Genomic DNA, 57,671 nt, shown 5'->3' on the forward strand with positions numbered 1-57,671 from the left:
TGCTTCAATTAATTTTAGCAATATTTTATTTTAACAATTCCAGATAAATAGCTAAAGTGATTAAAATGAGTGATAAAATGCAACTAATTTTTGAGACTGAATCGATACATCTGTTTATAATGCTCTAAATTATTTAAATTAGCTTATGCGAAAAATTCTATTTGGAGTGGTTATTACACTACTTGTTTTATTTGCTTTTAAGTATTGCGGAGAAAAACAAGAAGATAAAATTGTTTTAAAGGAAAACACAAATCTAATTAAAGAACAAATCAAAAATGTTGGTAAGCTTGTTGTGACTGAAGGCCATTTTAGTGAAGTGTTTACATATAAGAATTCCCAGACTTATTTCGGAGATTTATTGGAGGCCAGAAAACAGGCCATTGTAATTGTAAATGCAGATGTCACGGTGAGTTATGATCTTAGTAAAATAGAATATGATATTGATGAGAAGAACAAAATACTTAAAATCACAAGCATTCCTGAAGAAGAAATAACCATTAATCCCGATCTAGAATATTATGATATTCAGTCTGATTTTTTAAATCAATTTGAAGCTAAGGATTATAATGAAATAAAGGAAATAGTAAAAAGCTCATTGATGAAAAAGATTGAAGCTTCTGAATTAAAGTCTAATGCTAAAAACAGGTTGACAAGCGAACTTTCTAAATTTTATATTCTTACCAATTCACTAGGTTGGACCCTAAAGTATTACGAAACACCAATTACATCATTAGAGAATTTCAAAACTGTAGATTTTAAACTATGATATAAATAAGTCTATTTAAATATGGCATTTCTCACTTTGGAGATACCGCCACCATTTATGGCATCAATACCATTTTGCTTTAAGAAACTAGTTGCGTTGGCAGATCTCATACCACTAGCACAATAGACGATAATGGGTTTATTCGTTTTCTTTATTTCATCTACACGATAGTTTAGTTCTTGAAGCGGAATATTAATAGCAGTTTTTATGTGATTTGTATTAAATTCCTTTTCAGTTCTTACATCCAGATAGATGGCACCTTTTTCTATGTATTCTGCTAGTTGATTTGTGGATTGGCCAAATAAAGCGCTTAAAATTCCCATATTTTAATTTTTTATCAAAGATGGGAACTTATCAATTAATTCAGCGTAACTTATGTTACATGTTCAATTTCTAACTAATAATTTTCTCTTAATTTCGCTATTGGTATGGAAAACAAACTTGAATCTCGAAAAGAAGAAATCATTAGAATAGCCACCAAACTTTTTAAGGAGAAGGGTTATAGTGCTGTCACCATGCGAGATTTGGCAAAGTCAATGGGTATAAAAGCGGCAAGCCTTTATAATCATATCAATTCCAAACAAGACATTCTAAAAGATATTATTATTTCGCTTGCAGAACAATTTACTTCTGGTATGCTGGTGATAAAAGAATCAGATAATGATTGTATTGAAAAATTAAATCAAATCATTAAGCTTCATGTAAAACTTTCAAGTCAGAATATTTACGCAATGGCATCTTTAAATAACGATTGGATGCACTTGGAAGCTGAGTTACCTTATTATATAAAATTAAGGTCTGAGTACGAGGAGGATTTTAAAAGTATCTTAGAAAAAGGCATAAACGATGGTGAACTTATGAATATAAAACCAGATGTGATGATGTTTTCTATATTAACGACCTTGCGCTCCCTTTATTTGTGGATACCTAAAAAAGAGGATATAAATCTCACTGAACTGACGGAAGACCTTAGTCAAATTTTACTGAACGGAATTAACAAATAGTTTAGATATTATTTTATAACTTTGCTCAATAAACTAACAAGTGTTAGTTTCATAGTTATAACATTAATATGGCAGTATTTCACAATTTAAAGGTTGAGGATATTTATAAAGAAACTGACGATACTTCTGTGGTTACGATTCAAATTCCAGAGGAATTACGAGACGAGTTCGCCTATAGACAAGGTCAGCACCTAACTTTAAAAGCAGATATTAATGGCGAAGATGTTCGTCGTTCTTATTCGTTGTGTTCCAGCCCTGTAGAGGATAAATGGCAAGTTGCAGTGAAGCAAATACCTGGCGGAAAATTTTCTACTTATATCAATGAGCAACTATCAGCCGGACAAAATATTGAAGTAATGGCACCAAGCGGAACTTTTGGTGTTAAGGTAATGGAAAATGCTTCTAAAAACTATTTATTTTTTGCTGCTGGTAGTGGAATAACACCTGTATTATCAATGATTAAAACCCATTTGGTTGCAGAAGATAACTCAACATGTAAGTTGTTTTATGTAAATAAAACCGCAAAATCAATTATCTTTAAAGAGGAGCTGGAGCAACTGAGAAATAAATACTTTGGAAGACTCGAAATCTATTATTTCTTAACGCAAGAAAAACGAGATATAGATCTGTTTAATGGTAGGTTTGATGATGAAAAAATGGATGTTTTAACCAAAGTGTTCATAGATATACCTGATACTAGTGAAGTGTTTTTATGTGGGCCTGAAAAAATGGTCAATTATGTGAGTAACTATTTAGTTGAAGCTGGATTGCCAAAGGAACTGGTGCATTACGAGCTTTTTGTTACAGGATTGTCAGAAGAAGATATAAAGCGACAGGAACGCTTAGCAAAACATAATATTGAAGGAATAGAGGTGACAATTCTAGATGGTGGGAAAGAGTTCTTGTTTACCATGACTAAGGATTATGATAACATTTTGGATGCTGCACTAGGTGCAGGTGCAGATTTACCATTTGCATGTAAAGGAGGTGTATGTAGTACTTGTAAATGTGAGGTTAAGGAAGGTGAGGTAGAAATGAAGATAAATTATGCCTTAGACGAAAAAGAGGTGTCTCAGAATTTGGTGTTAAGTTGTCAGGCTGTTCCAACAACTAAAAAAGTAATTGTAGACTTTGACGTCTAAAAAATATATTGGAAAAGAGAAATTAAATTGCTTGTGGTTTTTAAACCAATAGCTAAAAAGCTAGTAAAATGAGTGAAGAACAAATCAAAAGTTTAGAAAGACAATTTAACGAACGCATTGAGCGCGATGAAAAAATTGAGCCTAAAGATTGGATGCCAGAGAAATATCGCAAAACACATATTAGGCAGATATCTCAACATGCACATTCGGAAATCGTTGGAATGTTGCCAGAAGGTAATTGGATTACAAGAGCACCATCATTGAGACGTAAAGTGGCTTTGCTAGCTAAAGTTCAAGATGAAGCTGGTCATGGTTTGTATTTATATAGTGCATGCGAAACCTTGGGTGTTTCAAGAGATGAGTTATATGAACAATTGCATACAGGTAAAGCTAAATACTCTAGTATATTTAATTATCCAGCTTTAACTTGGGCAGATATGGGAGCAATTGGTTGGTTGGTAGATGGAGCCGCGATCATTAATCAGGTGCCATTATGTAATACCTCTTACGGTCCTTACGCAAGAGCAATGATTCGTGTTTGTAAGGAAGAAAGCTTTCATCAGAGACAAGGATTTGAGATTATGTTGAAGCTTTGTAACGGTACACCGGAACAGAAAGAAATGGCACAAGATGCTTTAAATCGTTGGTGGTGGCCAAGTTTAATGATGTTAGGGCCTACAGATGATAAATCAGTTCATACGGAACAATCTATGAAATGGAAGTTAAAACGTAAAACTAATGACGAACTGCGTCAGCAGTTTGTAGATCAAACTGTACCACAAGCAGATGTTTTAGGATTAACAATTCCAGATCCAGATTTAAAATGGAATGAAGAACGCCAAAGTTATGACTTTGGAGAAATAGACTGGGATGAGTTCTGGCAAGTTGTAAAAGGTCATGGCCCTATGAATAAAGAACGCATGAAAGCTAGAGTTGGAGCATGGGAAGAAGGCGAATGGGTGCGTGACGCAGCCATGGCTTACGCAGAAAAGAAGCAAGCAAGAAAAGAAAAACAAGCAGTTTAAAATATTAAAGTTATGTCAACAAAAAACTGGCCTCTTTGGGAAATCTTCGTAAGAAGTAAAAACGGATTAGAACATAGGCACTTTGGTAGTCTACATGCAGCTGATGCTGAGATGGCATTAGAAAATGCAAGAGATGTTTATACCAGACGAAATGAAGGTGTTAGTATTTGGGTGGTTGAGTCCAAACATATCACGGCTTCAAATCCAGAAAATAATGGCGAATTATTTGAACCAGCGCAAGACAAAGTGTATCGTCATCCTACATTTTATGATGTACCTGATGAAGTAAAACATATGTAATGAAAAACGAAAATTTATATAATTATATACTGGGTATTGCAGATAATTCATTAATCCTTGGACAACGTCTAGGTGAATTAACTGGCCATGGACCTAGTTTAGAAACAGACATAGCTTGCACCAATATATCTTTAGATTTATTTGGTCAAGTACGAAGTTATTTTCAGTATGCAGGTAAAATTGCGGGAGATGGAAGATCAGAAGATGATATTGCAATGCTAAGAAAAGAAAGGGAGTATAAGAATGTATTATTAGTAGAACAGCCCAATACAAATTTTGCCTATACAATGGCAAGGCAATTTTTATTTGATGCCTATCATTTGGCATTTTTAAAAGAATTGCAAAAAAGTACAGATTTAACTTTAACTGCTATAGCCAATAAGTGTATAAAAGAGGTCAGCTATCATGAGCGCTTCTCATCAGATTGGGTGAGACGTTTGGGTGATGGTACTGCAGAGAGTAAATCTAAAATGCAGGAAGCGATTAACGACTTATGGGTGTATACAGATGAGTTGTTTCATCAAACTGAGGCAGATAAAGCAGTTGTGTCTGAAGGTATTGGTGTAGATGTTACAAGACTTAAAGAGCTTTATTATAAATATGTTACTGAAGTCCTAACTGAAGCGAACTTAGAAGTTCCCGACACTAATTACTTTCAAAAAGGAGGTAAACAAGGAATTCATACTGAGCATTTAGGTTATATACTAGCTGAATTACAATATATGCAACGTGCATATCCAAATATGGAATGGTAAAATGACCGCTATAGAGCAAAATATCGATAATAGATTAGTTAAAATACTAGAAGAGGTTTCAGATCCTGAAATTCCGGTTTTGTCTATAATGGATATGGGTGTTGTACGTTCAGCTATTATCGAAGGTGGTATTGTAAAAGTAGAAATCACACCAACATATAGTGGTTGTCCTGCAATGGACGTCATTGGTGATGATATAAAAAAGGCATTACAAGAGGCAGGTTATGAAAGTGAAGTAGATCTAATTCTGCATCCTGCATGGACCACCGACTGGATTACACCAAAAGGAAGGAAAGCACTTGAAGATTATGGTATCGCAGCACCTCTAGAAGTCGAGGCCGATAAGGAAGTATTGTTACATGGTAAGAGAATTGTAAAATGTACTAATTGTAGTTCGCAAAACACACGACTAGTTAGTCAATTTGGATCTACAGCATGTAAAGCACAGTTTCAATGTGATGATTGTCAAGAGCCATTTGATTATTTTAAATGTCTTAAGTAATGTTAGGATTAAGAACTACAGCGTATATAGTAAATGACTTGGCTGAAGCAAAAGCCTGGTATACTAAAGCTTTTAAAATCGAGCCCTATTTTGATGAGCCTTTCTACGTTGGATTTAATATTGAAGGATATGAGTTGGGCTTAATGCCAGAAGGTGAACAACCAAATATAAAAGGTGAAAATGTCTTGTCATATTGGGGAGTTAATGATATAAATAAAGAATACAAAAGATTGTTAGATTTAGGTGCTACTGAGCACGAAAAACCAATGAATGTTGGCGGTGAACTTATGGTTTGTTCACTAAAAGACCCATGGGGAAATATTATCGGTCTTATCTATAATCCATATTTTAAATTACCAGAATAATATGAGTAACTCAATTCAATTTAAAATTGAAAACAAAGTAGCATATATAACGCTAAACAGACCTGAAGTATTTAATAGCTTTAATCGTGAAATGGCTTTAAACCTTCAAAATATTTTAGACGATTGTGAAACTAATTCTGAAGTTAGAGCAATTGTACTTACAGGAAAAGGAAAAGCATTTTGTGCAGGTCAGGATTTAAAAGAAGTGACTGATCCAGAATTGAATCCTGGTTTTAAAAAAATATTAGAGGAACACTATAATCCCATAATTACGAGAATACGATCCATTAAGAAGCCAATTGTTGGAGCAGTAAACGGTGTTGCAGCAGGTGCTGGAGCAAATATTGCCTTAGCATGTGATATTGTAGTTGCTCATGAGAAAGTGAGTTTTATTCAAGCCTTTAGCCTAATAGGTTTGGTTCCTGATAGCGCAGGAACTTTCTTTTTACCACGACTTATAGGTTTTCAAAAAGCACAGGCACTAGCAATGCTAGGGGATAAGATTTCAGCACAAGAAGCCGAAAAAATGGGAATGATATATAAGTCTGTTTCATTAGATGATTTTGAAGAGACTATTAATCAATTAGCCTTAAAACTTGCTAATATGCCAACTAAAGCATTAGGTCTTATTAAAGAATTATTCAATAAGTCAATGACCAATACTTTAGAAGACCAATTGGCTTTAGAATCTAAATTACAAATTGAGGCAGCAAGTAGTAATGACTATGTAGAAGGTGTGGCGGCATTTATAGAAAAACGTAAGCCAAATTTCAAAGGAAACTAATTGAATAAAGAAGACCTTATAGAAGTTCACAACAGAATAAAACCATTTATTCATAAAACACCAGTATTAAGTTCTGGCTTAATTAATGAAATGGTCGGCGCAAATATTTTTTTTAAATGTGAGAACTTTCAAAAAATGGGAGCCTTTAAAATGCGTGGAGCAGCCAATGCAATTTTATCGCTTTCAAAAAGGGAAAGGGAAAGTGGTGTAGTAACTCATTCCTCTGGGAATTTTGCACAAGCAGTTTCCTTAGCAGCTCAGAAATTAAATGTAAAGGCATACATCGTAATGCCAAAAAATGCACCACAAGTAAAAAAAGATGGTGTAAAAACATATGAAGGCGAAATTATAGAGTGTGAATCAACTCCTCAGGCAAGAGAAGCCACGGCTAAAAAAATAAAAGAAGAAAAAGGAGCTTCCTTTTTACACCCATCTAATCAGGATGAAGTAATTTATGGTAACAGTACGGTTGCTAAAGAATTGTTAGAAGAATTTCCAAATTTAGACGTAATTTTAACACCAGTGGGTGGTGGAGGATTAATTGCAGGTACGGCCTTGGCAGCACACTTTTTTTCCAATAATTGTAAAGTCATTGGTGGTGAGCCAATGGAAGCAGATGATGCGTATCGTTCTTTAATTTCTGGCAAAATTGAAACTAATGATAGTTTTCATACGGTTGCAGATGGATTGAGAACAAATTTAGGAGATCGTAATTTTCCAATTATTCAGAAATTTGTAGATAAGATAATTAGAGTTGAAGAAAATGAAATTATAGATGCAATGCAGATTATTTGGGAGAGAATGAAAATTATCATTGAGCCATCTTGCGCTGTCCCATTTGCGGCAGTATTAAAGAATAAAGAAGAATTTAAAAATAAAAATGTCGGAATTATTTTGTCTGGCGGTAATGTTGATGTAAAAAACTTACCTTTTTAATTTAAAACTATGAACGTAGGAATTATTGGTTCTGGTACAATGGGAAGTGGTATAGCACAAGTTGCTGCGACAGCTGGTTGTTCAGTGAAATTATATGACAACAACATTGATGCCTTACATAGAGCTGAAAATGCTTTGGAAAAAATATTGAAACGACTAATTGAGAAAGGCCGAATTGATGATGATGAAAAAACTAGAATTCAGTCAAATATTGCTTATGTGAATAGTTTAGATGAACTATCTGACTCTAACCTTACTATTGAAGCTATAATTGAAGACTTAGAAATTAAGAAGAAAGTGTTTTCACATCTGGAATTTTATGTTTCAGACGATTGTATTATAGCTTCAAATACATCAAGTTTATCAGTTGCCTCGATTGCATCGGCCTTAGAGAAACCAGAACGTTGTATCGGAATTCACTTTTTTAATCCAGCACCTCTTATGAAACTGGTTGAGGTTATTCCGGCAGTTCAAACTTCTGGAGAAGTACTTTTAAAGTCAGTAGAAATCATTAATGCTTGGAAAAAAACAGTTGCTATAGCAAAGGATACACCTGGATTTATCGTCAATAGAGTGGCAAGGCCGTTTTATGGTGAAGCACTACGAATTTATGAAGAAGGTATCGCAGATTTTGCAACAATAGATTACAGCCTTAAAACAGTTGGTGGTTTCAGAATGGGCCCATTTGAATTGATGGATTTCATAGGTAATGATGTGAATTATACAGTTACTGAATCTGTTTTTACTGCCTTTTATTTTGATCCAAGATATAAACCAGCATTCACGCAAAAACGCCTTGTTGAAGCAGGTTATCTAGGGCGAAAATCAGGAAAAGGTTATTATGATTATAATGAAGGTGCTAATAAGTCTGAACCAAATAAAGATGAGGAATTAGCAAATTCAATTTTCAATCGTGTTTTGGTAATGTTAATTAATGAAGCGGCAGACGCATTGTTTTTAAATATTGCTTCAGCCGAAGATGTTGACAATGCAATGACCAAAGGTGTTAATTATCCAAAAGGTTTATTAGCTTGGGCAGACGAGAAAGGTATCGATTGGTGCATAACAATGTTAGATGATTTGTATAATGAATATCACGAAGATAGGTATCGTTGTAGCCCACTATTACGTAAAATGCAAAGGGAGAATAAAACATTCTTTTAATGAAAGGCGAAGCAATTCCATATAAGATGTTAAGTCAAGATGCCTTCTGTCAATGGTTGGGTATTGAAATTTTAGAGTGTGAGATTGGTCGTTGTAAGTTGGGAATGACCATCAGAAAGGACATGTTGAATAGCATGAATAAAGCACATGGTGGCATAAGCTATTCATTGGCTGATGCGGCTTTTGGATATGCGGCAAATACTCATGGTAAATATGCTGTTTCCATAGAAACTAGTATAAATCATATTGAAGCTTTAGAAGAAGGAGATCATCTGGTGGCAGAATCAGTTATAGAGAAAGTAAATACAAAGTTAGGATTCAATATTATTGAAGTTAGACGTAAAAAAGAATTAGTAGCACTTTTTAAAGGGGTAGTATATAGAACTCAAAAAGATTGGGAAGAATAGAAAAATGAAAGAAGCATATATCATAGATGGTGTACGCACACCAATAGGAAATTATAAAGGAACTTTATCTGCAGTTCGTACAGATGATTTAGCGGCTGTAGTGATTTCAGAGGTTGTAAAACGAAACCCAAACATCCCTAATGATGCTTATGACGATGTAATTATGGGTTGTGCAAATCAGGCTGGTGAAGATAATCGCAATGTTGCTAGAATGGCTTCTTTACTAGCAGGCTTGCCATTTACGGTTCCAGGAGAAACTGTGAATCGTTTATGTAGTTCTGGATTGTCGGCAATAATTCACGCCAATCGTGCGATTAAAGCAGGTGATGGCGATGTGTTTATTTCTGGAGGTGTTGAAAATATGACAAGAGGTCCTTATGTAATGGCAAAACCATCTTCAGCATATGGAGGTGACTCCAAAATGTATGATTCTACCTTTGGATGGCGTTTTGTGAATCCAAAAATGCATCAAATGTATGGAACAGATGGTATGGGAGTTACAGCAGAGAATTTGGTAGAAAAATACAATATCTCAAGACAGGATCAAGACAAGTTTGCATATTGGAGCCAGATGAAAGCTTCTAAAGCACAAGAAAATGGAAGGCTGTCCAAAGAAATAATGACTGTTGAAATTCCACAACGAAAGAAAGACCCAATTCTGTTCTCAAAGGACGAATTTGTAAAACCAAACACATCACTCGAAGTACTTGGGAAATTAAGAGCAGCGTTTAAAAAGGATGGAGGTAGCGTAACTGCAGGAAATTCATCAGGATTAAATGATGGCGCGGCCGCTACTATTATTGCTTCAGAAGATGCTGTAAAGAAATATAGTTTAAAACCTTTAGCAAGAATTGTAAGTTCTGCTGTGGTTGGAGTAGAGCCACAGATTATGGGGATTGGACCTGTGCAAGCGTCTAATAAGGCATTAGAAAAAGTAGGCCTTACTATGGATGATATGGACGTGATTGAATTAAACGAAGCTTTTGCTGCTCAAGCATTGGCTTGTACAAGAGCTTGGGGATTAGAGGATGATGATGAAAGAATAAATCCAAATGGAGGTTCAATAGCAATTGGTCATCCTTTAGGTGTAACTGGAGCACGTATAGCATATGCTGCAGCTTTGGAATTACATGAGCAAAATAAAAAATATGCATTAGTAACCATGTGTATTGGTGTTGGACAAGGTTATGCTGCAATTTTAGAACGTGTATAATATGAAAAAAATACAACATTACGTTCAAGGCAATTGGACAACGGGTAAGGAAGACGGAACACCAGTTCTCGATGCTATAACAGGTGAAGCATTTACTAGTGTAGCGATTGAAGGTCTGGATATTCCTGAAATCTTAAACTACGGAAGATCAAAAGGTGGAGAACAACTTCGGAAAATGACTTTTCAAGAACGAGGCAATATGCTGAAGAAATTGGCATTATATCTCACAAAACGAAAAGACGCCTTTTATGAATTGAGTTATAGAACTGGAGCTACAAAAGTGGATAGCTGGATAGATATTGAAGGTGGATTTGGTAACTTATTTGCTAATGCTTCATTACGTAAATTATTTCCTAATCAAACTTTTCATGTAGAAGGTGATCCTATAGATTTATCAAGAGGTGGCCGTTTTATGGCGCATCATATTATGGTTCCAAAGCGTGGTGTTGCTGTTCATATTAATGCATTTAACTTTCCTGTTTGGGGAATGTTAGAAAAATGTGCTGTGAATTGGATGGCTGGTGTCCCAGCTGTTGTCTTACCAGCACCATCATCATCTTATTTAGCAGAAGCTGTTGCAAGAACTATTATAGATTCAGGAATTCTTCCAGAAGGTGCTTTACAGATCATAAATGGAACAGTAAGATCTATTTTAGATACTGTTGAGTCTCAAGATGTAGTCACTTTCACAGGTTCGGCTCAAACAGGTCGATTACTTAAAGCACATCCTAGATTAATTGAAGAATCTGTGCCTTTCACAATGGAAGCTGATTCATTAAATGCTTCAATTTTAGGAGAAGATGCCATTCCTGGTACACCTGAGTTTGATTTGTTTATTAAAGAAGTCCGCAAAGAAATGACCGTTAAAGCTGGTCAGAAATGTACAGCAATACGAAGAATTATTGTACCTGAAAATTTAGTAGAAGATGTTCAAATTGCTTTGGGTAAAGCTTTAGATAAAGTAACTATTGGTGACCCAAGATTAAAAGAAGTAAGAATGGGATCTTTAGTAAGTCATCAGCAAGTACTTGCCGTTAGAAATTCTGTAAGCGATTTAGCCAAGGAAGCACAAATCGTTTATGGCGATTTAGATAATATTGAGACCATTGGTGCAGATGCTAAAAAAGGCGCATTCATTAGCCCGATTCTTTTAAGAGCAGATCACCCATTTAAAAATACTGTGATTCACGAGCGTGAAGCCTTCGGTCCTGTAAGTACTATAATGCCATATAAAACATTAGATGAAGCTGTGACCTTGGCTCAAATGGGTAAAGGGTCATTAGTGTCTTCAATCGTTACTTATGATGATAAAATAGCTAGAGATTATGTCATTAATGCTGCGAGCCATCATGGTAGAATATTAGTATTAAACCGCGAAAGTGCAAAAGAAAGTACAGGTCATGGTTCTCCGTTACCTTACCTAGTTCATGGTGGTCCCGGTCGTGCAGGTGGAGGAGAAGAAATGGGTGGCATGCGAGGTATTAAACACTATCTGCAACGAACAGCAATTCAGGGTACGCCTACTACAATTTCTGAAATTACAGGTATTTATCAGCAGAACGCAAAATACAAGGAAGCCGAAAAGCACCCATTTAAATACCACTGGGAAGATATCGAAGCTGGTATGTCAATGAAAACGCATAAGCGTACCTTAACAGATAACGATATACAGAATTTTGCCAATTTAACTTGGGACCATTTTTACGCACATACAGATATCACGTCGCTAGACGGAAGTATTTTTGAAAAAAGAACAGCTCATGGTTATTTTATAATTTCTGCAGCAGCAGGTTTATTTGTTTATCCAAATAAAGGACCAGTAGCGGCTAATTATGGATTGGACAGCATTAGATTTTTGCGGCCATTGTACCATAATGATACGATTTACGTCCGTTTAACATGTAAGGAAAAAGTAGATCGTGATGTGGCATCCGCTGAACATCCAAGTGGGATTGTAAAATGGCATGTAGAAGTATTTGATGCAAATTTTGAAAACAGACCAGAAAGTCAAAAAAGTGATAAGGACAGTCCTTTGGTCGCTGTTGCTACGATTTTAACAATGGTTCAGAAAAAGCAAGAAACATTTGTTGAAATTACAGATGAGAAGTTGGATGAATGCTTGTCAAAACTTTCTGAAGATATGAAGCCTAAATGGGGAATCATGACACCACAGCACATGATTGAACATTTAGAGTACACGTATAAAATTGCTTCGGGTGAAATTCAGGACTTTGATATTTCTACACCAGAAAAGATTCTTGAAAAGGTAAAGAACAGTTTATGGAATTACGAAAAATTTCCAAAGAACAGTCAGTTTCCATTACTTGAAAAAGACACACTTGATAAATTAAAGCATGAAAATTTAAGTGTGGCCATTCAGAGATTTAAGGAACAGCGAAAAAGTTATTTAGAGTACTTTAAAGAAAACCCGGAGGCTATATTAAGTAATATGGTATTTGGGGATTTAAATAGATATGAGTGGTATTTATTAGAAAGAAAACATTTGAATCACCACTTTGAACAATTTGGATTAATCTAATTATGGCAGAAGCATACGTAAAACAAACTATAGAAAATGAAGTAGGTTATATTGAGTTTTTTCATCCTGCTCATAATTCATTACCTGGTGACATTTTAGCAGAATTAGCTCAAACTATTACTGATGCTGGAAAAAATGATGCAATTAAGGTCATCGTTTTAAAAAGTGGAGGTGACCGTACCTTTTGTGCTGGAGCAAGCTTTAATGAGCTCATAAATATAAACGATGAAGCAACAGGTAAAATATTCTTTTCAGGGTTTGCAAATGTGATTAATGCAATGCGCAAATGTCCTAAGTTTATAATTGGTCGTGTACAAGGTAAAACCGTTGGAGGTGGCGTTGGTTTAGCCTCAGCAACAGATTATTGCATGGCGACTAAGTTCGCTGCCATAAAGTTAAGTGAACTAAATGTTGGTATAGGGCCATTTGTTGTTGGTCCGGCTGTAGAGCGTAAACTAGGATTAAGTGAGATGTCTCAAATTGCGATTGATGCTAATAGCTTTTATCCAGCTGAATGGGCAAAACAAAAAGGGTTATTTACACAAGTTTTTGAGTCAACTGACAAATTAGATGAGGGGATTAAGACATTTGCTGAAAATTTATGTAACTATAATACTGAAGCCATGAAAGAAATGAAGCAGATGTTTTGGAAAGGTACTGAGGATTGGGATACATTATTAGCTGAGCGTGCTGCAATTAGTGGTCGTTTAGTATTAAGCGATTTTACTAAAGAGACTTTGAAACGATTTAAATAATGATTTATAGTTTTCAAGGATATATTCCTGTTGTTCATGAAAGTAGTTTTGTACATCCTTTAGCTGCTGTAACTGGTAATGTAATAATTGGTAAGAACTGTTACATTGGTCCTGGTGCTGCAATTAGAGGAGATTGGGGGCAAATCATTTTGGAAGATGGAGTAAACGTACAGGAAAACTGTACTATTCATATGTTTCCTGGTAAATCTATAACCTTGAAAGAAAGTGCTCATGTTGGGCATGGTGCAGTAATACATGGTGCTAATCTTGGCAGAAATTGTCTTATAGGTATGAATACGGTGATTATGGATGATGCCGAAATTGGTGATGAAAGTATTGTCGGAGCTATGGCATTTGTAAAAGCTGAAACTAAAATTCCAAAACGTAGTATGGTAGTTGGTAATCCAGCTAAGGTTGTAAAGCAAGTCAGCAATGAAATGATTGCCTGGAAAACAAAGGGAACTCAATTGTACCAACAATTACCTGCGGATTGCCATGCGACCTTAAAGGTGGTTGAGCCACTTAGAGAAGTACCAGATCAAATGAAACTTCAGGATGATGTTTATAAGACATTACGTGAAACGTTCAAGAGGTAGTTGATGCTATAAATATGAATCCGATCGAGAAATTTAGTGGATGGTATGAGGAAGAAATCAAAAGGACTTCAGTGAGAATACCTTCTGCCTGTTGTTTATCTTCTGTGGGTAAAGATGGATATCCAAATTCTAGGTTTGTTTCTCTTAAAGAAGTTTTACAAGATAAATTTGTTATAACTGGTCCTTTAAACTCAAGAAAGGGCAAAGAGTTAATTGCAAACACGAAAACTTCCTTAGTATTTTGGTGGATTGAAACCGAAAGGCAAATTAGAATTCAAGGTGATGCCTTGCAAATTGAAAATGAACTTGCTGATAAATATTTTAGTGACAGAAATAAAGAATCACAAATAGTAAGCCATATAAGTCAACAGGGTTCTGAAATTGATGACTTAGAAAAATTGAATTCATTATTTGAAAAGAAAAAACTCCAATTTTTCGATTCGGAACTAAAAAGGCCAAATGAATGGTCTGGATTTTATATAATTCCGAAGCGAATTGAATTCATGGAGTTTAAGGAAAATCGTTTTCATTTAAGGGAATTATTTACACTTGAAAACGATAATTGGACTAAAGTAGTTTTACAACCCTAATTTATAGCCCAACATTCTTGGCTAGAACATACTCAAATCAATTTCATTTGTTTCTTTCCCTGTAGAAAGTGTAATGAGACTTTGTACGTTTCCTAAATAAGGTAGAAGCGTTAATTTAGAGATAATAAAGTGCTCGTATGCTTCAATATCTTCTACTACAAGCTTTAATAGGTAATCAAAGTTACCGCTAACACGATGACATTCTATAATTTCAGGAAAATTATTAATTTCTGTCACAAATTTTTCCAAATAACTTCTTGTATGTCCTTGAAGCGTAATTCCTATGAACACTGTAAGTTTTAAACCTATCTTTTTATTGTCTAAAACAGCCACGTATTTTTTAATATAACCTTCTCTTTCAAGTTTTTTAATACGTTCAAAAACAGGTGAAGTTGTCATACCTAGCTCATCTGCAATACTTTTGGTTGTTCTGTTGCTGTTTTGCTGGAGAATACCTAGTATTTGAGTGTCTATTTTGTCTAAACTGTATGCCATAAGAATTTTATTTTGTGAAATCAATAAAACACAAATATAAAAAGAATAAAAAATTAATTAAACCGATTTATAAAGAAAAATATTCTGTTTTAATTCAATTTAAAAGTATTTAACACAAGAAAATTTAGATATTAAGTATCTTTGTTCCTTGTATAAATTATATTCAAATTGGCTAAAATTGAATTTAAAATGCCCAGATTGGGTGAGAGTATAACTGAGGCAGCTATCATCACATGGTTTAAGGATGTAGGCGATGCTATTGAAGAAGATGAAATGTTGTTAGAGGTTGCTACCGATAAGGTAGACTCTGAGGTACCATCAAATATTTCAGGTGTGGTTGAAGCAATCTTGTTTGAAGCCAATGATGTAATAAAAATAGGAGATACTATTGCAATAATTGAGAGTAATGGCGAGGTCATTAAATCTAAACCTAAAAAAGACGCTAAACCTAAGAAAGAACAATCTCCAAAAGGAAAACAAACGAAATCGGTAAATAGACCAAAGGTTTCAACAACTCAAATCACAGAAAAGTTTAGTATTTCAAACTCTAACACCTTCTTTTCCCCCTTAATTATTTCAATTGCTAAAGAACATCATATTAGTTATGAAGAACTAGCTAGGATTCCTGCCACTGGCAAAGAAGGAAGACTGCGTAAAAGTGATGTGTTTCAGTATTTAGAAGATGGTAGACCAAATAAGTTTGCACAACCAATAACACAAGATCCAACAGCATTCAGAATTCCTCAACTGTCATTTGATAAAGGTAAAGGTAAGATTTTTGAAATGGATAGAATGCGTCAAATGATTGCTGATCATATGGTGTATTCAAAACATACTTCGCCGCATGTCACAGCCTATGTTGAAGCAGATTTAACCAATATGGTGAATTGGCGAAATGCTAATAAAGAAGCCTTTCAGGACAAGTATTATGAAAGACTAACCTTTACACCATTATTTGTTGAGGCTGTTGCAAAGGCAATTAAAGATTTCCCGAATATAAATGCATCTGTAGACGGGAAGAATATCATTGTAAAAGAAGAAATTAATGTTGGTATGGCAACTGCATTACCAAGCGGTAACTTAATCGTACCAGTTGTTAAAAACGCTGACACAAAAAATTTAACCGAACTAGCAAAAGATGTCAATGCTTTAGTCAATAAGGCACGAGAGAATAGTTTGCAGGCAGACGACATTCAAGGGAGTACGTTTACCATTTCTAATGTTGGAACTTTCGGAAGTGTCATGGGTACACCTATAATTAATCAGCCAGAAGTTGCCATTTTGGCCTTAGGTATAATTAAGAAACGTGCTGAGGTAATTGAATCGGAAAAAGGTGATGAAATCGCTATAAGAAGTATGATGTATTTATCACTTTCTTTTGACCATCGTGTTGTAGATGGCTTTTTAGGAGGAAGTTTTGTACGTCGTGTAGCAGACTATTTTGAACAATTTGATATCAATAGAAAAATATAATGAATTGTCATTCTGAATTTTATTCAGAATCTCATTAAACTAAAACTATGAGTAACAACATTCATATTACCAGAATTGAAAAATCTAATGTAGATCAATTAGACTTCGACAATATTCCATTGGGAACAACTTTTACGGATCACATGTTTATTTGTGATTATGAAAATGGAGCATGGGTAAACCCAAGAATTGAACCATTAAGGCCAGTTCCAACACATCCTGCGGCAATGGCATTACATTATGGTCAGGCAATTTTTGAGGGTATGAAAGCCTACAAGGATACAGATGGTACACCAATGTTATTTAGACCAGAGCAGAATGCTTCAAGGATGAATAAAAGTGCTGATAGAATGGGCATGCCACTATTCCCAGAAGAATTATTTGTAGAAGGGTTAAGAGAACTTGTAAGTTTAGAAAGAAACTGGATTCCACCGCAACAAGGAAGTGCCTTGTACTTAAGGCCATTTATGTATGCTGATGAGCCATTTATAGGTATGAGAGCAGCGACTCATTTTAAGTTTATAATAATGGCTTCACCTGCAGGCCCATTTTTTAGTAAGCACATAAAATTATGGGCTGAAAATTATTTTATAAGAGCTGCACAAGGGGGAACAGGAGAGGCTAAAGCTGCAGGTAATTACGCTGCAGCAATTAGACCAACAGAATTAGCAAAGGCAAAAGGTTACGACCAAGTTTTGTGGTTAGATGCTGAAGAGCATATGTATATACAAGAAGTTGGAACCATGAATATCTTCTTTAAGATCAATGGAGAATTTATTACACCAGAATTAGATGGTTCAGTATTACATGGCATAACAAGAGCAAGTGTGATTGATCTATTGAGAGATATGGGATATAAGGTAACCGAAAGAAAAATTTCAATACTAGAAATTAAGGAAGCTTCAAAAAATGGAGAACTCGAAGAAGCTTTTGGTACTGGTACTGCAGTTGGAATTGCCTATATACAAGAAATAGGAATGGAAGGACATACTATACATGTTTCAGATGAAAGCCCAGTCGGCGTAAAAATCAATGATACGCTTAATGCTATTAAAACAGGTCTAATGGAGGATACTTTTGGATGGATGACGAAAGTTGAAAACGAACTCGCTTAGATGAAAAAAGAAGTTTTAAAGGAAGGGTTTATTAAACTCTGCATGGCCAAGGCTATGACCGAATTATATGAAGCTAATTTCAAAAAAGTTTCAAAATATGTACATGCAACATCTAGAGGACATGAGGCTATTCAGATTGCATTAGGATTGCAATTATTGCCACAAGATTATGCATTTCCTTACTATAGAGATGATGCTATGTTATTAGCATTTGGTTTGAAGCCATACGATTTAATGCTTCAATTATTAGCAAAAAAAGACGATCCATTTTCAGGAGGAAGATCATATTACTCGCACCCAAGTTTAAGGGATGATGATAAACCAAAAATCCCACATCAATCATCTGCAACAGGTATGCAAGCAATCCCGGCAACTGGTGTTGCTATGGGTATGCAATACAAGGAGCAACAAAACTTAAATGATGATTCAGTTGAAAACCCTATTGTTGTTTGTTCCTTAGGCGATGCCTCAGTAACGGAAGGTGAAATAGCAGAAGCGTTTCAGATGGCGGCTTTAAAACAAATGCCAATTCTTTATTTGGTGCAAGACAACGGATGGGATATTTCCGCAATCGCTGAAGAAACTAGAGCTCAAAATGCATTTGAGTATGCACAAGGATTTCATGGTCTTGATGCAATAAGTATAGACGGTGCTAATTTTACAGAAAGCTACCAAGCTTTAGAGGAGGTTATTTCAACAATAAGAAAAGAAAGACGGCCAATTTTGGTACATGCCAGAGTTCCATTATTAAATCATCATACCTCTGGAGTGCGCATGGAATGGTATCGTGACGATTTAGAGGAGGCGAAATCTAGAGATCCTTATCCTGTTATTAAACAGCAGTTATTAGATTCTGGATTTTCAAAACAAGAGCTTAAAACTATGGAGGACTCTGCATACAAACAGGTGGAGTCGGATTTTGAAAAAGCACTGAAAGCAGAGGATCCTAAACCAGAAGATTTATTTACTCACGATTTTGTGCCAACACCAATTACTAAAGAAGAAGGTACTAGAGAGCCGGAAGGAGCGGATAGAGTAGTAATGGTAGATTGTGCATTGTTTGCAGTAGAGGAATTAATGAAAGCGCATAAAGAATGTTTATTATATGGTCAAGATGTAGGTGGTCGTTTAGGTGGTGTATTTAGAGAAGCAGCCACATTGGCTCAAAAATTTGGTGATGATCGTGTATTTAATACACCAATTCAGGAGGCATTTATTGTAGGTTCTACTGTTGGAATGAGTGCTGTCGGTTTAAAACCAATTGTTGAGGTTCAGTTTGCTGATTATATATGGCCAGGATTAAATCAATTATTTACAGAAGTAAGCCGCAGTTGTTATTTGTCTAATGGAAAATGGCCAGTGAGTATGATTCTTCGTGTTCCAATTGGGGCATATGGTAGTGGAGGACCTTATCACTCCTCATCTGTAGAGAGTGTAGTAACTAACATAAGAGGAATTAAAATAGCTTATCCAAGTAATGGAGCTGACTTAAAAGGACTTATGAAGGCAGCTTACTACGATCCAAATCCAGTAGTAATATTAGAACACAAAGGCTTATATTGGTCTAAAGTGCCAGGTACAAAAACAGCGACGTCAATTGAACCTGCTGAAGATTACATTTTACCATTTGGTAAGGCTTGGGTACTTCAAGAAATTTGGAAGCAAGACAACGTTGAAACATTAACTATTGTAGCCTATGGAATGGGAGTGCATTGGGCGTATAATGCTTCTGGTGAATTAGGGATGAGAGATCAAATTGAAATTATTGATTTAAGAACTTTATTTCCTTTGGACGAAGAAACAATTATGAAGTCCGTGAAAAAAACAGGTAAATGTTTAGTTGTTACAGAAGAACCTTCAAATAATAGTTTTGCAAGAGCATTGTCGGGTAAAATTCAAGAAGAGTGTTTCAAGTATTTAGATGCGCCAGTAATGGTAATTGGCAGTGAAAATATGCCTGCTATTCCTTTAAATTCGACGTTAGAGGAAACCATGATTCCATCAACAGAAAAAGTAAAAGCTAAAATTCAAGTACTTTTAGACTATTAATAGATTGGATTAAGAATTTCTGTATCTTAGATTCAACTAATCTTTAATAGATGCTAACCAAAAAACGATACTCGGTCAAAGACATGGTGCTTTGGACACGAGGAGAAACTTTAATTTATCTTTTATATGCTGGTGTAATTACCATATTATACCATGTTTTTGAATTCAATTTTTTAAATGTTCCATGGACACCAGTTGCCTTAATTGGTACAGCCGTTGCTTTCTTGGTTGGTTTTCAGAATAATTCTGCCTACGGACGTATTTGGGAAGCTCGAAAAATATGGGGCGCTATAGTAAATACTTCACGAACTTGGGGAATGAAAGTTCAAGATATGGTATCTAATGAATATTGTGATGAGCCTGTTTCTGAAGATGAATTAAAACAACATAAAAAGTCATTGGTATATCGCCATATTGCATGGATGACAGCTTTACGCTACGCCATGCGTCAGAGAAAGACTTGGGAAACACAACATCAAGCCAAAACAAATCAGGAATGGCGAAATATGATTCACATACCAGAAGAGGTGTCTACCCTTGAGGATAATTTGCTAATGTATTTATCAGATGAGGAAAAGGAATATGTACTTTCAAAAAACAATAAACAAACGGCTATTTTATATCTGCAGTCTAGGCATATTAAGGCCTTAAAAGAAAAAGGAATAATATGGGAATTTGCATTTTTAGAACTTGAGAATGTTTTAGAATCCTTATTTACACATCAAGGAAAATCTGAACGGATTAAAAATTTCCCATATCCAAGACAGTATGCAAGTTTGTCCTTGTATCTCACTAGAGTGTTTGCAATATTATTACCTTTTGGCTTAATACCAGAATTTGCTGATATAGGAAACTCTATGTCGGATAGTTTTTATTTAGTTGGGAAATATTTTATATGGACGGCTGTTCCATTTTGTGCGATTGTTTCATGGGCTTTCCATACTATGGAGCGTTTAGCAAGAACAGGAGAAAACCCATTCGAAGGTGGTCCAAACGATGTCCCAATTTCAACAATAGCAAGAGGCATTGAAATAGATTTAAGACAAATGCTAGATGAAAATCGGGATGATATTCCTAGTCAATTTCCTGAAGAAAAAAACGTTCAGATGTAAAATTTACTACAATTTATAGTCTGATAATGGTTTTGTAAATTTCTCAGGATCTTCCGCCAAATAATAACGAGGATCATCAACTGCTTCAACGATTATGTCTTCAAAAATCGAATTTCCTTTTCGTAATAATACTTTACAGTCCTCACTAAGATGTTTAAGTTTGATTTCTTTGCCTTCAGCATTATATTTATTTACCAAATTGAAAATGGCCTCTAATGCAGAATGGTCGCTCACACGAGATTCAACAAAGTCAATTTCTACTTTGTCAGGATCATTTTTGACATCAAACTTTGAATTAAAATTCTGAATTGAACCAAAAAATAAAGGTCCCCAGATTTCATAAGTTTTTGTGCCATCTGGTTGAATACGTTTTCTTGCTCTAATCATTGTGGCATTTTTCCATGCAAATACTAATGCAGAAATGATAACACCGGCAATAACAGCAACTGCCAAATCTTTCCAAACTGTAATAGCAGAAACCGTGATTAAAACAATGGCATCTGATATTGGTATTTTTCTAAGTATTCTAAAGCTACTCCAAGCAAAGGTTCCTATAACTACCATAAACATTACACCAACTAATGCCGCAATAGGTATTTGTTCTATTAACGGAGCACCAAAAAGAACAAAGCATAATAAAGCGATTGCCGCAACAGCTCCAGAAAGTCTACCACGACCACCTGAATCAACGTTAATTATAGATTGGCCGATCATGGCACAGCCACCCATTCCACCGAAAAGACCATTAAGTACATTGGCACCACCTTGAGCAATGCATTCTCGATTTCCATTCCCTCTGGTTTCTGTTATTTCATCCACTAGATTTAATGTCATTAAAGACTCAATTAAACCAACTGCGGCTAAAATGAAAGCTGTAGAGAATATTAAATCCCAATGACCAGCCAAAGTCCCAAATAAACCAAATATTTGATCTTGAAAGGTTGGTAAACCACCTTGTAATCCTTCACCACCACCTTCTCTAATAAAACTACCAACAGTATTCATTTCAACACCTCCAAAAATAGTAATACATGCAACTACAATTATTGCAATCAATGCAGCAGGAATCTTTTTAGTTAGTTTTGGTAATCCATACATTATACCCATCGTTAATCCTATGAAGCCCATCATTTTCCAAAATGAGACGTTTGTGAATAATGCAGAAAACCACTCTGAAGTATTGTTTAAGAATGAAATATCTTTGGGTACTGCATTTGGAAAAAGACCAAGCTGGGACAAGAAGATTACTATCGCTAATCCGTTGACAAATCCCATCATTACTGGGTGAGGAATAAGCCTCACAAACTTCCCAAGTTTAAATACACCTGCTAGTATTTGTATACCGCCAACAATCAATAGCGTTATAAAAAGCCACTGTAATCCAAGGTTTTCTATTGGTGTTTCTAAAGCTATTCCAACCTCGTTTCCTTTTTGAATTAAATGTACCATTACAACAGCCATTGCACCTGTGGCACCAGATATCATGCCTGGTCTACCACCAAATAATGCTGTTACAATACCCATCATAAAGGCGCCATAAAGACCAACTAATGGATCAACACCTGCAACAAAAGCAAATGCTACTGCTTCAGGAACCAATGCCAATGCAACTGTTAAACCTGATAATATGTCATTCTTTGGATTTTGAGTAAAATTCTTTCTTGTGGTTTGGCCAAGTATCATAATAGTTTCGCTTAGAAGTCGGCAAAGATAAATTATTTACAACGAAAGCCTAATTTGTAAATATGTGAAAACAAAAAAGCACCAATAAGTGGTGCTTTTCAAAAATATCTATAGTCATGAATTATTTTTCAGGTGGAAATTGCATCAAGGTTTTTTGTACAAATTCTTTAATTCTTGCTTCTTTCTTTTCAACACTTTTGGTTACTAGATAACCGGTTCCAGATCCTTGCCAAATCAATTCTTTTTGAGCATTGTCAATTATATCAATATAGAGCATACCTTCAGTTCTTGTAGAAACTTGGTTACCTCCCCAGCCAGGACCCCAGCCCCAGCCCCAGCCACCGTAGCCTCCCCAGCCCCAGCCGCCATAACCCCAGGCATTGTTGTAAACATCTACTCTTTGGGTTGATTTGGTGAACATACTAATTAGTATATCAGGTTGCTCAGATTTTGTATAGCCTTTAGCTAATAACTCTGTTTCAATAGCTCTTAATATTCTACGTTTATCAAGGTCACTAATTTCTGCTTTATCAATACCTGGCTTAAAAAAGGCAAAGGTTTTGTATTGGTCAAAATTTGCTTCTCTATCATAATCTGCTGCAACTCTTACGGAGCTGCATGATGATAAGACAATTGCAAAAACTAAAATTGGGATAAATTTTACTAATCTTTTCATATCACTTTTTTTTACATTTTTTCTAACAAATTCTCATCCACTTCGTTTGGTAATGTCACTTTTAGATTGGGTTCATTTTCCATTGCTCTTTTAATTGCGAATATCGCACCTTCATTTCGTGCCCAACTTCGTCTTGAAATCCCATTGTTCACATCCCAAAATAACATCTGTTTTAAACGTCTTGATGCTTCATTAGTACCATCAAGAACCATACCAAATCCACCATTAATTACTTCGCCCCAACCAACACCACCACCATTGTGAATACTTACCCAAGTTGCTCCTCTAAAGCTATCGCCAATAACGTTTTGAATTGCCATATCTGCTGTAAATCTAGAGCCATCATAAATATTACTTGTTTCTCTATAGGGCGAGTCTGTTCCAGATACATCATGGTGATCACGTCCCAAAATCACTATACCAATCTCATCTTTTTTAATGGCTTCATTAAAAGCTTCAGCAATTTTCATACGACCTTCAGCATCTGCGTATAATATTCTAGCCTGTGAGCCTACAACAAGTTTATTCTCTTGAGCACCTTTTATCCATTGAATATTATCAGCCATCTGCTGCTGTATTTCTTCCGGCGAATTTTGTTTAATTTCCTCGAGCACCTTGCATGCTATAGCATCAGTTTTTACCAAGTCTTCTGGCTTGCCAGATGCACATACCCAACGGAATGGTCCAAATCCAAAATCAAAGCACATTGGGCCCATAATGTCTTGAACATAGCTTGGGTACTTAAATTCTCTACCATATTCATTTCCGTCAGACAAAACATCGGCTCCAGCTCTTGATGCTTCAAGCAAAAATGCATTGCCATAATCAAAGAAATAAGTGCCTTTTGCAGTATGTTTATTTATGGCATTAACTTGTCGTCTTAAACTTTCCTGTACTTTTTCTTTAAATAATTCAGGATTATTAGCCATCATATCATTAGATTCTTCAAACGATAATCCAACAGGATAATAACCACCAGCCCAAGGATTGTGTAATGATGTTTGATCACTTCCTAAATCTACATACACATTTGCCTGATCAAATTTTTCCCATACCTCAACTATATTACCTAAATAAGCAATTGATACAGTTTCTTTTTTTGCTTTTGCATGTTTTACTCTGGAAACTAATTCATCAAGATTTGTGATTTTTTCATCTATCCATCCTTGATCTAATCTAACTTTAGTGATTTTAGGATTAACTTCTGCACAAACGGTGATGCATCCAGCAATATTTCCTGCTTTAGGTTGTGCGCCAGACATACCGCCTAGACCTGATGTTACAAATAGATTTCCATTTGGTATCTTCCCTATTTTTCTAAATCCGTTTAATACTGTAATTGTAGTGCCATGAACGATACCTTGAGGTCCAATGTACATGTAGCTTCCAGCTGTCATTTGTCCATACTGTGTTACACCAAGCGCATTAAACTTTTCCCAATCATCTGGTTTGGAATAATTAGGAATCATCATCCCATTTGTTACGACAACACGCGGAGCATCTTTATGTGAAGGAAATAAGCCCATTGGGTGGCCAGAGTAAATTACAAGCGTTTGCTCATCATTCATTTCAGCCAGATATTTCATTGTTAGTCTGTATTGTGCCCAATTTGAAAACACACCGCCATTACCACCATAAGTAATCAACTCATGAGGATGTTGTGCAACAGCATAATCGAGATTATTTTGAATCATTAGCATTATTGATGCAGCCTGCTTTGATTTTGTAGGATATTCGTCAATTGGTCTGGCATACATCTTATAATCTGGTCTCAATCTATACATATAGATACGACCATAAGTGTCTAGTTCATTTTTAAATTCGGGTAGCAGTACTGCGTGATGCTTTTGGTTAAAATAGCGCAAAGCATTTTTCAAGGCTAATATTTCTTCTTGTTTAGATAAAATTGCCTTCCGTTTAGGAGCATGATTAATTGAAGAGTCAGAAGGTTTTGGTTTAGGTAACTGTTCTGGAATTCCTTCTAATAACTGATCGTTAAATGATAATTTAGTTGTTTGCATTACTTTGTTTTTAAAGCATCTTTATTAAAACCGTATGGGCAGTGTCTGCATCCACTTTCACAACAATATCCTCTCTTTAGGTGGTATTGTTCGGTAAAGCAGCGGTAACCTTCGGGTGTTAAATAATAATCACCCTCTTCAATTGGGACATATTTCTTCATCTTAAACAAAGATAATGTAAATTGGTGTGATTTTTGAAGTCCATAATTCGTGATTCTTATTTCAAAATATATTGTACCTAGAGGTTACTTGGGAATAACCTTTTTTCCGTTTATGGTTTTGAAAAACAAAACTTTATCAAACAATAATATATTGATTAATCATGAAAAAATTCATTTGAAACAGCAACTAGAGTTATTGGTTATCCCATTTTTCGTTATTTATGGATTAGAGTTTCTTTTCAGGCTATTAAAGCACAGAAATAGGTATTTAGCATATAAGAATATCTCCTTTGAGAAGGAAGCTTATATAAATGAAAAAAATTTGAACTACTTAAAAAAACGACAATTTTGGGGTTTTATCAACTACTTTTGAAAAGACTATGCAAGCTATTAAAACATCAAGAATTCATGAGATCCCACTAAATGACCAAAGCAATATAAAGTTGTTCATTAAGCGTGAAGATGAATTACATCCTTTCATTTCGGGGAATAAATTTAGAAAACTTAAGTACAATTTAATAGAGGCTAAGCGTCTCAAAAAAAATACAATCTTGAGCTTTGGCGGTGCTTATTCCAATCATATTGCTGCTGTAGCTTATGCCTCAAAAAATAATGGTTTTAAATCTATTGGTATTATTAGAGGGGAAGAGTTGGGTAATAAAATAGAGTCTAATCCCACACTTCAATTTGCTAAGTCTTGTGATATGGAATTCCACTTTGTCACTAGAGCTTCTTATAGGGATAAAACTAAGCAGTGGTTTATAGACGAATTAGAAAATAGGCATGGTGATTTTTATTTAGTTCCTGAAGGTGGTACTAATCAATTAGCAATTAAAGGATGTGAAGAGATCTTAATCCCATCAGATAATAATTATGATTATATCTGTACGTGCGTTGGTACAGGTGGTACAATTTCTGGTTTGATAAATGCATCTGATGTTCGTCAAAAAATATTAGGTTTTACAGCGTTAAAAGGTGATTTTTTAAAGGAAGATATTCGTAAATTTGCACAGCAAAAAAATTGGGAGCTAATTACGGAATACCATTTTGGTGGTTATGGAAAAATAAAGCCAGAATTAATAACGTTTATTAATAGAATTAAGGCTGACTTTGATATTCCTTTAGATCCTATCTATACCGGTAAAATGATGTATGGGATTTTTGATTTAATAGAGAAGGGTTATTTTCCAGAGGAAGCAAAGATCTTAGTGATTCATACAGGCGGTTTACAAGGCATAGCAGGAATGAATTTGAGATTGAAACAAAAAAAATTACCGTTGATTAAAGAATGAGTAGAGTATTAAGAATTTTAGTTTTAACACTTTTTATTTTTGGTTGTGGACCCAAAAAGGGTATAGTTACCAAGAAAAAAGATGATAAAGAAAAAACAACTGAGGTGGTAGTTTCGGATTCAAGTTCTGAGAAGGACGATGCTACGGATAAAGAAATAGTGTCTAAACCCCCAAGTTCAGTTGATGCTTATATTTCTAAATACGCATCCATAGCAAAGGCCGAAATGCAAGAATCAAAAGTACCTGCAAGTATCACTTTAGCACAAGGCATCTTGGAGTCTGGTTCAGGTAAAGGACGCCTAGCGGTAGAGGCAAATAACCATTTTGGTATTAAATGCCATGGATGGAAGGGTGCTAAGATTTATCATGATGATGATCGTTCACAAGAATGCTTTAGAAAATATCAAAAAGCTGAATTGTCATACAGAGATCATTCCGAGTTTTTAACTGGTAGAAAACGGTATGAGAAACTTTTTCAGCTTAGACCAAATGATTATAAGGGTTGGGCTAAGGGTTTAAGAGCGGCTGGTTATGCAACAGATAGAAAATATCCACAAAAGCTTATAAGTCTCATTGAGCGATATGAGCTTTACAATTATGATGAAGAAGTTCTAGGAGAAAAAACCCCAACGAGAGTAAGGGTTAATGCGGGTACAACAATTCATATAGTTGAAAAAGGAGATACACTCTATTCGCTTTCAAGGCGATACAATACAACAGTTGATGCTATTAGAGGCTTGAATAATTTAAATTCTAATGATTTGACTATAGGTCAAGAACTTAAAATTCCAAATTAATATATGTTATATCAAAGAAGTAGCGCACTTTTTAAAGAAGCAAAAACTGTAATTCCTGGTGGCGTAAATTCTCCAGTACGAGCATTCAGTGCAGTTGGAGGAACACCAATTTTTGCTAAATCTGCTAAAGGTGCATATGTATATGATGAAGACGGTAACCGTTTTATTGATTACATAAATTCATGGGGACCAATGCTTTTAGGTCATGCATTCCCTCCAGTAGTAGATGCCGTTATTGAAAAAACCAAAGAAGGAACCTCTTTTGGTATGCCAACTGAATTAGAAACCAAGATTGCAAAACTGGCTGTTTCTATGGTACCAAATATTGATAAAATAAGATTTGTGAATTCTGGTACTGAAGCATGTATGAGTGCTATAAGATTAGCAAGAGGCTATACAAAAAAGGATAAGATTATAAAATTTGCCGGTTGTTACCATGGTCATAGCGATTCTTTCTTAATAGCTGCTGGTAGTGGCGCAACAACTTTCGGAACTCCAAATAGTCCTGGAGTGACTCAAGGTACCGCAAAAGATACTTTATTAGCTAACTTTAATGATTTAGCTAGTGTGCGAGAATTGGTTGATGCAAATCCTGGTGAAATTGCAGCGATAATTGTTGAGCCTGTTGCAGGTAATATGGGTTGTATACCTCCAAGAGAAGGTTTTTTAGAAGGATTGAGAACTGTATGTGATAATAATGATATTCTTCTCATTTTTGATGAGGTAATGACAGGGTTTAGACTGGCAAAAGGAGGTGTTCAAGAGCTTAAAGGTGTTGATGCTGATATTGTATGTTTTGGTAAAGTTGTTGGCGGAGGGTTGCCAGTAGGAGCATTTGCATCTAGAAATGAAATAATGGATGTTCTTGCGCCAAATGGACCAGTTTATCAAGCTGGGACTTTGAGTGGAAATCCATTAGCAATGGCGGCTGGTTATGCTATGTTGAAGACGATAGAAGCTGATAAAGGGTTGATGAACCGATTAGACGAAAAAACTAAATACCTACATACAGGTATTACCCAGGCTTTAAATAAAAACAACATTACTCATACAATTAATAGGATTGGAAGTATGATTTCAGTTCACTTTGCAGAGGAAGAGGTCGTAGATTTTGATACCGCTGCAATTGGTAATAACGATACTTTTAAGGCGTTTTTTCATGGCATGTTAGATAGAGGAATCTATATTGCCCCAAGTGCATTTGAAACTTGGTTTATAACAGATGCTTTGACTTACCAAGATTTAAACGAAACAATCTCTGCAGTAGAGGAGATTGCAAAAACACTGTAAACAGAAAAGCCTCGCATTTGCGAGGCTTTTTATATTATTTCTAGTGTAATTTAATCTTTAGGAAACTCCTTGTAACGCGAATATTGCTCATCAGTTAATATTGCTTTCATTTTATCCTCCAAAAGTGTATTAATTTTGTCTTTTACCCCTTCTTCAACAGTTGCTGCATTTTTTAAATCTAAAGTAGCTTGCATATATTCTTTGTACGCAGCATAAACCTGATCTTCTTGTTCAGAATCAAATTTTATAAATTTTCTTAGTTTTTCGGTTACTTCTGATGCTTTTTCATTTACCTCAATGATACTTGTTTGTGCAGTAAGAGATTGTGATCCAAAAATCATTGCTAATGCAAAAAAACAAAGGGTGATTACCTTTTTCATATTGATTAATTAATTATTTGAGCCTAAAATAACAATTTTATTTAATTAAATAAAAAAGTATCGCCTAAGCGATACTTTTTATAGTAAAAGTGATTGACACTTTATTTTCTCTTTGAACGTTTCCCTTTTCTGTGATGTTTTCTAGGCTTCATTTTTTTAAATTCTGCATATTGTTCATCCGTTAGAATATCTTTCATTTTTTGTTTCAACTCAATTTGATTGTCCAATCTTTCATTCTGCATCTCAAGAAATTCTTCCTTTGAAGGTTTTTCCTTCTCTTCTCTGTTTTGATGTGCTTCTCTTTTCTTTTGTCTTTCAACTGATTGCTTTAAAAGAATTGTCTCTACTTGTCTCTGTTGCTTTTCTGTTAAATCTAGTTTTAACGTTAATTTTTTTGTCTTAAGATTGGCAACCTCCTCAGGAGTCATGTCCTTCATGATTTCCTTCCTGTGATCCTGTCCCTTTCTCTCTTGTCTTCGGTCTTGTGCTGTAGCATTCAATGTTAAGAATGCTATCGCGATTACTACTAAGTTTTTCATTTTTAATTGTTTTAAGTTACACCTCTATGACCAGAAGAAATAGTTATGGTTTAAATGAAAAAATAGCTTTAACACAAAATTTAACATTAGGCTTTTTTTATCAGCTCGAGCGTTGTTGAATAGAGTTTAGATTTGTCTATTTTGCTCTTTAACCATGCATAAGAACTCATTACAAAAATGTCCTCTTTATGGACTGTTGTCCATGTAAAGGCATTTTCAATTTTGTTTCTTGTAATGTCAGTTGAAAAGCCTTCAGGGTTTTTATAGTATTGTTCTGCAAAGTTTAAAAAGGTAAAGATTCTTGTTTGTTTAATTTCCGTAAGATACTTTTTGTAGCGACGTCGAAAACTTTTAAGTCTGGAGTAGAGCAGGTCCTCTTCTCTTATCTCAATATATAGTAGTATTTCTGCTACATTTTTTTTAATTACCCAATCTATACCTGCCTTTTCAATATACCATTGATCAGTATGGTAGAATTTAGATAGTACAGATTTGGCTACAGTAAAATCTTCCTTTTGAAAATAAAACATAAGAAGTGATAAATGTAGATCTAGTAATGCTTCTATATCGCGATGCTTATTTGAAATTGCGATTTCAATTAAATCTATAGCTTTTTGTTGTTGGTTGTTATAGTTGAGGTTTAATGCTTCAAGGAGCGTTTTCTTAAGTATAAAATCTTTAAGATAAATTCCTTTTTTAAGAAGCATAAGCTCTTGCATCTCTTGGATATAATTCAAGGATTTTTCAAATCTTTTATTCCTGAAAAGTGTATTCGCAATGAGGTAAACAATCTGTATCTGATAGAAAAGTTGCTTTTCTGTTTCCTTTTTTTGTTTTAGAATAGAATAGCTTTTCAATACAAAATTTTCTATTTGATAATATTTTGTAGTTATAAGTGCGGAAATATTTGCAATAGCTAAAATTTGATAAAGCGATTTAAACGAAAGCGAATCTTGGAGTTCAATATTGTGTGCATTGAGTATTATTTGTAATTCTGATTCAAAGTCTATGATTTCACCCTTATAACTTATGGCATTTAAAAGCGAAGTTAACTTGGCATATACAATGTTTAATTGATCTTCTAGCTGGTGTTTTTTTTGGTTTTCTTGTTGTTTGTTTATAAGATCTTTAAGTTCAATTTTAGGATAGTAAGGTGCGTATTGAATTTTTGTGTGATATATCTCATTGAGTATTGGGAATAGCGAATTCTCATCAGCAAGTTTTTCGGCCTTGTCTAATATTTTATAAGCTACATCATAGTTTTTTTGTAACAAAAATGTACGTGATGCCAATATGTATTTTATAATCTGCATGTCAATTGAATTTTCGTCTTCGAGATTGTTATTGGCTATAAAATCTATAATGGACTGAAACAGCCTTTTTCTTAGAGCATGATATGCGTTGCACTGCACCACATTGTAGAGTTGTTTGCAGATGTCTTTTGAGCTAAGTTCTTCTTTGATTAAGAACTTAAATAACTGAATGTTTTTTGTGTCTCTCCTTTTGTTCTTACTCTGTAGATATGTAATGAACTTTTGTTGATCGTCAGGGTTGAAAGTGCTAACTATTGAATTTAGTGCAATCATTATATCGTCATTATTATTATAAAAATATTAATAAATTTAAGTATAATATAAATATAATTAAAAAATATATCGTCATATAAATTGAAATATTAGTTTTTAAAGTATCACAATCTATTGCAATTTTGAGCTGTAATCATCAAAACAATTATTATGAAATCTAAACTAGAATTCAATAAAAAAGAGGTCTTTAAATTGGCTTTGTTACTAAGTGTACTAGGACTTATAACTGTGTACTCAAAATCTATCTCAAATTATATGCTCAACTCTTACAATGAAAAGTTAGAGTTGGTAGCTAACCGCAGTACAAATAATGTTAACTGGATTAGATATTAAAATGCAACAGAAGCAACTTAATATTGCATTTTTTATTACTACAGGGATTTCGGTAGTTGTCTTTATCTATCTCGTGTTTTTGGGATATGACGAAATAAAAACCTTTAAAGACGTCGTGAAGATTATTGGTTCAGTTTTGTTTCCAATTCCAATACTGTTCTTTGTAAGATTTATTGTAATTGAACATTTCTTACCTGAGAATACTGACGAGTATAAAATAAAGAACCAAAAACCGGCAACAGTTCTTCTAGTGATTACCATCATTATTGCAATGGTGCTAATGCAAAGTATAGAGTTTTTGACCCATAAAAAGCTCGAAGATGCATTGGTACTTGCTCATTTAATCAATTCTACTTCAATAAGCTCTTATGTATTTAATTTTCTATTGTATAACAATTTGAAAGCCAATGGTATTTTAAGCGGTATACTTTTGGCTCTCGCAATTCACATTTTCTTTTTTTCCGCTTAAGTAAAATGAATATTTAATCTGTGCTATACTATGTTAAGCACAAAATATTACAAACTATGGATATTATCAAAACACCAAAAAACCAATCGAACTCAAGTAAAAGGGAATTGTTATTCACATTTCAAACCATAATAGTTACAGCACTATTGGCATTTACAGCTATTGCCTTTTTCTTTTATAATCACCTTACCGTTGTAAAAGGGATTAAAGTAATTTTTGCGCCGTTTCTCTCTGTTGTGCCACTTTTATTCGTACTCTCAATATTAAGGGATTTGAGAAAGGGATTTATTGAAGGTAATTATACCAAACAGCAAATACTAAGATTTGCCCTCCTTACTCTAGGTATAACTGTGGCATTTACAGCAATAACATTCTTGTTGTCTAAAATTGACGCTTTGGAGATTTTGTTGGCTGGAATAATAGCTATACTAAGCACAGTATTTTTCTTAAGGAGTAAGATAAAGGATATTTTAGGTATGTCTATTGTGACAGGAATTGCAGAAGGAATTATAGTGTATATGATCTTTTTGTTTTGATGATGGTTAGTTAGTAACCCAAAACCTCGCAGACTGGTTTAGAGCTGCGAGGTTTTAAAATAATTCATTATGAAAAATAAACTAACAAAATACCTTATTCAGTTTTCCGATATAGAATTAAGAAGGCCAGCTTCGGATAAGGTTAGAATTTTAGAGATTGTTGCAGCTGTATTGACTGGTATAGGGAAATTCATTTTTATGGATTATTTAAATTGGAGATTACCTTTTGTAATCATAGCCGTATTGGGTTGGAGCGCTTATGTATTTTATCGCTTTAAAAGGAATAAGTCGGTTCTAAAAGATTGGGGGTTTAGACGTGATAACTTTAAGTCCGTACTTAAATTAACCTTGCCTTTTGCTTTAGTTTCAATTGCATTATTTTTTCTAGTAGGCTTTATACAAGGTACAATTAATCTTACGTGGCATATAATCCCTTTATTAATTACTTATCCCATTTGGGGAAGTGTGCAGCAGTTTTTAACTATTGGTTTATTAGCAGGAAATCTAAATGAATTAAAGCGCCTGAATTTAAGCAAGAAAATAACAATTTTGCTGACCGCAATTTTCTTTTCAATTGTTCATTACCCATCAATTTGGTTAATGATTGGGACGTTTGTATTAGCGATATTTTATGGGTATATATATTTGAAATCCAAGAATATCTATGTGCTTGGTTTAATCCATGGTTGGTTAGGAGCCTTGTTCTATTATACCGTTGTAAACCAAGACCCATTTGCCGATGTTTTTTTGAAATATTTATAATATTCAAATTTTACTATCTTGTAGAATGTAATCTTCTATTATGCCTTATTGGGTTTCAACCGTATTATTAATCTTAGGAATTTACATTGCAATTAGTATAGCTTTATACTATTTGCAAGATTATATGCTATTTAAGCCAGAGAAGTTGCCTGAAGACTTTCTGTTTGATTATGAGAACCAAGAAACAAAGGAGTATAATCTTGAAACTAGAGATGGCGCCATAATCAATGGTCTGCGATTCTTTCCTAAAGGCGAAAGTCAAGGTGTGGTTTTATACCTAAAAGGCAACTCAAAAAGTATTAAGGGTTGGGGAAAGTTTGCAGTAGATTTCACAAGGCATGGTTATAATGTTTTAATGGTAGATTATAGAGGATTTGGTAAAAGCACTGGCAAGCGCTCTCAGAAAGCTATTAAAAGGGATTTACAAGAGGTTTACAATAAGATTAAGGAAAGAACTTCAGAGGATAGAATAATTCTTTATGGTCGTTCTTTAGGATCTGGTTTTGCAACCAAACTCGCATCACTGAATAATCCAAAGATGCTCATATTAGATGCACCATATTATAGTCTAACTAAAGTAACAGCGCGTTATGCACCATTTATGCCACTATCAATTTTAATTAAATACCCATTGCCAACGTACAAATGGTTAAAATATGTGCAATGCCCAATACATATAATTCATGGTACTCATGATAAATTAATACCCTACAAATCAAGTGTGAAACTGGCCCAAATTAATTCAAAGCTTACAAAAATCCATACAGTAATTGGTGGTGGTCACAAGAATTTGAATAATTTTGAATCGTATCACAAAATGTTGGATGATATTTTAAATAGTCAACCAAAAACTATAGACTTAGAAACTACAAGTATTAATGTCATCCACACATCAAAAAAATCTAAAAACAAAGCTTAGAAGATTAATAATAATTCTTTTAAGTACGTATGTTATGGTAGGAGCAGCGCTTTATTACTTTCAAGAAAAATTAATGTTTTTACCCACTACTTTAGATAAAAGTTATGTCTATGAGCTAAGTTATCCTAATGAGGAATTATTTCTAAAACCGGAGGAAGACGCATTAATTAATGCCATTCATTTTAAAGCTGAGAATCCAAAGGGAGTGATTTTGTATTTTCATGGAAACGCAGGTGATTTAAGCCGCTGGAGCAAAATCACGGAGTATTTTGTGGAAAAGAATTACGATGTTTTAGTTATGGACTATCGTACGTACGGCAAAAGCCAAGGCAAGTTAAGTGAGGAAGCTTTGTACAAAGATGCACAGTTTTGTTACGATTACCTATTAAAGGGATATGCTCAAAATGAAATTACATTATATGGTAGATCTTTAGGAACCGGTATGGCATCTTATTTGGCAATGAAGAACCAGCCAAAGCAGCTTATTTTAGAAACACCCTATTACAGTATTCTTGACGTAGCGAAACATAGGTTTCCAATTTTCCCTGTCAAGTCTTTGTTACGGTATCATTTTCCCAATTATAAATATTTACTAAAAGTAAATTGCCCTATATCTATAATTCATGGCACTTCAGATAATGTGGTTCCTTATGAATCTGGTAAAAAGCTTTCAGAATTAAGTGTTGAAAATCTCAATTTCATCAGTATTGAAGGTGGAGATCACAATAATCTCGTAGAATTTGATGATTACCATAAAGCAATTGAAAATATCTTAAAATAAAAAAGGCTTCAATTTAATTGAAGCCTTTTTTTAATAGTTTAAAATGAGACTATTTAGGATCTAAAATATCATTTACACGTTCTAAAGCATCTGCAATATGTATTCTGCTCATTGCATCACCACCACGTGCATTTCTAAGTTGTGAACGTAATGATTTTAACTCTGCTCTAACAACTGCTCTAATATCAGATTGACTTACATCAACATTTGTAGCTCTTATAAAACGTCTGAATTGTGCAGGAACTTGAGGTTGTTCATTAGTCATAATAAACTCCATACGCTCAATATAGGCACGCTGTAGATTACGTCTATAAATGTCTATTTTTCTACCAGTACGCAACTCGCTAAATAGTCCACCACGTAATTCTTTCATCATGTCATAAAGACCATAAGCCTGGTTACCGTTAATAGATTCATTTTCTAATAGACGTTGCATTCTACCAAAATCCATCATGTTGTTTAACGTACGTGTTTGAATACCTCTTACACGCTCAATATGACCAGCACTTTCAATTTTATTGAAGATGTTATTATCTAGCATCCAATCAGGAGTTTTAAACAATTCATCTTGTAAAAATTTCATCGCTTTTTTCTGGTGATCAGTTGCAACATGTGTATATACTGCACCTTCTTGGTCATAAGTTTTATAATATTCATAGACACCACCTATATTAGATGCAACGTGTCCCATGTAACGATTAAACTGACCTAAAACCTGACCATACATAGTTTCTAAATCGTCATAGTTCTTTCCGTCTTCAGCTGTCCATTCAATTAAGTTTGGAACAATGCGTTGAAGGTTTTTAATGCCATATTCACTGGCTAAAACAGCATCATCACCTAAATCTTCAGTTTGAGAACTTGGATCAATAACACCGAATTGCTGTCTGCCAAATCTGTATTTTGGGTCTCCTGCGCGTTCAAGTATCCAACTATCCAACGTCTTCTTTTCATCGTCTGCAGTTTCTGCATCTAAAATAGGTTTGTAACCCCACATAATAGCATACTTGTCGTATGGTCCAATATTTGGCATTAGTGCTACACCTTCATCACCTGGTTGTGCAACGTAATTAAAACGTGCATAATCCATAATAGAAGGTGCCGTTCCAAATTCTTTGGTAAATTCGGCATCACGTAACTTTTCAACTGGATAAGCAACACTGCTTCCCATATTATGCGGTAAACCAAGTGTGTGTCCAACTTCGTGAGCTGAGACAAAACGTATTAAACGTCCCATAACTTCGTCCTTAAACGCAACACCTCTTGCATCAGGATTGATAGCTGCGGTTTGAACAAAGAACCAGTTTCGTAATAATGTCATAACATTATGATACCAGTTAATATCACTTTCTAAGATTTCGCCAGACCTAGGATCACTTACGTGAGGTCCGTTTGCATTAGGAATAGGTGATGCCAAATATCTGACTACAGAATAACGAACATCTTCTGGTGACCACTCTGGGTCTTCCTCTGGTGTTGGAGGGTCCATAGCAATAATAGCATTTTTAAAGCCTGCAGCTTCAAAGGCAACTTGCCAATCTTCAATACCTTGCTTAATATATTTACGCCATTGCTCTGGAGTAGCTCTATCAATATAATAGATAATTTGTTTTTTAGGTTCTACTAATTCACCTCGCTTAAATTTTTCTATATCCTCATCTTTAACTTCTAGTCTCCAACGATCTAAATAACTAACTGTTTTACTTTCTTGAGCATCTAAACCATAATCTACTTGCCCTCTAGCAAACCATCCTACACGTTGATCATAAATACGACGTTTCATTTGTTCTTTAGGTAGTAGAATCATTGAGTTATTAAATTCTAAAGAAATACTTCCTGTACTTGAATTTGAAGGAGGACGACCTGCAGCATACGTTTTAACATGTCTTGCTTCAATATTTTGAGGGTAACTTTTTACAGATTCAATAAAAGATTTGTCTGACTCAAGTCTTGTAATTCTGTATTGCTGTCTCCTAGATTGAGGATAACCTAATGCTTTTACATCCTTGCTAAACATTGGAGTAACATCAATTACAGTGCTTGTTGAGTCTTTACTGTATGCTTTAATAGGAAAGGTGGCTAAAACAGGTTCAAAATTTGAATTTACAACAGCCTCATGAACTGGTAAGGAGTCCGCAGCAACTACTTGGTGAGAAACTACTCTTAAAACTACTTTTTTACCATTTTTTTGCCAACGTAATACTTGAGTATTTTGTTTACCGCCACCAAAACCAATACCACTGGCTGTTTTTGCTATACGCGTAACCATAAGCATTTCTCTGTCAAATAGAGTGTCTGGTATTTCATAGTAATACTTGTCGTCTAGAGTATGAACGGTAAAAAGACCTTCATCACTTTTAGCGTCTTTAGTTATTACTTTATCATAAGGTTTAGGATCGTCTTTTCCAGGTTTTTTACCTGGTGGTTTTGCCATGGCTGTGGCATCTGGAGTCTTTGATTTACTTGCTTTTTCTGCAGTTTTACATGAAAAAGCCATAAAAGCTAGTGCTACAAACAGTAGCTTAATGTTAATTTGCTTCACGTTAGTCGGTTTTTTAAAAATTCGCTTGAAAATACGGATTACAAGAGCAATATCTGTGTTAAAAAACTGACTTTAATATTTATTTAACGCCTGCTAAAGGCTGTCTAAAAATTCTTGTATTAATGAAACACCCTCTTCGTGCAATAATGTTGTCCCAATAAATGGCATGCTGAAACCTGGATTGTTTTCAGAAATTCTAAAAGAGATACTTTGCTTTCTTTCTACAATATTTGTTCCGCTAAAAGGTGTTGAGAAATCTAAATTTAATGTAGACTGATCGTCACAGAACCCACCAGGAATATGGCAGTGAGCACAATTTACTTCAAAATAAGCTCTAGATCTTTCTTCTATTGAATGGGACATATCTTGCCAATTTGGTACTTTGTCAACAGAACTTACTTCTGTTATTCCCGTAAGTTGACCTTTATTTATTAAATCCTGGAGCTGATTAACACCATTTCTGTCAAAATTCAGAGACCTTAGTTTTGGTCCGATGGGTGTTGTGTTGTCAAAACTGCTGTGGCAAGTAAAACAATCGTTATTTGATGGAATTTCATATTGGGTAGATCTTTCGTTACCCTCAATATCAATCCATGTAATTGGCAAGGTACTTCCGTTAGGATCTAATACGGCATCATTCTGATCTGAGTTCCACTTGTAATCTCCAGATTCCCATATCCCATTGGTTTTTATAAGTACTCTTGTTTCTATAATCTGTCTGCCTAATGATAAATTACGTTCATCAACATTGTAATAAAAAGTTTTTGCTATAACCGTGTTATCTGGAAATATTGGAAGTCCGTCACCATCGTACTGTAATGCTGTATTTTCAGGTAATGCAATTAATCGTTCTTTGTGTGCATAATCTGAAAAAAGAGGTGTACTTATTTCATATTCGAATGCCTTTGGCGAGATGATAAGATCACTGATGTCATCCGAATATAGATTTAATTCTGAAAGATTCGTCTTAAATTCCGCAACTACGGAAGGTGTTTCAACCACAGTCATAGAATCATCACTTTCGCATGAAAAGACAAAAATTAAAACTAATAGGAGGGACGTAACTTTCTTCATTATTGGGTTAAAAGCATGTTAATAGCTGAACGAATTTAATAAAAAGTACTAAAAAGTCAAGTTTTTTCTAATTTTCTCAATCATATTAAGCACAAAAAAAGGAATGATCATATGAAAATTCCTTTTAAAAGATTTCGATTGTATTGGACTTATAACATCTCTACAAAAAGACCTTCTTCTGTTTTTTCTACCTTAGTTAAACCATGTTTGCCTAAACCTTTGATGCCTTTGTCCCAACCTTTATTACTTAATCCAGACTGTGATTTCAAAGTATTTAAATCCATACGTTTTTCGGATTTAAGAACTTCAAAAATGGCCTTTTCATTGTCACTCAATTCAACCTTTTTCTTCTCTGGTTTCATTTGAGGGAAGAATAATACTTCTTGAATACTCTGGTTATTGGTTAGAAACATAACGAGTCTATCCATGCCAATACCCATTCCTGAGGTAGGAGGCATGCCATATTCTAATGCTCGTAAAAAGTCGTAATCTATAAACTCTGTAGCTTCATCATCACCCTTTTGAGCTAATTTTAGCTGATGTTCAAAACGCTCGCGTTGATCAATAGGGTCATTTAATTCTGAATAAGCATTGGCTATTTCTTTACCGCAAACCATAAGTTCAAAACGTTCTGTGAGCTCTGGATCTTCTCTATGCTCTTTACATAACGGACTCATTTCTTTTGGATAGTCAGTAATAAAGGTTGGTTGAATATAATTGCCTTCACACTTTTCGCCAAATATTTCATCGATTAGTTTTCCTTTACCCATAGTATCGTCTACTTCAACATCCATAGATTTGGCTGCTTCTCTAATTTCATCTTCAGTTTTACCATTGATATCAAACCCTGTATATTCTAGAATAGAATCGCGCATCGTAATACGCTTGTATGGTGCTTTAAAACTGATTTGGTGCGCACCAAAAGTAGCTTCTGTGGTGCCGTTTACGGCAATAGCTGAATGTTCTAATAATTTTTCACAGAAATCCATCATCCAATTATAATCCTTGTACGCTACATAAATTTCCATAGCAGTAAATTCCGGATTATGGGTTCTGTCCATTCCTTCGTTTCTAAAGTTTTTAGAAAACTCATAAACACCCTCAAAACCACCAACGATAAGTCGTTTTAAATACAATTCATTAGCAATCCTCATGTATAGAGGTATATCTAATGAGTTATGGTGGGTGATGAATGGTCGTGCTGCAGCACCACCAGGAATGGGTTGTAATATTGGTGTTTCAACTTCAAAATAACCAGCATCATTAAAAAAATCGCGCATGGCATTAAAGAGTTTTGTACGTTTAACAAACACCTCTTTCACATGAGGATTTACAGCCAAATCTGCATAGCGTTGACGGTATCGCAACTCTGGATCGTTAAACTCATCATAGGTATTACCTTCTGAATCTTGTTTTGGCAGTGGCAATGGTTTTAGTGCCTTGCTTAACAAGCTAAAAGCCTTTACCATTACTGTTTTTTCACCAACTTGAGTAGTGAATAATTCGCCTTCAATACCTATAAAATCACCAATATCTAATAGCTTTTTATATACGTCATTATATTGAGTCTTGTCTTCACCAGAACAAATTTCATCTCTATTAAAATAAACTTGAATACGACCTTCACTATCCTGTAATTCTGCAAAGGAAGCTTTACCTTGAATTCTGCGTGACATTAGGCGACCAGCAATAACTACCCTTTTACCATCTTCATAGTTAGATTTTATCTCTTTAGATGTATGATCTACTGGAAATAAATCAGCTGGGTAAGGATTGATACCCATAGCCCTCAATTTACCTAACTTTTCTCGTCTTACTAATTCTTGTTCTGAAAGTTGCATTATTTTAATAATTAAAGGCGCAAAATTAAACTATTTCAAAAGTAGAATGAAATCTTTTAGAATAATTTGCTTTTACGACGTAATTCAGATCAAAAAAATTAATTAAAAATTCTTTTTCACAAGTAGAAAGCAGTGATAATTATCATGTTTTAATTGAGGCTAATGTTGTTATTTTATGTTTCGTTTTATGCGGATAATTAGATGATTAAAAACAACATAAATTATACATAAAAATAAAAAACATAATACAATGAAAAATTACATATTAGGTTTAATTGCACTGGTAATTTTTGGATCATTTGCTTTTGGACAAGATTTATCTCCTTTTATAAAAGTCGGAAAATCAACAAAGTCAATAGAAAGTGTAGCGAGTGAAGTTAAGAATGCTTTAAAAACTAATGGTTTTGAGATTTTAGGATCCTATAATCCTTCGGGAAAATCATCATTAAAGGTAATTGCTTTTACAAACTATGCATTAAAATCCAAAGTAGTTAAAGTGGCGGACAGAGGTGCACTGGCTTCAGTCTTAAAAGTAGGTTTAGAAAAAATAGATGGGCAAGTGCATATTTCATACACCAATCCAGATTATCTTCTACGAGCTTATCTCATGGAAAATTATGAAACTTATAAAACGACATTTGTAAAATTCTCTAAGGATTTAAAATCTGCCCTATCTGGGATAGGCGATGAATTCACACCTTTTGGCGGAACTGTTAAGGCCGAAAAACTCAAAAAGTATCATTATAAAATAATGATGCCATATTTTACAGATCCAGTGTCGCTACAAGAGTATGATTCTTTTGAAACAGGTGTTATTAAAATACAGAACAATTTATCAGCTAAAAAAGCTAACACAAAAATGGTTTACAAACTTATTTTTCCTGATAAAAAAGTTGCAGTTTTTGGTGTTGGTTTAGATAATAAACAGGAAGGCGAAGCTCATTTTCTGCCTAAAATTGGTGAGGCTCATGTCGCCGCACTTCCTTATGAAATTATACTACAAGGTAATAAAGCTACGATGCTTCATGGCAAGTATAGAATAGCCTTACATTGGCCAGATCTTACCATGGGTACGTTTATGAAGATTATGAGTACTCCAGGCGACATTGAGGACGCTTTGGAAGCTGTTTGTGAATAACTAGGTAATAGTACCTGTAGATTATTATTTTTCTACAGGTACTTCTTTTGTTAATTATTTTTGATGATTTCTAGATTTTCCTTAAGATCTTCATCTTCAGGATATTTTTCTAGAGCATCTTCAAGAACTTTTATGGCTTTATCTTTTTGTCCAGTTACGCCAAGAGTATTTGCTAAACTCATGTAGGTTCCAGACTCATCCGGAAAAAATTTAGTGTTAAGTTCAAAAACTGCGATAGATTCATCAACTCTATCGGTACCATAAAGAATGCGTCCGTAAGTATTTAACTCGCCTGTGGTATATACCATGGTTTTATAATTTTCTATCAGTTTTGTCTCATGTTTCTTTAATCCTTCTATACCTTCTGATTTAAGAATATTGTCTACAATGGTAACGATATGGTAGTAAGATTGGTAGGTGTTCATAGTCGTTATGTCAAGCATATCTTCTTCTAAAGTTTTTATAGGCTCTTCTATAATACGGTTAACTTCTTTCCCGTCTTTGAAGAAAATAATTGTTGGTACACGATGAATGTTTAATCCTTCTTCTTCATGCTGAGGACTCTGCTTGTACAAATTAGCTTCACTACTTAAGGCCACTGCAGTCAATTGATTCATTGGATATTTACATGCCTCTAATATTTTATAGAGTCTAGGGACTTCACGTTGGCTATCACCACACCAAGTACCCATAAAAAGCATTATGTTATAGTCGCTTAAAATAGTGCTCAATTCCTCAATAATTTTGTCATTTGCTTCATATTGAATGTATTCTTCATTAAACCACGAGGCATAATGTTGGCCCTCTAAACCAGACTTATCTATTTTACCGAGTAAATAAGGAGAGTCATCTCCTGTTAGAATCTCTTTATTTAAGTCTTGGGCGCTTAGTAAAAAGGTGCTAAAAAGCGCAACAATAAATATTGTATTTTTTTTCATTTTTTATAATAATTTGAATTGAATTGTTTACCGTAGAGCTTATGCAGAAACAACCACTTGTCCTTTAATTTTTAGAATTTTATTGCCACCTTTTGCATTAGACATAACTGTAATGGTTTTGCTAAAAGCACCAAGTCTTTTAGTGTCATATTTAATTTTTATTTCACCAGATTCGCCGGGTAATATTGGAGCTTTTGAATAACTTGGTACAGTACAACCGCAACTGGTTTTTACTCTACTGATCACCAAAGGAGCATCTCCAGTATTAATAAAAATGAAGGTTCTTAGTCCATCCGAATTTTGATTGATTGTTCCGTAATCCAATATTTCAGATTCAAATTCTAATACTGCAACTTTACCATTTAAAGTATGAATCTCTGCAGTTGTGGCATTAAAAAAAGTAATACTTAAAACTACCAAAATTAGCGTGTTTAATGTTCGTTTCATGTTGAAGAGTTTTTAAATTATGATGAAACAAACATCTATTTAATAATTTTTAAATCTTAAGAAAACAGGTTTGAAATCGGTACTAGTACCAAGGTTGAATTTTATAATTACTTGTTAAACATAGACTTAACGTCATCTCTAGATTGAACATTTAGTTTCTTATATATGTTGTTTGTATGTGATTTTACCGTACTTACACTTAAAAAAAGTGAAGTTGCAATTTCTTTATTAGACTTATTTTTTAGTAAATACTCTAGTACTACCTGTTCTTGTTTAGAGAGTTTTTCTTTTAATTTTTTTTGATTGGATTTTTTCGACTTTATAAATCTATAAATAAATATAAGGTTGATTAGAAGTGACAAAATCAACAATCCATAAAGGATTGTATTTTTGTTAGAATAAGACTCACTAGAGAAAGCTTCAAGCATATATTTATCGGCTTCAATCTCACCGATATATTGGTTCGTATATGATGCACTTGGATATTTTTCTAACAATCTTGATTTGAGATTATCATAATATGAATTATTTTTTAAGTCTTCAACATAGTAGTTGTGCAGATCACTACTTCTATCAGACAAATAAGTGTAAATGTATAATTCTGCCAAAGGTTCATTTAGTGATTTACCAAAATCTTGTAGGGTTTTGAACCATTTTTTGTTGTTGAGTTTTCGGTTTGCTTGACTTCTGATTTCTCCATAAGCAAAACGCATATCATCTTTTAAAGAATCAATTTTCACAAATGCACTTGCTTTTGGGTTGCTCGATTCAATAGAACAAAACACTTGGTTGCCAAAAGAGAAAGGTAGCTTTAGTGTATCTGTATTATTTGCTATAAATAGTAATTCTAAACTGTTATCGCAATGACCATTAAAATGGTTTACATCTTGCTGAGTTTCTGAGCACTTATCAATATGAATACGGTAAATACGGTTTTCTTTATCTAACATATCGCCTTTAAACTCAAAAAATCCTGTCTCATCAGCAAAAGTTTTGGCAATTATTTGCTCTGCATATACACCAGACATTTTTCTGTAATCTTCAACAACAGATAAATAAACCGTGTTTTGCCATTCTTCTGCATCAATATATCCTGAAAACGAATATTGGGCATAACTATTTCCGAATAACCATATAAAGCAAAACAAAACTAAGTAGCGCATGTAACGAAACTACATAAAAATAAGATACTTTGAAACAGTTATTATTTAAAGTGTAACAACTTAGAATACTTTGCGTCATATAGTTACAGAGCAATAATAAATCTGTGTTACATAAAACAATAATTAGTTAGTTTGTCCTATTGAGTTTGCCAAATTAAAATTGTTTTTTTCATATTGCTTTTTAAAATGTTAGATGTTATAATGGCAAACTCAATAAGACATAAGTTAAAATTGTTTTAATTTTAATAATCATCAAATCATCAAACGAGAATATGAGTATCTGGCGTGTTTTACTCTCAATTATTTGTCCACCTTTAGCTGTTTTTGATAAAGGTTGTGGCTCAATTTTTATAGTCTTTTTATTATGGCTTTGCGGCTGGGTTCCTGGCGTAATTGCTGCCTTAGTCATATTGAACAATCCCGATAGATAATTCCGTATCTTTGCACACTTAAAAAACTATTCTAAGTAGTATTTATTTTATTAATTATTAATGAATAAGGCTGTAAAATTAGAAGATTTAGGTTTAAAGGACTTTAAAGATACTTGGGACTATCAAGAAAAACTTTTTAAAGCAATTTTAGATACTAAGATTAAAAACAGAAGAGAAGATGCTGGTCTAGAAACCGATAATCATTTTCTTTTTGTTGAGCATCCTCATGTCTATACTTTAGGCAAAAGCGGTGATTTGTCAAATCTGCTTTTGTCAGAAAAGCAATTGACTGAAAAAGGCGCAACTTTTTATAAAATAAATAGAGGAGGTGATATAACTTACCATGGCCCAGGACAAATCGTTGGATATCCAATTTTAGATTTAGATAATTTCTTCACAGATATTCATAAATATCTTAGGTTTTTAGAAGAGGTAATAATACTAACTTTAGCAGAATACGGTTTAAAAACCGAGCGCAGTCCTGGTGAAACAGGTGTTTGGTTGGATGTAGGAACTCCGTTTGCTCGTAAAATTTGTGCCATGGGAGTTAGAGCTAGCCGATGGGTGACCATGCATGGTTTTGCCCTTAATGTAAATGCAGATTTGGGTTATTTTGATAACATAATTCCTTGCGGAATACGAGGCAAAGCCGTTACTTCTCTGAATAATGAGTTAAAATTAAAACATGTTAATGAGGAAGAGGTAAAAGCTAAAATATTGAGGCATTTTAGCAATCTTTTTGAAGCAATACTAGTTTAGTGTAAGCAAATAATTCAATTTGACACACTGTTTTACAGATTATTGAAATTTGAATTTATACTTCAAAATCCTTTGTTGGAACGGCATGGAAACCGGTCGTTTTTACTTGTTTTTCAACGTCTTTAACACTAACAAGTTTAGATGTATAAACAGTAAATTCTCTAGGAAAAATATGCAAGTTAAGCTCAACGGATTTAATACCGTCTAATCCAAGAATTCTTTTTTTAATACATTCTAATTCTTTCTTTTCTACGGCATCGGTTCCGAAAACCCTACCATTTGATCCTGGAATTATGTTATCTGATATTAAACTCATAATTAAAGGTTTAAATATTAACAATCTTATTTCTAGAATAAGTAATATTAAAGGACAAAAATTGTCTAATGAACTTTTTACACTAGAAAAGCAATTTACGATTCGAAAAAGAGATATAAATTGATATTGGTCAGTTTAAGGATTTTTTAAAATAAATCCTTTCTAATTGTTAATTAAGCTTCAGCATTAAAAAATACCTTATAAAAATGCATTTTTTTCTTTTCGTCGTAGCCTCTTTCAAGGTATTCTGCCGAGGCATCAGGTGCATCAACATCTAATTTGATTTGGATATTAGTGTCTAGTTTTATTTCAGTTTTAATCTTTTGTTTTTGCTTTTTTAAAACACGTTCTGATACATCAAATTGATTTCTAATTAAAACTTTATTCTCTGACTCATAACTCTTTTTATAATCTTCAAAAAGTTGAATATGATCTTCTTCATCAAACACTTCTTCTTTAAAGTTTTCGATATTTACAATTTCGTTTTCCTTGAAAAAATCAACTGTTTTTGCCAAAAAATTACTTTGTTCTTGGCCTCCAAAATTAGGTTGTAAAACTTCTTTTGAAAACTCTCGGCAAAGTTCAATACAATTCTTTGTGTGCTGGTTGCTATCATCAGGATATTTTATATTCAAAAAGCGTTTTATCCAATACTGTGTATCATAGGTGTTATTGTCTACACTAAATACAATTTTTCCTTCCATATCAGACGTATTTAGTACTAAACAGCCTTTATCTACTTTTTTAGCCTGAATTCCTTTTTGAACAAGTATATCATAGTTTCCGGATTCTAAATACGTCTGAAAAAATTCCGTTTTATTTTCAATTTTATAAATACCAATAGCATCCGTGAAATAGTCTTCGTACTGTACATTTTCAAAATGACAAATTAAGACATCTCCTGTTTTAATTTGTGCAGAATTGCTTTGTTCAAAAAGATGAGTAACGATATGTTTAGATATTTCTACAAAATCGCCTTCGTCATTAAAAATCTGGTCGCTATAGGTGTTAATTTCATTGAGTCCTATATCGCTATGATGATGAAAACGAAAACTCTCAGCAACACTTACAAAGGGTTTCAATAGGTAAGGTAACATTAAATTATAAGTAGCTTCATCAAAATTGACAATAGCATCAGAAAATGCATTTTTTGTGTCATTAAACTTGTTCCCTACTTTGTGAATTATGCAACTTTTTATGGATGCTTTTTGCCTTTTTATCATCGCAAATTTCGTATCAAAATATAAAGATGCAATACTACAAAAGGTAAAGTTCATAAAAGTGAAAACGCCAAATTAATTTGGCGTTTTCGGACTCGAGGACTTTAGATTTGGTTGCCTTTATATTTTCACATATTCTACGCGTCTTATAAACGTATTTTCGCTGTTGCTTTAAGTAATTGATTAATAGCACTATAAATGTAGTGATTACAATTTATATTTAAAAATGAAGTTGCCCGGTTGGACTTAATGAAGTTTATAAGTTAGAATTGTTTTGCTGTCACTCTTTGTGATTAATTCTAAATTTTTATCAGCATCAAGCTTCGTTAATATTGCTTCTGAAGTTCCGTAAACAGGGAAGTTTGGAATTGGTTTTGCCTGGCTGTCGAATAAATAAACTTTTTTAGCCTGCATATCAGTTGTAGTTACGTAAATCTTATCATTAAGATAGAATATTTTTGGATTGGTATAATCACCATATTCTAAATCCACAGTTTTAAATCTAATCTGCAACTTGTTTTCATTTAGTGTTACTAATGTTTTGGTAGTAGCATCAATGGAGTGACCATCTGTGAGACCTAATTGATTTGTTGAAATATTACCTTTTGTATTTACCTGAACCAATTGCCCTAATGTATTAGTAGTTGTAAATTTATTTTGGTATAAATAAATAGGATTTTTTGAAAATCTAATTTTATCCTTCACGACCACTCTGCTAGCACCTCTCCTGTTAAGAATTTTTAATTGTTCACCTGCACCAAATACAATGTAATCCTTGCTACCTAATCTAAAGTGTTTTGGTTGGGTTAATATTGTACCACTCCTGTCTTTATAATTAAAGCCACTAACATTCTTGGCATTAGTATTATACATTAAAAGATTGTTGGCCTGTGTAACAAGTAAACGATAATCTCTTTTCTTATCATAATCAAATACTGATAATGGTTGGGTTATTGGGTCATTAAATTTTAAAGGAAATGGACCAACATCATTGCCATTTCGGTCTAAGACATAAACCCTTTTTGAGGTCGCAAAAACAAGTTGTAACCTTCCGTTCTTATAAATGTCTATTTGTTCTATTTCACCGAGGATGTTGTCTTGTAATTTTTTCTTCCACAATATATTTCCTGAACTTGAAATCAGGTACAGATTATTATTGGAATCTTGTATGGCAATATCTTTTGTTTTATTCACATGGTTTTTTAAAACCTGTGGTCCAATAATAATATCACTTTCTATACTTGTATTGAAATTTTCTGAAATTGTATTTAACGCTCTCCGTCTTTTATATTTTTGAATTATACCATTGATATGAGCATAGTCATCTTCATAAATATATTGAACCACATTTGCATCATAACCAGTCAAATTTGTTTTGAACAAATCCGATAAACTTTCAGAGTTTTTGTAAATGAACATTGATGATTCATCACTTAGGTTTTCTTGTATATTTTTAAATGCTTCGGAATTTACAAGCGTATTGTTGCTTAAATAATCAGATAAAATCTGTTTTAGATTGTCTAATGAGTTAGAAAATACTACAAAGTCGTCTTTTGCAAAGAAATATGAGGCCTCATTAAAACTGAATAGAGGTTTAAATTGATTTGCAAAAAAGCCAGGTTCACTAAAGTTATAAATATCTATCTCCCTGAAAGATTCTTCAAACGCTTTATTATCTATGGTTTCTATTATCAAATCAGTATCTAAAGAGTGAAGAATTAAGGCATTGTCAATAAGTGCTATTTCATTACTGTAGGTCAGAAAAGATGTCTGACTATCAATTGCTATATTACTAGAATCTTTTATGTTCTTGAATAGTTTTGAGTAATCATCAAAGGAAATACTTTTTAGTTCCTTAATATTATATGGTGCAATACGCGGAGAATTTGTCTTTTGAGGTAAAATAGATTTAAAGTTACTCAAAATGTTGTTCAAAGTGTCTTTGCTAGATATTACACCATTATAATTCAGGCTGCCAGAATTCTGATTAATATCAATCACTGCAAATTCTTCATTTGAAAATTCGGAGAACAGTAAGTCTGAATACTTAGTGTTGTTGCTTTTAAATATAACCGATGCTAAAGAAGTCTCATTTGTGGTTTCAATCAAATCAAATAAGTCATTAGGCATATCCCCGTTATTTAATTTAGTTAGAAGGCCTAAATTGTTGCTAGCGATAAATACATCATTAATGGTTTTATAATAAAATTCAGTAGAGTCTATTTTGGTATTTATTATTTCTGAATTGCTTTGCCTTTTTCCATTATTATAAGATGAGCTATCGGCTTCAAAAAGTTTATCCTTATTAGAGGTGAGAATAAGGAAGTCGGTATTATTATTTAAAGTTTCTAAAAATGATATATATATAGGTGATGGTGAATTAATTTTATCGAGGACAGATTCTACTTTTTTTATGTCCTTAATATATAAGGAAAAAAGAATAGGATTTGTCTCTAACCCAATTTTAAAATCATTAATAGCATTTACTTTAATAATAAGGGCTGAAGTTTCAGGAATGAAATGGTATGGTTTTATGTTTTTATCATAATTCTTTTGGCAAGACACTATTAGAGTGCAAACCAAAACGTATAACCAAAAATGCTTCATTTATAAATAGAAAATTAAATTAAAGCAAATATAAGAAGTTATAAATCCAATTGATATTGCTCTGGCAATAATCTAAATGATTTTCTATGGTATTTAGACGGGCCATATTTTATAATAGCATCTCTATGTTCTTTTGTTGGGTATCCCTTGTTTTGTTTCCAATTATACATAGGGAATTCTTCATGTATTTTTTCCATGTATAAATCTCTATGGGTTTTTGCAAGGATAGATGCTGCAGCAATACTTGAGTATTTACTATCACCTTTTATAATAGTTTTATGTGGTATGCTTTTGTAAGGTTTAAACTTGTTGCCGTCTACTATTATATATTCAGGTTCAATATTTAGGCTTGAGATAGAATGGTGCATCGCCTTTATTGAAGCATTAAGAATATTGATTTGATCAATTTCGTTTTCAAAAATGTGTTCAATGGAGTAGTAGGTAGCTTCAGATTGAATTATAGATTTTAAATGATTTCTATTTTTTTCTGATAATTGTTTAGAGTCATTTAATAATGTGTTTTTAAATGATAATGGTAGTATCACAGCGGCTGCTGTAACAGGACCTGCTAAGCATCCTCTACCAGCTTCATCAGTACCACATTCTAAATCGCAATTTGAATATTGAATTTTTAAAGGCAAAATGTTAAAATTTGAACAAAGTTAAAATTTTAACGCAACCCTTTTACAGTTTATGTATCTAACTATTGAGTCCAAACGTGAAAAACCCTCGGAAACTTTTAGAATCCGTGATTAAATGATTCGCAATTGAGTTAACATTTTTTTGGCAAAAACACTTGTTTATTTAATATTAAATTAAGATGTTTGCAACTAGACTAACTCAAATAATTGTTTTATGAAATTAAAGTTAACATGGTTATTAACGCTATTTATGGCGTTCGTGATGCAATTTTCTTTTGCACAAGAGAAAACTGTCACAGGTACAGTTACTACAGCTTCAGATGGTTTACCCCTTCCTGGTGCAACAGTAGTTGTAAAGGGTACAGCTAGAGGTACTCAAACAGATTTTGATGGTAAATATACTATTCAAGCTCAAGCGGGAGATGTATTAGTCATCTCTTATGTTGCTATGGATGCTACTGAAGTAACAGTAGGCGCTAGTAACGTATATGACGTAGCTCTTACTGAGAATGCGTTAGAAGAAGTTGTAGTCGTAGGTTATGGTACTACAACGAAAAAAGCCTTTGCAGGTACTGTTACAACAGTCGATGCCGAGAATATTGAAAACAAAAACTTCGCCAACGTAACACAATCGTTAGCTGGTGAGGCATCTGGTGTACAGGTAATTAATACAACTGGTCAGCCAGGTACTGTTTCTACAGTACGTATTCGTGGTTTCGGTTCTATTAGTGGTAACCGTTCGCCGCTTTATGTAGTAGATGGTATTCCAATTACTGCAACAGAAACGTTAAATGCTATTAATCCAACTGATATTAAAAGTACAGTTATATTAAAGGATGCAACAGCAACTGCGATTTATGGTTCTAGAGGATCTAACGGTGTAGTATTAATTACTACCAAAGCTGGTTCTGCTGCAGAAAGCTATATAGAAGTTGATGTTAAGACTGGTGTTAACTCTCAGATAATTGATCGTTACGATACTGTAACTAATCAAGAAGAAAACCTTGAGTTAATATGGGAAGGTCTTAGAAACGGTCGTAGAATTAACTTTGGTGAAGATCTTGCTACTGCTAATGCATGGGCAACTGAAAACCTTATTGGTGATACAGGTATTACTGGTGTGCTTCCTTTACGTTATAACATGTGGAATGCACCTGGTAACCAATTAATTGATCCAAATACTGGAAAATTTACTGGTGTATCAAGAAAATTTACTCCAGAAAATTTTGAGGATTTAATTATCCGTGATGGTATGCGTTATGAAGCGAATGTAAGATTTGGTGGTGGAGATGAGAAATCTAGATATTTTATTTCTGGTGGTTTCTTAGATGATAACGGTATTGCTCGTAATTCTTCTTATAAGAGATACTCAGCACGTGTTAATGTATCTTCACAAATTAAAGATTGGTTAAAGGTAGGTACTAACATATCATACCTATACGCAGAGCAAAGAAACAGTGCTAATTTAGGTGGTTCTTCTGCAATTTTCGAATTTATTGACAAAGTGCCAAGAATATTTGGAGTATTTGCAAGAGACAATAATGGTAATAAAATTCCAGATCCTATTTTAGGTGGTTTTATTCCTGATTATGGTGCTATTACTTTTGGAGGAGCTGTACCAGGTAGACCTTCATCGGATGGTGTAAGTCCATATGGTAACATGCTTTTTGACTTCAACGGTTATGACAGAAATGAACTTATTGGAAGTGTTAATATGGACATAAATATAACTGAAGACTTAAAGTTTGAAACTTCATATAGTTACCAGTATAGAGGTAACATCTTCAAAAATATGTCTAACCAATTCTACGGTTTTGGATCATCAGCAGGTGGTGAGTTGTTCCAACAAAATCAAACAAATGAAACAAGTAACTTCTTACAGTTATTCCGTTACAGAAAAGATTTTGGAAAGCACTCTATCGAGGCTCTTGCAGCACATGAGAGTAATGAATTAAGTTTTAAAGTTCAAACAGGTTCTAAATCTGGAGCGGAAGTTCCATTTGCACTTGAATTGACACAATATATTGTTAACCAAGATCCTGCAGAAGGTTTCCAAGAAGGTAGAACTTTAGAGTCTTTCTTTGGACAGGTTAATTATGACTTTGATGATAAGTATTACTTAACAGGATCAATTCGTAGAGATGGATCTTCGGTATTCGACCAAAATAAGTGGGATACATTCTGGTCTGTTGGTGGTGCTTGGATTCTTTCGAATGAATCATGGTTAGAAGACAACGATTTCTTAAGGTATTTAAAAGTTAAGGGGTCTTTCGGTTTAGCTGGTGATGAGCAAGGTGTAGTTTCTGCAACTGGTCAGTATTATAATGGTCTTAACTTATTTGATGTTACCAATTTGGATGGAGGCTTTGCAGTTTCTTTAGTTGGTAATATTGCAAATCCTGAAATTACTTGGGAAAGAAAGAAACAATTACAAGCTGGTGCAGAATTTACGTTAGGAGATATTGTAGATGGTAGTATCGATTGGTATAGAAATGATACAGAAAACTTATTCTTCAATAAGCCAGTAAATCCATCTTCTGGTTCAAATGGACTTTTAGTAAATGATGGTGAATTAAGAAATACTGGTGTTGAATTCGATTTAAACTTCCATGTTGTAAACAAGGAAAATGTATCACTTGATGTTGCTGTGAATGGTGCAAGCTATAAAAACGAATTGTTAGCGTTGCCAGCTGATACAGCTGATGAATTTATCAACAGAGCTAATACGGCTCTTCAGGTAGGTCGTTCTATTTTCGATTTCTACATGAGAGAATATGCTGGTGTTGATCCTGCAGACGGATTTCCAATGTGGTATGAGTATTTCGATGATTTAAATAACAATGATATTTTAGACCCAGGAGAAGAAATTGAATCTTCATCTTTAGAAGTTCATAAATTCAGAAATCCTGATTCTGATAACTTCAAGAAGAGAGTAACTAAAGAATATGATGCTGCGACAGAACTGTGGGCTGATAAATCAGTTATACCAGATCTTCAGGGAGCATTTAGATTACAAGGAAACATACATAACTTTACTTATGGTGTACAATTCACGTATCAGTTTGGTGGTTATGCTTATGATAACAACTATAGAGAATTCTTTGAGCGTGGTTTTTCTACTGCTAGTGGTACATTACACGCTGATATTAGAGATAGATGGCAACAACCAGGAGATATTACAAACGTACCATTATTAGGTAATGGTTCAGTTGCTAATGATGTTGGGCAAAGTGATAGATTTATCATTAGCTCTGACTACATTGCGTTAAACAGTGTTAACATTGGTTATAACTTACCAAGTAAGTTCTTAGATAAAACTGGTATTGACAATGTGAATATATTTTTCTCTGGGGATAACTTATTTATCTCTACAGCAAGACAAGGATATAACCCAACGGTTAGAGAAGCAGGATTTACAGCAAGAAATATCTATGCGCCGCTTTCTTCTTTCACTCTTGGAGCAAGAATAAAATTTTAACTTAAAAAAAAGCGATATGAAAAAAAGTGTTTTAAAATTAATTGGTTTAGGTTGTTTAGTAATAGGCCTTCATAGTTGTGAGGAGGACTTCTTAAACACCCAACCTACTGAATTTATCTCAGAAACCGAACTAGGAGAGGTTGTGAATTTAAACCCAGGCTTAGTACAAGGTTCTGTAGATGGTATTTATACGACAATGTTTACCAGTGGTACTGGTGGTACAGGTGGTCATGATGATTTTGGTCAAAAAGCTTATGATATATTTTCGGATATGTTATCTAGTGATATGGCATTATCTGGTAGTGTATATGGATGGTACAGAGCTTCTATTACAGAAATGCAGGCTACACAAGATTTTACATTTACGGATAACTTCCAAACATGGTCTTATTACTATGGTCAGATACTAAATGCTAACTTAGCAATGTCTAATTTAGGTGGTCCAGATGCAGATCCTGAAAATCCGGATGTAAGAGCATTATTAGGACAATCTTTAGCATCAAGAGCGCATTCATTCTTTATGTTAGCGCAGTTATATGCTGATGATTATATAGCAGATCAACCAATTATCCCTCTTTATGATAGATTAACTGCAGAAACGTTACCTAAGGCGACGCAAGCAGAGGTTTATGCACTTATTGAAAGTGATTTAAATAGAGCTATTGAATTATTAGAAGGATATAATAGAGGTTCTAAAGCTCAGATAGATCAGCCAGTTGCAAAAGGTTTATTAGCTTATGCTATTGCAGCACAAAGACAAAGATGGAACGAAGTGGCTTCTTGGGCTAGCCAAGCACGCACTGAGTCCGGTACTGTTTTAATGCCTGCTAATGCTGATACTTTTGGTATCTTAGGTGGTTTCAATGAAGTTGGTAATCCATCTTGGATGTGGGGTGTTGATATTAACGAAAACTCTGGTGTAGGACTTGTTTCTTGGTGGGGTCAAGTAGATTTCTTCTCATATAGTTATGCTGCTGTTGGAGATACTAAAGTTATGGATGAAGGATTATACAATAGTATGAGAGCTGATGATATTAGAAGAGATCAGTTCTTTGCTACTCCTGGTGCAAATTATTTACAGCCTTTATTTAAGCAATATGATGCGGATCGTGTACCTTTTGGTACATCAACGCAGGTAAAAGCTGATTATGTATACATGCGTCATGCAGAAATGATCTTACTAGAAGCTGAAGCTTTAGCTAGACAAGGACAAGATGGACAAGCAAGAACAGTTTTACATTCTTTAGTTGATACTAGAGTTGCTGATCCTTCGTATATTGATACATTGAGTGGTCAAGCGTTAATCGATGAGATTTACATGCAAACAAGATGGGAATTATGGGGAGAAGGTAAGTCTTATTTCGCTATGAAGAGAAATCAAGCTACAATCACAAGAGGTGCAAACCACTTATCGTTTGTTGGAGAATCGATTGCTCATAATGATGACAGATTAACTTTTGAAATCCCTCAAAGAGAGATTCAGGATAATCCGTTTATCAACGATCAAAACTAAATTAAAACAAAAAAGACTTATCTCAAATGAAGAAAATTTTAAAATTATTAATAGTTGGATGTCTAGTTCTTACTTACAGTTGTGAGGAAGATAAGGATACCCTAACGCCTAACTACATTGCTTTCGGAGTGGACGAAATCACTGAGACTGTTGATGTAGGTGAAGGAAGTAAGACAATTGAAGTTAATGTTTATACTGGTAACAAAACGGGTTCAGATAGAACATTCAGTTTAACAACTGAAAATTCTACTGCAGATGCTGCAGCATACTCTGCACCTAGTTCTGTTGTTATTGAAGCAGGTTCAAACTCAGCAATGGTTGAAGTTACTGTATTTGAAGCCGGATTAACATTTGATTTTTCAGAAATCTTATTAGAATTCTCGCCAACAACTGATATTGACACTATTGCTGAAACAGCGGTAGTTTCAATTAATGCGGCGTTATTGTGCCCACCAGCTACAGCTGGTAATGTAACTATTGAAATAGATACTGATAACTGGCCAGATGAAACATCTTGGGCTGTAACTGATTCTTCAGGAGCTGTGGTTGCTTCTGGTGGACCATACAACAACCCTGCAGATGACTTTACTACAATTGTAGTGAATGTTACATTGGGTGCAGGTTCTTATACTATGACATTAAATGATTCATATGGTGATGGTGGTAGTACATTTAGAGTAATTAATGGTTGTGGTCAAGTATTGGCTACTGATTCCGTTGGTGCATCTACTGTTTCTGGAGGATTCACTATTTAATATAGTATACTAAATATTACTTAAAGACCGTTATTTTTAATAACGGTCTTTTTTTTGTGGATTTATTTAATTTTTGTTCTCTATTTAGTTGGTTAATTAATTAATTACATTTGCAAGAAATTCTACAGAAAACTAATCTTACAGAATCGTTTAAATAGTTAATGTCAGTCAAAAATTTCTTTATTCCACTTTTAGTATTATTTGTGATAAATACTGGTTATTCACAAACTAAGTTAAGTACTTCAAATACTAAAAGACCTGACAATCCATTTGGAGAAGACACATCTGCTGTAAAGAGATCTAAGGGATTTAAAAATGTGGCTACTATTGATATGTATCTTCTATTCAATAAAGAAATAGATACTTCTATAGTTGATACTACTTTGGTACTTGATAAGCATTATAAATTTAATTATCTACAGAAAGATAATTTTGGATTAATGCCATTTGCCAATATTGGTCAATCCTATAATAGTCTAACTTTTAATCCAGTAAGTAAGGAGATAATACCTTTGTTTGGGGCAAGATCAAGACATTTTAATTATTATGAATTAGGTGACATAAACTATTATGAAGTACCAACGCCATGGACAAGATTAACTTACAAAACGGCATTTCAGCAAGGACAATTGTTAGATGCTTTCTTTTCAGTTAATTTATCTAAACAATTTAATTTCTCAATAGCATATAAAGGATTAAGGTCATTAGGTAATTATCAAAATGCACTAACAAGTTCTGGAAATTTCAGATTCACGTCTAATTATAAATCTAAAAATGAAAGATATGAGGCCAGAGGTCATATTGTTATGCAAGATTTACTTAATCAAGAAAACGGTGGATTAAAAGATGAAGATATAGAAAATTTTGATTCTGGTAATGAAGAGTTTTTAGATAGATCAGTTTTCGATCCTAATTTTGAAAATGCAGAAAATATTCTCGTAGGTAAACGATTTTATTTAGATCATTCTTATGAATTAATTAAAAAGCAAGATTCATTAGACAGCAATAGTCTTTATTTAACGAATTCTATTTCATTTGAAGATAAATATTATGATTATACACAGAACTCAGCTGTTACTGATTTTTTTGGAGAAGCATTTTCTAGTGACATAAAAGATAAAGTTACTGTTGAGAACTTTCATACTAATTTAGGTTTTAGGTATGAGAATGATTTGTTAGGCAGACTCTCATTTAAGGTAAACTATACAGATATAAATTACGGATACAATAGCGTTGTTTTAATTTCCGACATGTTAATTCCAAATAGGATCAAAACAAATTTTGTTGGAGTGAGTGCTGGCTATTCTAAACAGATAGGGGCTTTTAATGTTCAAGGTAATGCTGGTTTAAATTTATCTGATGATTTTAGCGGAAATTATATTGATGCAACTCTAAACATTAAAATCAATGATGATATTGGTTTAGGAGGTGGAGTCAATATTAGTTCAAGATTGCCAAATTTTAATTATCTCCTTTACCAGTCCGATTATATAAAT

Annotated in this window: 56 protein-coding genes (1 of these 56 running past the window's edge); 37 read left to right on the top strand and 19 right to left on the bottom strand. The window is 33.9% G+C overall.

What is annotated here, in order from left to right; translation table 11 throughout:
- The first annotated feature begins 145 nt into the window (after nucleotides 1–145).
- The gene (locus ACFWV9_RS13880; protein ID WP_411895834.1) at nucleotides 146–766 is read left to right on the top strand and encodes a DUF4230 domain-containing protein; all 621 of its coding nucleotides are present in this window, start codon (nucleotides 146–148) and stop codon (nucleotides 764–766) included.
- Nucleotides 767–777: 11 nt separating this feature from the next.
- Here ACFWV9_RS13880 and ACFWV9_RS13885 read toward each other — a convergent pair whose 3' ends face one another.
- On the bottom strand, nucleotides 778–1,089 hold the full coding sequence (locus ACFWV9_RS13885; protein WP_411895835.1) for a rhodanese-like domain-containing protein: 312 nt from the start codon (nucleotides 1,087–1,089) through the stop codon (nucleotides 778–780).
- 105 nt (nucleotides 1,090–1,194) lie between these two features.
- On the opposite strand from ACFWV9_RS13885, the gene ACFWV9_RS13890 reads away from it, so the two are divergent.
- The 16 genes from ACFWV9_RS13890 to ACFWV9_RS13965 all read left to right on the top strand — a co-directional run bounded on the left by ACFWV9_RS13890 (nucleotide 1,195) and on the right by ACFWV9_RS13965 (nucleotide 14,843).
- The gene (locus tag ACFWV9_RS13890) at nucleotides 1,195–1,770 is read left to right on the top strand and encodes a TetR/AcrR family transcriptional regulator (protein ID WP_411895836.1); all 576 of its coding nucleotides are present in this window, start codon (nucleotides 1,195–1,197) and stop codon (nucleotides 1,768–1,770) included.
- A 68-nt stretch (nucleotides 1,771–1,838) separates the two neighbouring features.
- Nucleotides 1,839–2,912 (top strand): 2Fe-2S iron-sulfur cluster-binding protein, encoded by a 1,074-nt coding sequence (locus ACFWV9_RS13895; protein ID WP_411895837.1) that lies wholly within the window; start codon nucleotides 1,839–1,841, stop codon nucleotides 2,910–2,912.
- A 68-nt stretch (nucleotides 2,913–2,980) separates the two neighbouring features.
- The gene (gene paaA / locus ACFWV9_RS13900) at nucleotides 2,981–3,937 is read left to right on the top strand and encodes a 1,2-phenylacetyl-CoA epoxidase subunit PaaA (RefSeq protein ID WP_411895838.1); all 957 of its coding nucleotides are present in this window, start codon (nucleotides 2,981–2,983) and stop codon (nucleotides 3,935–3,937) included.
- A 12-nt stretch (nucleotides 3,938–3,949) separates the two neighbouring features.
- The gene (gene paaB, locus ACFWV9_RS13905) at nucleotides 3,950–4,237 is read left to right on the top strand and encodes a 1,2-phenylacetyl-CoA epoxidase subunit PaaB (RefSeq protein WP_411895839.1); all 288 of its coding nucleotides are present in this window, start codon (nucleotides 3,950–3,952) and stop codon (nucleotides 4,235–4,237) included.
- On the top strand, nucleotides 4,237–4,992 hold the full coding sequence (paaC, locus tag ACFWV9_RS13910) for a 1,2-phenylacetyl-CoA epoxidase subunit PaaC (protein WP_411895840.1): 756 nt from the start codon (nucleotides 4,237–4,239) through the stop codon (nucleotides 4,990–4,992). Before paaB ends, paaC begins: the two co-directional genes overlap by 1 nt.
- Before the next feature lies 1 nt (nucleotide 4,993).
- Entirely contained in the window at nucleotides 4,994–5,494 is a 501-nt protein-coding gene (gene paaD, locus ACFWV9_RS13915; protein ID WP_411895888.1) for a 1,2-phenylacetyl-CoA epoxidase subunit PaaD, read from the top strand.
- Entirely contained in the window at nucleotides 5,494–5,859 is a 366-nt protein-coding gene (locus ACFWV9_RS13920) for a VOC family protein (protein ID WP_411895841.1), read from the top strand. Before paaD ends, ACFWV9_RS13920 begins: the two co-directional genes overlap by 1 nt.
- A 1-nt stretch (nucleotide 5,860) precedes the next feature.
- Nucleotides 5,861–6,643 carry an enoyl-CoA hydratase-related protein gene (locus ACFWV9_RS13925; RefSeq protein ID WP_411895842.1) on the top strand — a complete coding sequence of 261 codons (783 nt, stop codon included), beginning with the start codon at nucleotides 5,861–5,863 and terminating at the stop codon, nucleotides 6,641–6,643.
- On the top strand, nucleotides 6,644–7,579 hold the full coding sequence (locus tag ACFWV9_RS13930) for a pyridoxal-phosphate dependent enzyme (RefSeq protein WP_411895843.1): 936 nt from the start codon (nucleotides 6,644–6,646) through the stop codon (nucleotides 7,577–7,579). It begins immediately after the preceding gene.
- A 9-nt stretch (nucleotides 7,580–7,588) separates the two neighbouring features.
- Nucleotides 7,589–8,743, top strand: coding sequence for a 3-hydroxyacyl-CoA dehydrogenase NAD-binding domain-containing protein (locus ACFWV9_RS13935; protein WP_411895844.1), 1,155 nt, complete (start codon nucleotides 7,589–7,591; stop codon nucleotides 8,741–8,743).
- Complete coding sequence (locus ACFWV9_RS13940) at nucleotides 8,743–9,150, top strand: hotdog fold thioesterase (RefSeq protein WP_411895845.1); 408 nt, start codon at nucleotides 8,743–8,745, stop codon at nucleotides 9,148–9,150. The genes ACFWV9_RS13935 and ACFWV9_RS13940 overlap by 1 nt, the downstream gene beginning before the upstream one ends.
- A gap of 4 nt (nucleotides 9,151–9,154) precedes the next feature.
- Entirely contained in the window at nucleotides 9,155–10,363 is a 1,209-nt protein-coding gene (gene pcaF / locus ACFWV9_RS13945) for a 3-oxoadipyl-CoA thiolase (RefSeq protein WP_411895846.1), read from the top strand.
- A gap of 1 nt (nucleotide 10,364) precedes the next feature.
- Complete coding sequence (gene paaZ / locus ACFWV9_RS13950; protein ID WP_411895847.1) at nucleotides 10,365–12,902, top strand: phenylacetic acid degradation bifunctional protein PaaZ; 2,538 nt, start codon at nucleotides 10,365–10,367, stop codon at nucleotides 12,900–12,902.
- A 2-nt stretch (nucleotides 12,903–12,904) separates the two neighbouring features.
- Nucleotides 12,905–13,657 carry an enoyl-CoA hydratase/isomerase family protein gene (locus tag ACFWV9_RS13955; protein WP_411895848.1) on the top strand — a complete coding sequence of 251 codons (753 nt, stop codon included), beginning with the start codon at nucleotides 12,905–12,907 and terminating at the stop codon, nucleotides 13,655–13,657.
- The gene (locus ACFWV9_RS13960) at nucleotides 13,657–14,253 is read left to right on the top strand and encodes a transferase hexapeptide repeat family protein (RefSeq protein ID WP_411895849.1); all 597 of its coding nucleotides are present in this window, start codon (nucleotides 13,657–13,659) and stop codon (nucleotides 14,251–14,253) included. Before ACFWV9_RS13955 ends, ACFWV9_RS13960 begins: the two co-directional genes overlap by 1 nt.
- A gap of 14 nt (nucleotides 14,254–14,267) precedes the next feature.
- Nucleotides 14,268–14,843 carry a pyridoxal 5'-phosphate synthase gene (locus ACFWV9_RS13965; protein WP_411895850.1) on the top strand — a complete coding sequence of 192 codons (576 nt, stop codon included), beginning with the start codon at nucleotides 14,268–14,270 and terminating at the stop codon, nucleotides 14,841–14,843.
- 21 nt (nucleotides 14,844–14,864) lie between these two features.
- Here ACFWV9_RS13965 and ACFWV9_RS13970 read toward each other — a convergent pair whose 3' ends face one another.
- On the bottom strand, nucleotides 14,865–15,338 hold the full coding sequence (locus ACFWV9_RS13970) for an Lrp/AsnC family transcriptional regulator (RefSeq protein WP_411895851.1): 474 nt from the start codon (nucleotides 15,336–15,338) through the stop codon (nucleotides 14,865–14,867).
- A 168-nt stretch (nucleotides 15,339–15,506) separates the two neighbouring features.
- On the opposite strand from ACFWV9_RS13970, the gene ACFWV9_RS13975 reads away from it, so the two are divergent.
- The 4 genes from ACFWV9_RS13975 to ACFWV9_RS13990 are packed head-to-tail and all read left to right on the top strand — an operon-like array spanning nucleotide 15,507 to nucleotide 21,087.
- Nucleotides 15,507–16,811, top strand: coding sequence for a dihydrolipoamide acetyltransferase family protein (locus ACFWV9_RS13975; RefSeq protein WP_411895852.1), 1,305 nt, complete (start codon nucleotides 15,507–15,509; stop codon nucleotides 16,809–16,811).
- Between the two features lie 47 nt (nucleotides 16,812–16,858).
- Nucleotides 16,859–17,926, top strand: a complete 1,068-nt coding sequence (locus ACFWV9_RS13980) for a branched-chain amino acid aminotransferase (RefSeq protein WP_411895853.1) — start codon at nucleotides 16,859–16,861, stop codon at nucleotides 17,924–17,926.
- Entirely contained in the window at nucleotides 17,927–19,975 is a 2,049-nt protein-coding gene (locus ACFWV9_RS13985) for a thiamine pyrophosphate-dependent enzyme (RefSeq protein ID WP_411895854.1), read from the top strand.
- A gap of 50 nt (nucleotides 19,976–20,025) precedes the next feature.
- On the top strand, nucleotides 20,026–21,087 hold the full coding sequence (locus ACFWV9_RS13990; protein ID WP_411895855.1) for a bestrophin family protein: 1,062 nt from the start codon (nucleotides 20,026–20,028) through the stop codon (nucleotides 21,085–21,087).
- A gap of 6 nt (nucleotides 21,088–21,093) precedes the next feature.
- On the opposite strand, the gene ACFWV9_RS13995 is transcribed toward ACFWV9_RS13990, so the two are convergent.
- The 4 genes from ACFWV9_RS13995 to ACFWV9_RS14010 all read right to left on the bottom strand — a co-directional run bounded on the left by ACFWV9_RS13995 (nucleotide 21,094) and on the right by ACFWV9_RS14010 (nucleotide 25,628).
- The gene (locus tag ACFWV9_RS13995; protein ID WP_411895856.1) at nucleotides 21,094–22,770 is read right to left on the bottom strand and encodes a SulP family inorganic anion transporter; all 1,677 of its coding nucleotides are present in this window, start codon (nucleotides 22,768–22,770) and stop codon (nucleotides 21,094–21,096) included.
- 121 nt (nucleotides 22,771–22,891) lie between these two features.
- Nucleotides 22,892–23,446, bottom strand: a complete 555-nt coding sequence (locus ACFWV9_RS14000; protein WP_411895857.1) for a DUF4136 domain-containing protein — start codon at nucleotides 23,444–23,446, stop codon at nucleotides 22,892–22,894.
- Nucleotides 23,447–23,457: 11 nt separating this feature from the next.
- Entirely contained in the window at nucleotides 23,458–25,467 is a 2,010-nt protein-coding gene (locus ACFWV9_RS14005; RefSeq protein WP_411895858.1) for a urocanate hydratase, read from the bottom strand.
- A complete protein-coding gene (locus tag ACFWV9_RS14010; RefSeq protein ID WP_181855207.1) occupies nucleotides 25,467–25,628 on the bottom strand; it encodes a DUF5522 domain-containing protein in 162 nt (53 codons plus the stop codon). The genes ACFWV9_RS14005 and ACFWV9_RS14010 overlap by 1 nt, the downstream gene beginning before the upstream one ends.
- 380 nt (nucleotides 25,629–26,008) lie before the next feature.
- Here ACFWV9_RS14010 and ACFWV9_RS14015 point away from each other — a divergent pair, with 380 nt between their 5' ends.
- Genes ACFWV9_RS14015 through hemL form a run of 3 tightly spaced genes read left to right on the top strand, consistent with a single transcriptional unit; the run spans nucleotide 26,009 to nucleotide 29,007 of the window.
- On the top strand, nucleotides 26,009–26,920 hold the full coding sequence (locus ACFWV9_RS14015) for a 1-aminocyclopropane-1-carboxylate deaminase/D-cysteine desulfhydrase (protein WP_411895859.1): 912 nt from the start codon (nucleotides 26,009–26,011) through the stop codon (nucleotides 26,918–26,920).
- Nucleotides 26,917–27,717, top strand: a complete 801-nt coding sequence (locus ACFWV9_RS14020) for a glucosaminidase domain-containing protein (protein ID WP_411895860.1) — start codon at nucleotides 26,917–26,919, stop codon at nucleotides 27,715–27,717. The genes ACFWV9_RS14015 and ACFWV9_RS14020 overlap by 4 nt, the downstream gene beginning before the upstream one ends.
- Nucleotides 27,718–27,720: 3 nt before the next feature.
- Nucleotides 27,721–29,007 (top strand): glutamate-1-semialdehyde 2,1-aminomutase, encoded by a 1,287-nt coding sequence (hemL, locus tag ACFWV9_RS14025; protein ID WP_411895861.1) that lies wholly within the window; start codon nucleotides 27,721–27,723, stop codon nucleotides 29,005–29,007.
- A gap of 50 nt (nucleotides 29,008–29,057) precedes the next feature.
- Here hemL and ACFWV9_RS14030 read toward each other — a convergent pair whose 3' ends face one another.
- The 3 genes from ACFWV9_RS14030 to ACFWV9_RS14040 form a co-directional block, all read right to left on the bottom strand.
- The gene (locus tag ACFWV9_RS14030; RefSeq protein ID WP_411895862.1) at nucleotides 29,058–29,387 is read right to left on the bottom strand and encodes a hypothetical protein; all 330 of its coding nucleotides are present in this window, start codon (nucleotides 29,385–29,387) and stop codon (nucleotides 29,058–29,060) included.
- Between the two features lie 101 nt (nucleotides 29,388–29,488).
- A complete protein-coding gene (locus ACFWV9_RS14035; protein WP_411895863.1) occupies nucleotides 29,489–29,926 on the bottom strand; it encodes a hypothetical protein in 438 nt (145 codons plus the stop codon).
- 86 nt (nucleotides 29,927–30,012) lie between these two features.
- On the bottom strand, nucleotides 30,013–31,512 hold the full coding sequence (locus ACFWV9_RS14040; RefSeq protein WP_411895864.1) for a hypothetical protein: 1,500 nt from the start codon (nucleotides 31,510–31,512) through the stop codon (nucleotides 30,013–30,015).
- A 150-nt stretch (nucleotides 31,513–31,662) separates the two neighbouring features.
- Between ACFWV9_RS14040 and ACFWV9_RS14045 the strand changes: the two genes are divergently transcribed.
- From ACFWV9_RS14045 to ACFWV9_RS14070, 6 genes are all read left to right on the top strand, one after another.
- Nucleotides 31,663–31,845: a hypothetical protein gene (locus ACFWV9_RS14045; protein ID WP_411895865.1), complete on the top strand. Its 183-nt coding sequence runs from the start codon at nucleotides 31,663–31,665 to the stop codon at nucleotides 31,843–31,845.
- Nucleotides 31,823–32,314, top strand: coding sequence for a hypothetical protein (locus ACFWV9_RS14050; RefSeq protein WP_411895866.1), 492 nt, complete (start codon nucleotides 31,823–31,825; stop codon nucleotides 32,312–32,314). Before ACFWV9_RS14045 ends, ACFWV9_RS14050 begins: the two co-directional genes overlap by 23 nt.
- A 56-nt stretch (nucleotides 32,315–32,370) precedes the next feature.
- Nucleotides 32,371–32,850 (top strand): hypothetical protein, encoded by a 480-nt coding sequence (locus tag ACFWV9_RS14055; protein ID WP_411895867.1) that lies wholly within the window; start codon nucleotides 32,371–32,373, stop codon nucleotides 32,848–32,850.
- A 69-nt stretch (nucleotides 32,851–32,919) separates the two neighbouring features.
- The gene (locus tag ACFWV9_RS14060) at nucleotides 32,920–33,612 is read left to right on the top strand and encodes a lysostaphin resistance A-like protein (protein ID WP_411895868.1); all 693 of its coding nucleotides are present in this window, start codon (nucleotides 32,920–32,922) and stop codon (nucleotides 33,610–33,612) included.
- Nucleotides 33,613–33,652: 40 nt separating this feature from the next.
- Nucleotides 33,653–34,531 carry an alpha/beta hydrolase gene (locus ACFWV9_RS14065; RefSeq protein WP_411895869.1) on the top strand — a complete coding sequence of 293 codons (879 nt, stop codon included), beginning with the start codon at nucleotides 33,653–33,655 and terminating at the stop codon, nucleotides 34,529–34,531.
- A gap of 34 nt (nucleotides 34,532–34,565) precedes the next feature.
- Nucleotides 34,566–35,312 (top strand): alpha/beta hydrolase, encoded by a 747-nt coding sequence (locus ACFWV9_RS14070; RefSeq protein ID WP_411895870.1) that lies wholly within the window; start codon nucleotides 34,566–34,568, stop codon nucleotides 35,310–35,312.
- 49 nt (nucleotides 35,313–35,361) lie between these two features.
- On the opposite strand, the gene ACFWV9_RS14075 is transcribed toward ACFWV9_RS14070, so the two are convergent.
- The 3 genes from ACFWV9_RS14075 to lysS form a co-directional block, all read right to left on the bottom strand.
- Nucleotides 35,362–37,809, bottom strand: coding sequence for a zinc-dependent metalloprotease (locus ACFWV9_RS14075; protein ID WP_411895889.1), 2,448 nt, complete (start codon nucleotides 37,807–37,809; stop codon nucleotides 35,362–35,364).
- A gap of 138 nt (nucleotides 37,810–37,947) precedes the next feature.
- Nucleotides 37,948–38,928, bottom strand: a complete 981-nt coding sequence (locus ACFWV9_RS14080; protein WP_411895871.1) for a hypothetical protein — start codon at nucleotides 38,926–38,928, stop codon at nucleotides 37,948–37,950.
- 149 nt (nucleotides 38,929–39,077) lie between these two features.
- Entirely contained in the window at nucleotides 39,078–40,769 is a 1,692-nt protein-coding gene (lysS, locus tag ACFWV9_RS14085) for a lysine--tRNA ligase (protein ID WP_411895872.1), read from the bottom strand.
- A gap of 250 nt (nucleotides 40,770–41,019) precedes the next feature.
- Between lysS and ACFWV9_RS14090 the strand changes: the two genes are divergently transcribed.
- Nucleotides 41,020–41,907, top strand: a complete 888-nt coding sequence (locus tag ACFWV9_RS14090) for a hypothetical protein (protein ID WP_411895873.1) — start codon at nucleotides 41,020–41,022, stop codon at nucleotides 41,905–41,907.
- Nucleotides 41,908–41,957: 50 nt separating this feature from the next.
- On the opposite strand, the gene ACFWV9_RS14095 is transcribed toward ACFWV9_RS14090, so the two are convergent.
- The 3 genes from ACFWV9_RS14095 to ACFWV9_RS14105 form a co-directional block, all read right to left on the bottom strand.
- On the bottom strand, nucleotides 41,958–42,845 hold the full coding sequence (locus ACFWV9_RS14095; RefSeq protein WP_411895874.1) for a hypothetical protein: 888 nt from the start codon (nucleotides 42,843–42,845) through the stop codon (nucleotides 41,958–41,960).
- Nucleotides 42,846–42,884: 39 nt separating this feature from the next.
- Complete coding sequence (locus ACFWV9_RS14100; RefSeq protein WP_411895875.1) at nucleotides 42,885–43,292, bottom strand: DUF1573 domain-containing protein; 408 nt, start codon at nucleotides 43,290–43,292, stop codon at nucleotides 42,885–42,887.
- 107 nt (nucleotides 43,293–43,399) lie between these two features.
- Nucleotides 43,400–44,455: a LuxR C-terminal-related transcriptional regulator gene (locus ACFWV9_RS14105; protein ID WP_411895876.1), complete on the bottom strand. Its 1,056-nt coding sequence runs from the start codon at nucleotides 44,453–44,455 to the stop codon at nucleotides 43,400–43,402.
- Nucleotides 44,456–44,727: 272 nt separating this feature from the next.
- Here ACFWV9_RS14105 and ACFWV9_RS14110 point away from each other — a divergent pair, with 272 nt between their 5' ends.
- Both ACFWV9_RS14110 and lipB read left to right on the top strand, forming a co-directional pair.
- Entirely contained in the window at nucleotides 44,728–44,886 is a 159-nt protein-coding gene (locus tag ACFWV9_RS14110) for a YqaE/Pmp3 family membrane protein (protein WP_224479307.1), read from the top strand.
- A gap of 60 nt (nucleotides 44,887–44,946) precedes the next feature.
- Nucleotides 44,947–45,645: a lipoyl(octanoyl) transferase LipB gene (lipB, locus tag ACFWV9_RS14115; RefSeq protein ID WP_411895877.1), complete on the top strand. Its 699-nt coding sequence runs from the start codon at nucleotides 44,947–44,949 to the stop codon at nucleotides 45,643–45,645.
- Between the two features lie 55 nt (nucleotides 45,646–45,700).
- Here lipB and ACFWV9_RS14120 read toward each other — a convergent pair whose 3' ends face one another.
- From ACFWV9_RS14120 to ACFWV9_RS14135, 4 genes are all read right to left on the bottom strand, one after another.
- Nucleotides 45,701–45,961 (bottom strand): heavy-metal-associated domain-containing protein, encoded by a 261-nt coding sequence (locus tag ACFWV9_RS14120; protein ID WP_411895878.1) that lies wholly within the window; start codon nucleotides 45,959–45,961, stop codon nucleotides 45,701–45,703.
- A 173-nt stretch (nucleotides 45,962–46,134) separates the two neighbouring features.
- Nucleotides 46,135–47,184: a nucleoid-associated protein gene (locus ACFWV9_RS14125; protein WP_411895879.1), complete on the bottom strand. Its 1,050-nt coding sequence runs from the start codon at nucleotides 47,182–47,184 to the stop codon at nucleotides 46,135–46,137.
- Nucleotides 47,185–47,427: 243 nt separating this feature from the next.
- Nucleotides 47,428–49,788, bottom strand: coding sequence for a hypothetical protein (locus ACFWV9_RS14130; RefSeq protein WP_411895880.1), 2,361 nt, complete (start codon nucleotides 49,786–49,788; stop codon nucleotides 47,428–47,430).
- Between the two features lie 38 nt (nucleotides 49,789–49,826).
- Nucleotides 49,827–50,429 carry a ribonuclease HII gene (locus ACFWV9_RS14135; RefSeq protein ID WP_411895881.1) on the bottom strand — a complete coding sequence of 201 codons (603 nt, stop codon included), beginning with the start codon at nucleotides 50,427–50,429 and terminating at the stop codon, nucleotides 49,827–49,829.
- Nucleotides 50,430–50,643: 214 nt separating this feature from the next.
- On the opposite strand from ACFWV9_RS14135, the gene ACFWV9_RS14140 reads away from it, so the two are divergent.
- From ACFWV9_RS14140 to ACFWV9_RS14155, 4 genes are all read left to right on the top strand, one after another.
- Nucleotides 50,644–53,907, top strand: coding sequence for a SusC/RagA family TonB-linked outer membrane protein (locus ACFWV9_RS14140; protein ID WP_411895882.1), 3,264 nt, complete (start codon nucleotides 50,644–50,646; stop codon nucleotides 53,905–53,907).
- Nucleotides 53,908–53,923: 16 nt separating this feature from the next.
- Nucleotides 53,924–55,420, top strand: a complete 1,497-nt coding sequence (locus ACFWV9_RS14145; RefSeq protein ID WP_411895883.1) for a RagB/SusD family nutrient uptake outer membrane protein — start codon at nucleotides 53,924–53,926, stop codon at nucleotides 55,418–55,420.
- Nucleotides 55,421–55,446: 26 nt separating this feature from the next.
- Nucleotides 55,447–56,175 (top strand): hypothetical protein, encoded by a 729-nt coding sequence (locus ACFWV9_RS14150; protein WP_411895884.1) that lies wholly within the window; start codon nucleotides 55,447–55,449, stop codon nucleotides 56,173–56,175.
- 161 nt (nucleotides 56,176–56,336) lie between these two features.
- Nucleotides 56,337–57,671 carry the 5' portion of a putative porin gene (locus ACFWV9_RS14155; protein WP_411895885.1) on the top strand. The gene runs 636 nt beyond the window's last position, so only the first 1,335 of its 1,971 coding nucleotides appear in the window; it begins with the start codon at nucleotides 56,337–56,339; its stop codon lies beyond the right edge, outside the window.

It is taken from the genome of Winogradskyella sp. A2 (genome assembly GCF_046762865.1).
GTDB lineage: Bacteria > Bacteroidota > Bacteroidia > Flavobacteriales > Flavobacteriaceae > Winogradskyella.

What these genes read in the sequence shown, in the direction of transcription:
- ACFWV9_RS13955 (WP_411895848.1), top strand. Translation starts at nt 12,905, where the DNA reads ATGGCAGAAGCATACGTAAAACAAACTATAGAAAATGAAGTAGGTTAT.
- ACFWV9_RS13970 (WP_411895851.1), bottom strand. Translation starts at nt 15,338, where the DNA reads ATGGCATACAGTTTAGACAAAATAGACACTCAAATACTAGGTATTCTC.
- ACFWV9_RS13880 (WP_411895834.1), top strand. Translation starts at nt 146, where the DNA reads ATGCGAAAAATTCTATTTGGAGTGGTTATTACACTACTTGTTTTATTT.
- paaC (WP_411895840.1), top strand. Translation starts at nt 4,237, where the DNA reads ATGAAAAACGAAAATTTATATAATTATATACTGGGTATTGCAGATAAT.
- hemL (WP_411895861.1), top strand. Translation starts at nt 27,721, where the DNA reads ATGTTATATCAAAGAAGTAGCGCACTTTTTAAAGAAGCAAAAACTGTA.
- pcaF (WP_411895846.1), top strand. Translation starts at nt 9,155, where the DNA reads ATGAAAGAAGCATATATCATAGATGGTGTACGCACACCAATAGGAAAT.
- ACFWV9_RS14000 (WP_411895857.1), bottom strand. Translation starts at nt 23,446, where the DNA reads ATGAAAAGATTAGTAAAATTTATCCCAATTTTAGTTTTTGCAATTGTC.
- ACFWV9_RS14125 (WP_411895879.1), bottom strand. Translation starts at nt 47,184, where the DNA reads ATGATAAAAAGGCAAAAAGCATCCATAAAAAGTTGCATAATTCACAAA.
- ACFWV9_RS14005 (WP_411895858.1), bottom strand. Translation starts at nt 25,467, where the DNA reads ATGCAAACAACTAAATTATCATTTAACGATCAGTTATTAGAAGGAATT.
- ACFWV9_RS13940 (WP_411895845.1), top strand. Translation starts at nt 8,743, where the DNA reads ATGAAAGGCGAAGCAATTCCATATAAGATGTTAAGTCAAGATGCCTTC.
- ACFWV9_RS13990 (WP_411895855.1), top strand. Translation starts at nt 20,026, where the DNA reads ATGCTAACCAAAAAACGATACTCGGTCAAAGACATGGTGCTTTGGACA.
- ACFWV9_RS14130 (WP_411895880.1), bottom strand. Translation starts at nt 49,788, where the DNA reads ATGAAGCATTTTTGGTTATACGTTTTGGTTTGCACTCTAATAGTGTCT.
- lipB (WP_411895877.1), top strand. Translation starts at nt 44,947, where the DNA reads ATGAATAAGGCTGTAAAATTAGAAGATTTAGGTTTAAAGGACTTTAAA.
- ACFWV9_RS14065 (WP_411895869.1), top strand. Translation starts at nt 33,653, where the DNA reads ATGCCTTATTGGGTTTCAACCGTATTATTAATCTTAGGAATTTACATT.
- ACFWV9_RS14050 (WP_411895866.1), top strand. Translation starts at nt 31,823, where the DNA reads ATGTTAACTGGATTAGATATTAAAATGCAACAGAAGCAACTTAATATT.
- ACFWV9_RS13920 (WP_411895841.1), top strand. Translation starts at nt 5,494, where the DNA reads ATGTTAGGATTAAGAACTACAGCGTATATAGTAAATGACTTGGCTGAA.
- ACFWV9_RS14040 (WP_411895864.1), bottom strand. Translation starts at nt 31,512, where the DNA reads ATGATTGCACTAAATTCAATAGTTAGCACTTTCAACCCTGACGATCAA.
- ACFWV9_RS14120 (WP_411895878.1), bottom strand. Translation starts at nt 45,961, where the DNA reads ATGAGTTTAATATCAGATAACATAATTCCAGGATCAAATGGTAGGGTT.
- ACFWV9_RS14015 (WP_411895859.1), top strand. Translation starts at nt 26,009, where the DNA reads ATGCAAGCTATTAAAACATCAAGAATTCATGAGATCCCACTAAATGAC.
- ACFWV9_RS13925 (WP_411895842.1), top strand. Translation starts at nt 5,861, where the DNA reads ATGAGTAACTCAATTCAATTTAAAATTGAAAACAAAGTAGCATATATA.
- paaZ (WP_411895847.1), top strand. Translation starts at nt 10,365, where the DNA reads ATGAAAAAAATACAACATTACGTTCAAGGCAATTGGACAACGGGTAAG.
- ACFWV9_RS13965 (WP_411895850.1), top strand. Translation starts at nt 14,268, where the DNA reads ATGAATCCGATCGAGAAATTTAGTGGATGGTATGAGGAAGAAATCAAA.
- ACFWV9_RS14070 (WP_411895870.1), top strand. Translation starts at nt 34,566, where the DNA reads ATGGTAGGAGCAGCGCTTTATTACTTTCAAGAAAAATTAATGTTTTTA.
- ACFWV9_RS14080 (WP_411895871.1), bottom strand. Translation starts at nt 38,928, where the DNA reads ATGAAGAAAGTTACGTCCCTCCTATTAGTTTTAATTTTTGTCTTTTCA.
- ACFWV9_RS13890 (WP_411895836.1), top strand. Translation starts at nt 1,195, where the DNA reads ATGGAAAACAAACTTGAATCTCGAAAAGAAGAAATCATTAGAATAGCC.
- ACFWV9_RS14010 (WP_181855207.1), bottom strand. Translation starts at nt 25,628, where the DNA reads ATGAAGAAATATGTCCCAATTGAAGAGGGTGATTATTATTTAACACCC.
- lysS (WP_411895872.1), bottom strand. Translation starts at nt 40,769, where the DNA reads ATGCAACTTTCAGAACAAGAATTAGTAAGACGAGAAAAGTTAGGTAAA.
- ACFWV9_RS13895 (WP_411895837.1), top strand. Translation starts at nt 1,839, where the DNA reads ATGGCAGTATTTCACAATTTAAAGGTTGAGGATATTTATAAAGAAACT.
- ACFWV9_RS14020 (WP_411895860.1), top strand. Translation starts at nt 26,917, where the DNA reads ATGAGTAGAGTATTAAGAATTTTAGTTTTAACACTTTTTATTTTTGGT.
- paaB (WP_411895839.1), top strand. Translation starts at nt 3,950, where the DNA reads ATGTCAACAAAAAACTGGCCTCTTTGGGAAATCTTCGTAAGAAGTAAA.
- ACFWV9_RS13995 (WP_411895856.1), bottom strand. Translation starts at nt 22,770, where the DNA reads ATGATACTTGGCCAAACCACAAGAAAGAATTTTACTCAAAATCCAAAG.
- ACFWV9_RS13985 (WP_411895854.1), top strand. Translation starts at nt 17,927, where the DNA reads ATGAAAAAAGAAGTTTTAAAGGAAGGGTTTATTAAACTCTGCATGGCC.
- ACFWV9_RS14145 (WP_411895883.1), top strand. Translation starts at nt 53,924, where the DNA reads ATGAAAAAAAGTGTTTTAAAATTAATTGGTTTAGGTTGTTTAGTAATA.
- ACFWV9_RS13960 (WP_411895849.1), top strand. Translation starts at nt 13,657, where the DNA reads ATGATTTATAGTTTTCAAGGATATATTCCTGTTGTTCATGAAAGTAGT.
- ACFWV9_RS14090 (WP_411895873.1), top strand. Translation starts at nt 41,020, where the DNA reads ATGAAAAATTACATATTAGGTTTAATTGCACTGGTAATTTTTGGATCA.
- ACFWV9_RS14035 (WP_411895863.1), bottom strand. Translation starts at nt 29,926, where the DNA reads ATGAAAAACTTAGTAGTAATCGCGATAGCATTCTTAACATTGAATGCT.
- ACFWV9_RS14030 (WP_411895862.1), bottom strand. Translation starts at nt 29,387, where the DNA reads ATGAAAAAGGTAATCACCCTTTGTTTTTTTGCATTAGCAATGATTTTT.
- ACFWV9_RS14140 (WP_411895882.1), top strand. Translation starts at nt 50,644, where the DNA reads ATGAAATTAAAGTTAACATGGTTATTAACGCTATTTATGGCGTTCGTG.
- ACFWV9_RS14105 (WP_411895876.1), bottom strand. Translation starts at nt 44,455, where the DNA reads ATGCGCTACTTAGTTTTGTTTTGCTTTATATGGTTATTCGGAAATAGT.
- paaD (WP_411895888.1), top strand. Translation starts at nt 4,994, where the DNA reads ATGACCGCTATAGAGCAAAATATCGATAATAGATTAGTTAAAATACTA.
- ACFWV9_RS14100 (WP_411895875.1), bottom strand. Translation starts at nt 43,292, where the DNA reads ATGAAACGAACATTAAACACGCTAATTTTGGTAGTTTTAAGTATTACT.
- paaA (WP_411895838.1), top strand. Translation starts at nt 2,981, where the DNA reads ATGAGTGAAGAACAAATCAAAAGTTTAGAAAGACAATTTAACGAACGC.
- ACFWV9_RS14095 (WP_411895874.1), bottom strand. Translation starts at nt 42,845, where the DNA reads ATGAAAAAAAATACAATATTTATTGTTGCGCTTTTTAGCACCTTTTTA.
- ACFWV9_RS14110 (WP_224479307.1), top strand. Translation starts at nt 44,728, where the DNA reads ATGAGTATCTGGCGTGTTTTACTCTCAATTATTTGTCCACCTTTAGCT.
- ACFWV9_RS13885 (WP_411895835.1), bottom strand. Translation starts at nt 1,089, where the DNA reads ATGGGAATTTTAAGCGCTTTATTTGGCCAATCCACAAATCAACTAGCA.
- ACFWV9_RS13980 (WP_411895853.1), top strand. Translation starts at nt 16,859, where the DNA reads ATGAGTAACAACATTCATATTACCAGAATTGAAAAATCTAATGTAGAT.
- ACFWV9_RS14075 (WP_411895889.1), bottom strand. Translation starts at nt 37,809, where the DNA reads ATGGCTTTTTCATGTAAAACTGCAGAAAAAGCAAGTAAATCAAAGACT.
- ACFWV9_RS14055 (WP_411895867.1), top strand. Translation starts at nt 32,371, where the DNA reads ATGGATATTATCAAAACACCAAAAAACCAATCGAACTCAAGTAAAAGG.
- ACFWV9_RS14150 (WP_411895884.1), top strand. Translation starts at nt 55,447, where the DNA reads ATGAAGAAAATTTTAAAATTATTAATAGTTGGATGTCTAGTTCTTACT.
- ACFWV9_RS14045 (WP_411895865.1), top strand. Translation starts at nt 31,663, where the DNA reads ATGAAATCTAAACTAGAATTCAATAAAAAAGAGGTCTTTAAATTGGCT.
- ACFWV9_RS13935 (WP_411895844.1), top strand. Translation starts at nt 7,589, where the DNA reads ATGAACGTAGGAATTATTGGTTCTGGTACAATGGGAAGTGGTATAGCA.
- ACFWV9_RS14060 (WP_411895868.1), top strand. Translation starts at nt 32,920, where the DNA reads ATGAAAAATAAACTAACAAAATACCTTATTCAGTTTTCCGATATAGAA.